The organism is Pseudomonas yamanorum (assembly GCF_900105735.1).
Taxonomy (GTDB): domain Bacteria; phylum Pseudomonadota; class Gammaproteobacteria; order Pseudomonadales; family Pseudomonadaceae; genus Aquipseudomonas; species Aquipseudomonas yamanorum.
This window is the reverse complement of sequence record NZ_LT629793.1, coordinates 3634212-3690532: the sequence shown is the minus strand read 5'-3', so window position 1 is coordinate 3690532 and position 56321 is coordinate 3634212. Positions and strand designations below refer to the sequence as shown.

Here is a 56321-nt window from a genome sequence, read left to right as displayed (position 1 = left end):
CTGGCTCAAGCGCTGCTGATCGCCCTGCAATTGCGCCACCAGCCGACGGCGCTCTTCGAGTTCGTCAGCACCCGGCAGTTGCCCCAGGCGCGCAGACAACTGCTGCTGGCTCTGCTTGAGGCTCTGGGATTGGTCGTCCAGATTTTGCACTTGGCCCAGCTGTTGCTGGCTGCTCGCCTGCAGTGCGCGGACCTGCCAGATCCCCCAGCCACCGGCTGCAACACCGGCTGCGCCAAGTAACAAGGCCACGATAGCCAGGCCGTTGCCACGGCGCGGGGCGGTGGTGACCGGTGTCTCAACAGGCGCATCAAGCGCGGGCTGAGCTTCATCTTTAGGCAAGGCTGTTTCGCTCACGTATCCATCCTTTGCGTATTAGAGAGTGGGAACGGAGAAACTCCGTAACGCCACTAACAAAGCCGCGGCACTGGCGCCACGACAATCCACAACTTTTTGCGCGCCAGCGGCACGCGCCATTTCGGCGACTCGCGGGCTAGGCACAAACAACGGCAGTTGTGCCACCAGGGGCCAATCTGTGCCGGCCAGGGCTTGCAGGTGTAAAAAACCCTGCCCACTGCTGACCACCACGCCGTTCAAGCGTTCCACGTTTATGCGTTGGGTCAGGGTCGCACTGTCGTAATCCGGCAGGAAACGGCGGTACAACTCCAGATAGTCGACACTAGCACCTTGCTCGCGTAAACGCTCAGCCAGCAGCTCTCTCCCGCCCTCGCCCCGCAGGATCAGCACCCGGGCACCGGGCTGTGCAATAGCCTCGCGCAGGGCAGCCAATTCAAGCAAGGCCTCACTGTCGTCACCTTCCTTAGGACAACTGACGTCAAGGCCGTGGTCGGCCAACACCTTCGCCGTAGCGGCGCCGACGCTGAACCATGGCAACGCCGGAGGTTGCGGCCAGTGTTGCGCCAACAACTGCACGCTCAGGCGCGCCGCCGGCTTGCTCACCACGATCACCGCACAATAACGGTCCAGCTCGTGAAAGATCGCGTGTTGCTCAAGCGTGACGGGCAGCGCTTCGATCTCCAGCAACGGCAGGCTGCTGCTGAAAATACCTTCCTCAGATAACGTCGCCGCCAGGGCCGCCGACTCCTCGGCGGGCCGCGTCAGCAGCACACGCCATTGCGTCACTGCGGGCCGGCCTCGCCGTACACCGCTTGCAGGATGGCACCGGCGCCTTTTTCCAGCAGTTCTTCGGCGACTTTGATACCCAGGCTGGTCGCCTCGCTTTGCGGCCCGCGAATCTCTGCAGTGAGCAGCAGCCCACCACTCGGGTCGCCCACCAGGCCACGCAGCCAGAGGTTTTCGCCCTCAAGCACGGCGTAACAGGCGATCGGCACCTGGCAGCCACCGTTGAGGTGCTTGTTCAGAGCGCGTTCGGCGGTGACGCGAATTTCAGTGTCTTGGTGATCCAGCGGCTTGAGCAGCGCATGAATTTCGCTGTCGGCGGTGCGGCATTCGATACCCACGGCGCCCTGCCCGCCAGCCGGCAAGCTGTCTTCAACGCTGATGGCCGAGGTGATGCGGTCTTCAAAACCCAGGCGGATCAGGCCGGCTGCCGCGAGGATGATCGCGTCATATTCACCGGCATCCAGCTTGGCCAGGCGGGTATTGACGTTGCCCCGCAGGAAACGAATTTGCAGGTCTGGGCGACGGGTCAGCAACTGTGCCTGGCGACGCAGGCTGGATGTGCCGACGACACTGCCCAGCGGCAGTTCATCAAGAGAGGCGTAGGTATTGGAAACGAAAGCATCGCGCGGGTCTTCGCGCTCGCAGATGCAAAACAGGCCCAGGCCTTCGGGGAAGTCCATGGGCACGTCTTTCATCGAATGCACGGCGATGTCGGCTTCGTTCTCCAGCAGAGCGGTTTCCAGTTCCTTGACGAACAGGCCTTTGCCGCCGATTTTCGACAATGGCGAATCAAGCAGCTTGTCGCCGCGACTGACCATGGGTACCAGGGACACCTTCAGGCCGGGATGAGCCTGCTCGAGGCGTGCTTTGACGTATTCGGCCTGCCATAAGGCCAGGGCGCTTTTACGGGTGGCGATGCGGATTTCGCGAGAGGACATGGATCAATCCGTACTGAATAGATACGGCAGATAATAACAGCTCAGGCAAATGCGCTTTGATTTGAATCAGCAAGTGCGGGGCCTCCCTGGCCGCGTCGCACCGGGATATGGGCGGTGAAGCTCGCATCAGCCCTTGGGCTAAAGCTGCTGCATCATCTTGCGCACACCGGCGACATGGCGCCGGCTGACGATCAAGGCGTCGCCATTGAGGCCCTTCAGGAACAGCTGAAAGTGTCCAAGCGGCGTGCGCTGCAGACGTTCGATACGCTCACGCGCCACCAGCGCGTTGCGGTGGATGCGCACAAAGCGGTCGCCAAATTCATCTTCCAACGCCTTGAGTGGCTCATCGAGCAGCACTTCACCGGCCTCGTGACGCAAGGTCACGTACTTGTGATCGGCGATGAAATAGACCACCTGATCCAGAGGAATCAGTTCGATGCCCTTGCGGGTGCGGGCGCTGATATGGCTGCGCGGCCCGTTGCCGCCCTGGGCTGCGGGCTGGGTCAAGGCGGCCAGTTGGACACGATTGGGACGCTCGGCCTTTTTCAAGGCGCGTAGCAACGCATCGGCATTGATCGGCTTGACCAGGAAACTGGCGCCGCTGGCATCCAGAGCCTCGGAAGAGAACTCATCCTGGGAGGCGCACAGCACCACCGCAGGCGGCGACTCTCGCTCGCTCAGGCGGGCAGCCACCTGCAAGCCATCAAGGCCCGGCATGCGGATGTCGAGTAACACGACGTCCGGCTTGAGGCTGTCAATAAGGGCCAAGGCCTCCTCGCCACTGGTGGCGCTCGGCTCAAGGACACTGTAGCCCTCGAGTTCACTGACCAAACGGCTCAGTCGCTCGCGGGCTTGGGGTTCGTCATCAACGATCAGGACATTCATATTGCGCTGGATTCCTGCGTGAGTCTCGCACAAGGATAGCGTAGACAGGTGCGGTGACTTCCGTCACGGCGATCCACGCTAAGACTAGCGCGAGCGGCAAAAAGTGCCCCGAGAGTGGCACCAATATTTACCCGGACCTGTTCAATCGCGCCCAAAGCCTGCTGCCTTCGGGCATCGTCGTAGGGTTTGCTGATACACAATATGAACACCCCCTTTCTAATGGATAGCCTGGAGTTCGACCTCATCGCCCGGCATTGGTGCAGTACACCGTCTGTCAGCGCGACGCTCTATCTGTGCAACTGTAGACGCTCGCGAAGATGATATTGCTCAATCGTCAAATATCGTTTCAATAAACACGCTTTGTTTATCCAAGGACCGTTAGTTTCAAACCCCCGTTCGGTCCTGGCTCCAGTCTCGTCCTGCGCGAGGCCGGCGGCAAGGCACTTAGCCATCTTGGAAACAAATAAAAATGCCCCGCCCCGGCATCATCGCCTCCGGGGGCAACCCTGTTATTATCGGCGCCACACTTTCATGCCCTCTTTCCAGCAGATCACGAGCGAATCCATGAGCACCGACAAGACCAACCAGTCCTGGGGCGGCCGCTTCAGTGAACCCGTCGACGCCTTCGTCGCGCGCTTCACCGCCTCCGTCACCTTCGACCAGCGCCTGTACCGCCACGACATCATGGGCTCGATCGCCCACGCCACGATGCTGGCCAAGGTCGGCGTACTGACCGATGCCGAGCGCGACAGCATCATCGACGGCCTCACCACCATCCGTGGCGAGATCGAAGCCGGCACCTTCGACTGGCGCGTCGACCTGGAAGACGTGCACATGAACATCGAGGCCCGCCTCACCGACCGCATCGGTGTGACCGGCAAGAAACTGCACACCGGTCGCAGCCGTAACGACCAGGTGGCCACCGATATCCGCCTGTGGCTGCGGGACGAGATCGACCTGATCCTGGCCGAAATCACCCGCTTGCAAAAAGGCCTGCTGGAGCAGGCAGAGCGTGAGTCCGGCACCATCATGCCCGGCTTCACCCACCTGCAAACCGCACAGCCTGTGACCTTCGGCCACCACCTGCTGGCCTGGTTCGAAATGCTCAGCCGCGACTACGAGCGCCTGGTGGACTGCCGCAAGCGCGCCAACCGCATGCCCCTGGGCAGCGCCGCACTGGCCGGCACCACCTACCCGATCGACCGCGAATACACCGCGCAGCTGCTGGGCTTCGACGCCGTGGGCGGCAACTCCCTGGACGGCGTGTCGGACCGTGACTTTGCCATCGAATTCTGCGCTGCGGCCAGCATCGCGATGATGCATTTGTCGCGTTTCTCCGAAGAGCTGGTGCTGTGGACCAGTGCGCAATTCCAGTTCATCGACCTGCCGGACCGCTTCTGCACCGGCAGCTCGATCATGCCGCAAAAGAAAAACCCCGACGTGCCGGAATTGGTGCGTGGCAAAAGCGGCCGTGTATTCGGCGCGCTGATGGGCCTGTTGACCCTGATGAAAGGCCAGCCGCTGGCCTACAACAAGGACAACCAGGAAGACAAGGAACCGCTGTTCGACGCCGCCGACACCCTGCGCGACTCGCTGCGGGCCTTTGCCGACATGATCCCGGCGATCAAGCCCAAGCACGCCATCATGCGTGAAGCGGCCCTGCGTGGCTTCTCCACCGCAACCGACCTGGCCGACTACCTGGTACGCCGCGGCCTGCCGTTCCGTGACTGCCACGAAATCGTAGGCCATGCCGTGAAATACGGCGTGGACACCGGCAAGGACTTGGCGGAAATGAGCCTGGAAGAACTGCGCCAGTTCAGCGACCAGATCGAGCAGGATGTGTTTGCGGTGCTGACCCTGGAAGGGTCGGTGAATGCCCGTAACCATATCGGCGGGACTGCGCCGACGCAGGTGAAGGCTGCCGTGGTTCGCGGCCAGGCATTGCTCGCCAGCCGCTAAAAGCTTAGCGAGCAAGCCCGCTCCCACATTCGACTGCATTCCAAAGATGGCACTCGGTCAAATGTGGGAGCGGGCTTGCTCGCGAAAGCGTCATCACAAACACCCAAGATTTATTTCTTGGCAGCAACCATCGCCATAAACGCCGGCATCGCCGCTTCCTTGTCCGCCGCCACCCGCTGGGCATTCGGCAACGCCTGCAAGCGTTCCAGCAACGCCTTGGCCTCCGGCAACTCAGCCAACAGATCCAGCCCGAACAGCTTCCCGGCCACCCCACAGGCCAGGTCCACGCTGTACACAAAATACAAATCCGTAATCGTGAAACTGTCCCCCGCCACATACGGCGCGAACTTCCCGTGCCGCCCCAGCGATGCGATCCCCAGCAATAACTCCGCCTTGGATTTCTCCTTGATCGCCTCCGGCACCGGCATCCCGAAAAACGCCTCGGCAAAACACGCCCGGGCCGGCAACTCGATGTACAACTCGATTTCCCTGCACAACGCCAGCACCTGGGCACGCTGGAACGGATCGCCGGGCAACAGCGATGGCCCGCCCTGGGTCTGTTCGATGTATTCGAGGATCACGCTGGTTTCGTTGATAAAGCCTTGCTCGACACCCAGCACCGGCACCTTGCCCCGGGGGCTCACGGCCAATGCTTCAGGGGTCTGGCCTGCGTAGAACGGCACCTCTTCGAAGGGCAGCCCTTTCTCCAGCAGTGCCAGTTTGACCATGTTGTAGTAGTTGCTGACCGAAAATCCATAAAGCTTGAGCATCACAAAGCCTCCAGGCCGTGTACGGGGTTGGCAGCAGTGGTTATAGAACGGGATGCCACGCCTGACCAGCAGCATCAGCCGAGTGAATGGGGGTAGACTGGCGCCCTTTCCTCCAGGAGCCTGCCATGAGCGAGCCAACCGATATCGACAACGACGAAGAAGAGTTCGCCGAGACCACCTTGATTGAAGCGATCGAAAACCAGATCGAAAGCGACAACCCGCCCGCCGCCAAGGCCACCTTCAACAAGCTGACCCTGGTGGGCTACGAGCGCGAAGACATCCTGCAAATGATGGCCCACGTGCTCGCCATCGAAATCGACGCCCTGCTCGAAGAAGACCGCGCCTTCAATACCGAATGGTATGAAACTGCCTTGCGCGCCCTGCCAGAGCTGCCGCCCGAGAAGCAATAAGCCCGACACCGCGCTGGCCAGCAAGCGCTTGCTGGCCACAATCCTGCCCCACATCAACACTGCATGAGTTCCGACTGGACAGCTCGCCCAAGTGCGTTCACCTTATGGCTGCTAGCGTCTAAAAATTCCTAGAAAGTCTGGAGTCCTTATGTCGTATACCCCTGAGTTGGTTGCCGAACTGGAAATCCTTGCACTCTTCAACCTGGGCAGCTCCCAGGAAGGTCTGAAAGTTCATCAGACCGCCGCTCCCACTGCCATCGCCGCTGCCCGGCGCCTGTTTGAAAAAGACCTGATCGACCAGCCAGATGGTGGCTACCTCACCAGCCTTGGCCGGGATGCTGCCGAACACGCACAAAGCCTGCTGACTATTCTGACGACCAGCAAAGAAGCCGCCTGACACCTTGTATCGCCCACGGGATCCTCTTTCACGGATTCCGCGGGCATTCCTGCGCCCGGGATAAAATTCTGGCGCCAAAAACAAAATCCCGCTAAACCTCCTACGCTACTGGCTGTAAACTCCCACACGGCCGCCCACGTCGGGCCCTGCGAGCCACCGAGTTCGACATGACCCGCACCCACGAAATCCGCCCCGACCTGGACGAAGGCATCGACCGCAAGGTGCTGACCCAGTTGCGCGCGCGATTTCTGGCCCTGAACGAGGGCCGCATGGCCCGGGCCGTTGAAGGGCTGACGCCGCGCCAGCAAAGCGTACTGACGCTGCTGCCGCTGTTTTTCCACGTCAATCACCCGCTGCTGCCGGGTTATGTGTCGGGCAGCACACCGGCCGGCCTGTCGAACTTTGAACCCGACGCGCAAGCGTTGGCAGAAGCTCAGCGCCTGACCCGCACGTTTTCCTACAAGCCCCGGCACGGCAACCCACCGCGCCCTATTCATGGCCTGTTCCTGATGGGCAGCCTGGGCACCCTGGCCCAGGCCGATCAAAGTGATATGGACGTGTGGGTCTGCCACGCTGCCGATCTCAGTGAGAATGAGCTGGCCGAGCTACGAAAAAAATGCCACTTGCTGGAAACCTGGGCTCTGACCATGGGCGCCGAGGCGCATTTTTTCCTGATCGAGCCGACACGGTTTATCCAGGGTGACCGCGACACCCAACTGAGCTCGGAAGACTGCGGCACCAGCCAGCATTACCTGCTGCTGGATGAGTTCTACCGCACCGCCATCTGGCTGGCAGGGCGCACGCCAATCTGGTGGCTGGTGCCGGTGTATGAAGAAACCCGCTACGCCGAATTCACCCACGCGTTGATCTCCAAGCGCTTTATCCGCGCCGATGAAACCCTCGACCTGGGCCATCTGGCCCACATCCCGCCGGGTGAATTTATCGGCGCCGGCCTGTGGCAGTTGTTCAAGGGCATCGAATCGCCCTACAAGTCGGTACTCAAGCTCCTACTGACCGAGGTCTACGCCAGCGAACACCCGAAGGTGCAGTGCCTGAGCCTGCGCTTCAAGCGGGCGGTGTTTGCCAACCAGATGGACCTGGACGAGCTGGACCCGTACATCGTGGTCTACCGCCGCATCGAGGAATACCTCAAGGCCCGCAACGAACCGGAGCGCCTGGAACTGGTGCGGCGCGCCCTGTACCTGAAGGTCAACCGCAAGCTCACGGCCGGCCAGCGCACCGACCGCTGGCAACGTTTGCTGCTGGAGCGCCTGGCCCATGAATGGGGTTGGGACCAGCGCCAACTGGCCCTGCTGGACAGCCGCAGCCAATGGAAAGTCCGCCAAGTGGCCTCCGAGCGCCGGGCGCTGGTCAACGAGCTGAACTATAGCTATCGCTTCCTGACCCAGTTTGCCCGCACCGAACAGACCGTCAGCCTGATCAACAAGCGCGACCTCAATGTGCTCGGCCGGCGCCTGTATGCCGCCTTCGAGCGCAAGGCCGGCAAGGTTGAGTTCATCAACCCCGGCATTGCCCCGGACCTGGCCGAAGACACCCTGACCCTGGTGCAATCGCCCAACCGTAAAGAGCCGGGTCAGCACCATTGGGGCTTGTACAACGGCAGCCTGACCGCCCTGGAATGGGAGCACTTCGCACCGATCAAGCGCAGCCGCGACCTGCTGGAAATGCTCACCTGGTGCCACCGCAACGGCGTGATCGACAGCAGCACCCGCCTGGCCTTGCACCCCGGCAGCAGCGACATGACCGAATTCGAGCTGTTCAACCTGCTGGGCAGCCTGCAACAGACCGTCGCCCTGCCCTTGGCCAGCGTCGATGAAGAACGTCTGTTGCGCTCGGCGGTGCCCGAGGAAGTGCTGCTGCTGATCAACGTCGGCGTCGATCCGCTCAAGCACCACCGCGACCTGAACATCCTGATGACCACCGAGCGCACCGACTCCCTGAGTTACGCCGGCGTACGGGAAAACCTGGTGCTAACCCTGGACCAGGTCACGCTCAACAGCTGGAACGAGGTGATGGTCAGCCGCTACGACGGCCCCCACGCGCTGCTCGACTGCCTGCGGGATTACCTGAACCAGCTGCCGGCCAATCACCTGCCGCGATTGCGGGTGCGTTGCTTCTGCCACAACCGTGCGCAATTCATTGCCCAGCGCGTGGAAGAAATCTTCGACACCGCGCAAAACCTGATGCTGAGCCAGGAAAACCACCGCTACCTGGTGCAGGTGCAGCAGCACTACCACGTGATGGAACTGACACCCGGCCAAGCCAACCATGTGTCACTGGCGACCCAGGACGCGCTGATCGCCTACCTCAGTGAAGAACTGGCCAGCTACAGCCCGCTGCACCTGGACACCATGGCCCTCGAAGACCACGACCTGGCGCTGTTGCTGCCCATGGGCCTGCCCGACTGTGTGCAGGTGTTCTACCGGATCAACGAAGGGGTTGCCGAGCTGTACGTGCTGGATGAATTCAACGCGCTCTGGCAGCAGCGCCTGCCGTTTCACGACGAGCAAAGCCTTCTGGTGCCGCTGCAGCGCTTCCTGCAATCGATTATTTATCGGCGCGACGCGCTGCTGCCGCTGGACCCGCAACAGCCACTCGGCGCGGTGCAAATCCTGTATTACCAGCTGTTGCCGTCAGGCAGCGGCCGCGCACGCCGGGCCGAACCGCGCCCAGCGCCGCAAACCCCGGCCAATAAACCGTTCTACGACGTGCAGGCGATTATCGGCAAGGCAGCACCGGGCCAGGTGGGGATCACCTTGTACTGCAATCAACGGGAGTTTTCCGAGCTGGAATTTGGCGACCAACTGTTTGCGGTGGTCGCCCAGCAAATCGTCGGGCAACGCCGGGAGGCCGAGCGCTACCGCTGCTACATCACCGATCTGGACCTGTCCGGCCTGCTCGGTGATGTTCAAAGCCCGAGCAATCTGTACCTGCGCTACAAGGCTGATCTGGAACTGGCGCTCAATGAAGCGCTGAACCAGGTTTAGAGAGGAAAGGCACCACCGTCTTTCGGCTGGCCTTCGACGCCGAGCAATTCAAGCTTGAGGGTTTTGCCACCTGGTGCTGGCCAGTCGATGTGCTGGCCGACTTGCAGGCCCAACAAAGCGCTGCCCACCGGCGCCAGGATCGAGATTTTGCCTTCGTCGGCGTTCGCGTCCTTGGGGTAGACCAGGGTCAGGTGATAGTCCTTGCCACTGCCTTGTTCACGGCAATGCACGCTGGAGTTCATGGTCACGACAGTTGCAGGCACTTCATCGTGGCCAACCACTTCTTCGGCGCGGTCGAGTTCGTGTTGCAGGGCTTCAACGCCCGGCGACGCCTCGCCTACACGGTCGATCAGTTGCTCAAGACGCTGCACGTCAAGACGGGTGAGGATGATGGAAGGTGCGGTCATGATTCAGGCAGACTCCTTTTTTCTGCACAAAAAAGCAAAACCCCGCCAGGAAAAGGCGGGGTTCTCACGGACCTCGATGAGTTGAGGTGTATCCGGACACTACCACAGCACAATAAATAAACAAGACGGCCTCAGGCGGAGGCCTTGCGCTGCTCGGCCTGGGCGACGATCACGCGGCGCCGCGCATCGTCGGCGGAGCGCCATTCACGGATGTCTTCTACATGACGAAAGCAGCCGAGGCAGACTTTGTGCTCATCCAGCCGACATAAACTGATACAAGGTGACGGCACCGCCGGGCTGACATTGCTGAACAGCGGCTTGGGCGGGCGTACGGGTACGGGCTGCGTCACGATCAGATCTCGTCGAAGTCCAGCTCGACGCCGGTATATTCATGAATCAGGCGCGTGAGCATCTCGCCCAACAACTCTTCGCTCTTGTCGCACTGCCATTTGCCGCTTTCTTCGTCGTAGTCGAAGTGAACGCCACCGGAGCGCGCAGCCAGCCACAGCTGACGCAGCGGTTCCTGGCGACTGAAGATCAGTTGCTGGCCACTCTCAAACTTGACGGTCAGCACACCGGCCGAGTTCTCCAGGTCCACATCCAGGCCGCTGTCGTCGAAAATATCCTCCAGCGCTTGCTGGGTCGAATCCACCAGGTCGTGAAAACGGGCTTCGGTCAAACTCATTGTGGGAACCTCGAAAAGTGTCTGGTCTCGCTCAAGCGCCGCACAATACGGACGCGCCATCATGATTGCAAAGGATACCGATTTCATTACCCGCAGCTGCGTGAATTATCCCTGATTGGTGTAAGCGCAATCGCGACAAACTCGGCAAAGCCCCGCCGGACGGGTATTTCGGCGCATAGGCAATCCGGCGGGTGGTCGGTATACTCGGGCGCAATTAATGCATATTCAAGGATTTCGCCATGAAGCGCCTGATCTCTTCCCTTGCTGCGCTCGTCGCGGTCGCTTGCCTCGTTAGTGCCTGTGGTCAAAAAGGCCCGCTGTATCTGCCCGATGACAGCAAAGACCCGAATGAACAGGCGCAATCGTCGCAAACCAAAGCGCACAAGCACGACACCTACTAAGGGAACATCATGGACGCTTTTAACTACCGGGACGGCGAGCTGTTCGCGGAAGGTGTCGCGCTGTCCGCCATTGCCGAGCGCTTTGGTACCCCGACCTACGTGTACTCCCGTGCCCACATCGAAGCGCAATACCGCTCCTTTGCCGACGCGCTGGAAGGCACGCCAAGCCTGGTGTGCTACGCGGTAAAAGCCAACTCCAACCTGGGTGTACTCAATGTCCTGGCGCGCCTTGGCGCCGGTTTCGACATTGTGTCCCGGGGCGAGCTTGAGCGTGTGCTGGCCGCTGGCGGCAAAGCTGACAAGATCGTGTTCTCCGGCGTCGGCAAGAGCCGCGAAGACATGCGCCGCGCCCTGGAAGTTGGCGTGCACTGCTTCAACGTCGAGTCCACCGACGAGTTGGAGCGCCTGCAAGTGGTGGCCGCCGAGATGGGCGTTCGCGCACCGATCTCCCTGCGGGTCAACCCGGACGTAGACGCCGGCACTCACCCGTACATTTCCACCGGTCTCAAAGAGAACAAGTTCGGCATCGCCATTGCCGACGCCGAGGACGTGTACATCCGTGCCGCCCAACTGCCAAACCTGGAAGTATTGGGCGTCGACTGCCATATCGGCTCGCAACTGACCAGCCTGCCACCGTTCCTCGACGCCCTCGACCGCCTGCTGGCGCTGATCGACCGCCTCGGCGAATGCGGCATCTACCTGCACCACATCGACCTCGGTGGCGGCGTGGGCGTGCGTTATCGCGACGAAGAACCGCCGCTGGTTTCCGACTACATCAAGGCCGTGCGCGAGCGCACCGAAGGCCGCGACCTGACGCTGATGTTCGAGCCAGGCCGCTACGTCGTCGCCAATGCCGGCGTGCTGCTGACCCAGGTCGAGTACCTCAAGCACACCGAACACAAGGATTTCGCCATCGTCGATGCGGCGATGAACGACCTGATCCGCCCGGCGCTGTACCAGGCCTGGATGGATGTGACGGCCGTCAAGCCACGTGCTGGCGAAGGCCGCAGCTACGACGTGGTCGGCCCGATCTGCGAGACCGGCGACTTCCTGGCCAAGGAACGTCAGCTGGCCCTGGAAGAAGGCGACCTGCTGGCCGTGCATTCGGCCGGTGCCTACGGGTTTGTCATGAGCTCCAACTACAACACCCGCGGGCGTACCGCCGAGGTGCTGGTGGACGGTGATCAAGCGTTTGAAGTGCGTCGCCGCGAGACGGTAGCCGAGTTGTTTGCTGGCGAAAGCCTGCTGCCGGAGTAAGGCCATGTTGCTGCGTTTTACCAAGATGCACGGGCTGGGCAATGACTTCATGGTTCTCGACCTGGTCAGCCAGCACGCGCATATCCTGCCCAAGCACGCCAAGCTGTGGGGCGACCGGCACACCGGTGTCGGCTTCGACCAGTTGTTGCTCGTGGAAGCACCGAGCAACCCGGAAGTGGATTTCCGTTACCGGATCTTCAACTCCGACGGCTCCGAAGTGGAACAGTGCGGCAACGGTGCCCGCTGTTTCGCCCGCTTTGTGCTGGACAAGCGCCTGACCGCCAAGCGGCAGATTCGCGTCGAGACCAAAAGCGGCATTATCGAGCTGGATATTCGCAGCGACGGCCAGATCGGCGTCAACATGGGCGCCCCACGGCTGGTGCCGGCGGACATTCCGTTCCAGGCCACCGAGCAAGCCCTGAGCTATGCGGTGGATGTGGACGGCAAGACCGTCAACCTGGCTGCCGTGTCCATGGGCAACCCCCATGCCGTGCTGCGGGTCGATGACATCAACAGCGCACCGGTTCACGAACTGGGGCCGAAGATCGAAAACCACCCGCGCTTTCCAGCGCGGGTTAACGTGGGTTTCCTGCAGGTCATCGACCGTTCCCGTGCGCTATTGCGCGTCTGGGAACGCGGTGCCGGCGAAACCCAGGCTTGCGGTACCGGCGCCTGCGCCGCTGCCGTAGCCGCGATCAGCCAGGGGTGGATGGATTCGCCACTGCTGATCGACCTGCCCGGCGGACGTCTGTCCATCGAATGGGCAGGCCCTGGCCAACCGGTGAAAATGACCGGCCCGGCCACCCGCGTCTACGAAGGACAGGTCCGTCTATGAGTGAGAAAATCTAATGACTGATAAGCCTCAAGTACCCGCGAACGCATCCCCAAGCGAAAGTCTGGAGGCCGCAGCCGTTGCGGCGTATCTGGAGGCTAATCCGGACTTCTTCGTCGAACACGAAGAACTGCTGCCGGCCCTGCGCATTCCCCACCAGCGCGGCGATACCGTGTCGCTGGTGGAGCGGCAGATGAAGATCCTGCGCGAGCGCAATATCGAGATGCGTCATCGGCTCTCGCAGCTGATGGACGTGGCCCGCGACAACGACCGCCTGTTCGACAAGACCCGCCGCCTGGTCCTGACCCTGATGGACGCCGCCAGCCTGGAAGAAGCGGTTATTGCCGTCGAAGACAGCCTGCGCCAGGACTTCCAAGTGCCTTTTGTCAGCCTGATCCTGTTCAGCGACAACCCGATGCCGGTAGGGCGCTGGGTCAGCGGCAGCGATGCCCAGACCGCCATTGGCGGCTTGCTGTCCGAAGGCAAGACCATCAGCGGCACCCTGCGCGAGCATGAGCTGGACTTCCTGTTTGGCGCCGAACAGCGCCAGCAGATCGGCTCCACCGCTGTGGTCGCCCTGAGTCATCAAGGTTTACACGGTGTGCTGGCCATCGCCAGCCGTGATCCACAGCACTACAAAAGCTCGGTGGGCACGCTGTTCCTGAGCTACATCGCCGAAGTGCTGGGTCGCGTCCTGCCGCGCTTCACCACTGCCCTGCGCGCGGTGCGCTAACCATGGAACGACAACTGGACGCCTACTGCGCTCACCTGCGCAGCGAGCGCCAGGTGTCGCCGCATACCCTGGAAGCCTACCGTCGGGACTTGAACAAGGTCCTGGCGTTCTGCGAGAAGCAACACATCAGCAGCTGGAAGGCCCTGGATATCCAGGGTCTGCGCAGCCTGATCGCCCGCCTGCACCAGCAAGGCCAATCCTCCCGCAGCCTGGCGCGCCTGCTGTCGGCGGTACGCGGCCTCTATCACTACCTGAACCGCGAAGGCCTGTGCGACCACGACCCAGCCAACGGCCTGGCGCCGCCCAAGGGTGAACGCCGCCTGCCCAAGACCCTCGACACCGACCGTGCCCTGCAATTGCTCGACGGCGCCGTGGAGGACGACTTCCTGGCTCATCGCGACCAGGCGATCCTCGAACTGTTCTACTCCTCGGGCCTGCGCCTGTCGGAGCTGACCGGGCTCAACCTCGATCAGCTGGACCTGGAGGATGGCCTGGTGCAGGTGCTCGGCAAAGGCAGCAAGACCCGCGTATTACCGGTGGGCAAGAAGGCCCGCGAAGCCCTGCTGCTGTGGCTGCCCCTGCGTGCCCTGGCCAACCCGGCGGATGACGCCGTGTTTATCAGCCAGCAAGGCCGCCGCCTCGGGCCACGGGCCATTCAGTTACGGGTCAAGGCCGCCGGCGAGCGCGAGCTGGGGCAAAACCTGCACCCGCACATGCTCAGGCACTCCTTTGCCAGCCACCTGCTGGAGTCGTCCCAGGACCTGCGCGCGGTGCAGGAACTGCTTGGCCACTCAGACATCAAGACCACCCAGATCTACACCCACCTGGACTTTCAACACCTGGCAACGGTGTACGACAGCGCCCATCCACGGGCCAAACGCATTAAGGGCAGTGACTCATGAGCATCAAGCTGATCACCTTCGACCTGGACGATACGCTCTGGGATAACGTGCCGGTCATCATCAGCGCCGAGGCGTCAATGCGCGAGTGGCTGGCGACCCATGCCACCAAGGTGGGCGACTTGCCTCTGGAGAAGTTTGCCAGCCTGCGCCAACAGGTGCTGGAGCGACATCCAGAGCTGAAATACCGCATCAGCGTGTTGCGTCAAAAGGTGCTGCAACATGCTTTCGAGGAAGCCGGATACCCGTTGCCGGAAGCGGCGCAGATGGCGGACGTGTGCTTTGAAGCGTTCATCCACGCCCGGCATCAACTCACCGTATTCCCCGAAGCGGAACCGATGCTGCAAGCGCTTCGCCGCGACTATCTGCTGGGGGTGATTACCAACGGCAATGCCGATGTGCAGCGTGTGGGGCTGGCGGATTACTTTCACTTTGCACTCCGGGCTGAAGACATTGGTATTGCCAAGCCGGATGCGCGGTTGTTCCAGGAGGCCCTGCAGCGCGGTGGCGTAGCGCCGAGCGCTGCGGTGCACGTTGGCGATCATCCGGGGGATGACATAGCCGGTGCGCAGCAGGCGGGGCTGCGGGCGGTGTGGTTCAACCCGGCGGGCAAGGTCTGGGAGGCCGAGAAGTTGCCGGATGCCGAGATTCGCAGCCTGACCGAGTTGCCAGCACTCCTGACCCGCTGGAAGTGACCCCGAACTTACCGTAGCAGCTGCCGAGCCTTGGCGAGGCTGCGTTTGCGGTGTGTCAGGCAGGCCGCCAACGCAGCCTCGCCAAGGCTCGACAGCTGCTACGAGAACGGACGAAATCCCATTTTGTAGCGCTCATGAAAAAGCCCGCAGCGACGGCGGGCTTTTTCAGCAAGCAAACAGCAAGCCTTAGATAGGCCGGCTGCCGTACTTGTTATCAGGCTTCTTCGGTGGATCTGCCACCACGTTAGCCTCGACTTCCTGCACTTTGCCGCCTTTAGCGAGGAACTCTTCCATCGCACGGGCCAGCGCATCGCGCTCTTTGTTCTTGGCTTCTACGCTCGGCAGTTCGTCAACCGACACCGCAGCCTTGGCTTTGCCCTTGGCTACCGGGACCGGTGCATCATCGCCACCGTCGTCGTCAGCCACGTCTTCGGCAGCCGCCTCAAGACCTTCTTCGGTTTCGTCGTCGTCGCCTACTTCGAGGTCGTCGTTTTCCAGATCATCGTCGCTCATGTTCTACCTCATGACTTGCGAAAAGCAGATTAGTTATAGCCCAGCTTCGCCGCCTGTCGACGGCCGCCGGAAAAAAATCAACATCCACCGGATCACCAGTGGCTTATGCCCCATCACCGTGCAAGGTGGCGAGGACTTTACGAGCACCGCCATGATCACGGTGCTCGCCCAGATAAACACCTTGCCAGGTCCCCATCGCCAAGCGGCCGGCCCTTACCGGCAAACTCAGCTGACAGCCCAGCAGACTGGCCTTGAAGTGCGCCGGGAGATCATCCGGACCTTCGTCGTTGTGTTCATATCCCGCCATGCCTTGCGGCACCAGCGCATTGAAAAAACGCTCGAAGTCACGGCGAACCGCCGGGTCGGCATTCTCGTTGACCGTCAACGAGGCCGAGGTGTGCTGCAGCCACAAATGCAACAGGCCCACCCGACAGGCCTTCAATTCAGGCAAGCCGGCGAGCAACTCGTCCGTCACCAGATGAAAGCCCCGGGGCTTGGCCCGCAGGGTTATCAGGGTCTGTTGCCACATACAGTTCTCCGCCTATCGGCGCGCATTCTAGCGCGCTCAGGGAAAAAACAAAGTGCCGAATACGCCTACATGCCTGTAAGACATTCGCACGCTGAAAAGTGCGGTGTGGATCCCATCACAAAGTCGCCAAAAAACCCATACACCTTTAGCCACAGACAAACCCCAGGCAAAAAAATGCCCGGCAAGCCGGGCATCTTTTTTTCGCGTACTTACAAGTTGTAGCCGCGCTCGTTGTGTTGCGCCAGGTCGAGGCCGACAGCCTCTTCTTCTTCGGTCACCCGCAGGCCCATCACAGCGTCCAGCACCTTGAGGATGATGAACGTCACGATGGCGGTGTAGATGACGGTGAAGCCGACGCCTTTGCACTGGATCCAGACTTGTGCAGCGATATCAGTGGTGGTGGCGTTGAAGCCGCCCATCGCTGGTGCCGCGAACACACCGGTCAGGATCGCGCCGAGGATACCGCCGATACCGTGTACGCCGAAGGCGTCCAGGGAGTCGTCGTAGCCCAGTTTGCGTTTCAGGGTAGTGGCGCAGAAGAAGCACACTACACCGGCCGCCAGGCCGATCACCAGGGCGCCCATCGGGCCCACGGTGCCCGCAGCTGGAGTGATTGCCACCAGGCCAGCAACCACACCCGAGGCAATGCCCAGCGCGCTTGGCTTACCGTGGGTGACCCACTCGGCGAACATCCAGCCCAGCGCCGCCGCAGCGGTAGCGATCTGGGTGACCAGCATCGCCATACCGGCAGTGCCGTTGGCCGCAGCAGCGGAGCCGGCGTTGAAGCCGAACCAGCCGACCCACAGCATGGCCGCGCCCACCAGGGTGTAACCGAGGTTGTGCGGTGCCATTGGGGTGGTTGGGAAGCCTTTGCGCTTGCCGAGTACCAGGCACGCTACCAGGCCGGCAACACCGGCGTTGATGTGCACCACGGTGCCGCCTGCGAAGTCCAGTACGCCCCAGTCGCCCAGCAACGAACCCGGACCGCCCCATACCATGTGGGCAATCGGTGCGTAGACCAGGGTGAACCAGACGCCCATGAAGATCAGCATCGCGGAGAACTTCATACGCTCGGCGAACGCACCGACGATCAGCGCCGGGGTGATGATCGCGAAGGTCATCTGGAAGGTCACAAACACGGCTTCAGGGAACAACGCCGCCGGGCCGGTGATGCTGGCCGGGGTCACACCCGAAAGGAACAGTTTGGACAAGCCACCCACAAAGGAGTTGAGGTTGACGACGCCTGCTTCCATACCGGTGGTATCGAACGCCATGCTGTAGCCGTAGACGAACCACAGGATGGTGATCAGGCCGGTGATGGCGAAGCACTGCATCATCACGGAAAGAATGTTTTTGGAGCGAACCATGCCGCCGTAGAACAGCGCGAGGCCTGGAATGGTCATGAACAGTACCAGCGCGGTGGACGTAAGCATCCACGCAGTGTCGCCGGAATTGAGGACTGGAGCTGGTACTGGGTCCGCCGCCATGGCCAGGGCCGGCATTACGAGGGACAACAGGGCTCCTAGCCCTGCGAATTTACGCAGAGTCATATTGTTTTCTCCTGGGGCGTTGGGGTTTGGCGGCTTAGATTGCGTCGGTATCGGTTTCGCCGGTACGGATGCGAATAGCCTGTTCCAGATTGACCACGAAGATCTTGCCGTCACCGATCTTGCCGGTGTTGGCGGCCTTGGTTATCGCCTCGATAACCCGGTCAAGATCCTTGTCGTCAATGGCGACATCAATCTTCACCTTTGGCAGGAAATCGACCACGTATTCCGCGCCGCGATACAGCTCGGTGTGACCCTTCTGCCGACCGAAGCCTTTGACCTCAGTAACGGTAATGCCCTGCACGCCGATCTCGGACAGTGACTCGCGTACATCGTCCAACTTGAACGGCTTGATGATGGCAGTGACTAGCTTCATGAAAACTCTCTCCCGAATTGGTGGACTTGCCCCAGGAAAACAAACCCGTCTCAAGTCTAAGCGCAGTGCCTGGCTTTGTAACGCTTCGTCGCCTTGGCATTTGCCATTGCGACGCTCGCTAACCACTGGTGACGAAACACCTACCCCGCTCCGTCGGCGCACTGCATCGTCACAGCGACTGCATCAGTGCATGGGTCATGATCGTCTAAGCAGAAAGCTTGCCAGCTCCGTAAAAATCACTGAAATCAGTCCTTTGTTCGCTCGCGCCCACCTACCGGGCGCCACGACGGCGAAGATACGCACGAAAACGGTGCGCGACCGCCCGTCCCCATGCGCGAAAAGCGTGCGCCACCGCTGCTGGAAATGACTATAGACGCTGCGTGATACACTGCCGGCCAACAGATTTTCCGGACGATTTCCCATGCTCGCGCCCAAAGACCTCCTCGACGCCCTGAGCGGCCACGCCTCCCGCCTGTTCAGCAGCGACACGCCGCTGCCACGCAATGAAATTGAAAGCCAGTTCAAGGCGCTGCTGCAAAGCGGTTTCAGCAAGCTGGATCTGGTAAGCCGGGAAGAGTTTGATAGCCAGATGGTGGTGTTGGCGCGCACTCGGGCGCGGTTGGAAAGCCTTGAGGCCAAGGTGGCGGAGCTGGAAGCGCGATTGACGCCGGCCGCCGAATAAACCGGCCCAACCGGGGCAGGTTTCGCCTGTCCCCGTTAAACCGCTGTAACCCTCAGCTCACCCGCTGATACCCGCCGACAACGCCCTTCTTCGACAATACCCACTGCCACAACTGGATATCCCGCGCGCGAAACGCCCCTGCACACGACAGCAGGTAATAGCGCCACATCCGGTAGAAACGCCGCCCGAAGGTTTCGGCGAAGTCCGGCCAAGCCAGTTCGAAGTTCTCGCACCAGGCCATCAGTGTCTTGTCGTAATCGGCGCCAAAGTTGTGCAAATCCTCGGCAACAAACAGCCCGTCCATGGCGTCGCCGATCTGCCCGATCGAGGGCAAATCACCGTTGGGAAAGATGTATTTGTCGATCCACGGGTCCGGCGTGCTGTTGCGTTGGTTCTTGCCGATGGTGTGCAACAGGAACAGGCCGTCGTCCTTCAGGCAGCGGTTGGCCACCTCCATATACGCCCGATGGTTCTTGCGCCCCACATGCTCAAACATGCCGACGCTGGCGATATGGTCGAATTGCTCGTCGATGTCCCGATAGTCCTGCAAACGAAACTCGATCGGCAGATGTGCATACTTGGCGCGGCCCCACTCCGCCTGCTCCTTGGAGATGGTCACACCCACGCACTCCACGCCATAGTGCTCGGCCGCATGGCTCATGAAACTGCCCCAGCCACAGCCGATATCCAGCACGCGCATGCCCGGCTTGAGACCGAGCTTTTTACAGATCAGGTCCAGCTTGGCGAACTGCGCCTGCTCCAGGGTGGTGGCATCTTTCCAGTAGCCACAGGTGTACGTCATGCGCGAGTCGAGCATGCGCGCGTAGAAGTCATTGCCAAGGTCGTAGTGCGCCTCGCCGACTTGCCAGGCGCGCTTCTTGTTTTGCAGATTCAGCCAGCGGGAGCTGAACGCGTGAAACAACAAGGTGGCCGGGTTGGCCTGGTCGATCACCCCAGAGCGCATGAGGCGGTAGAAAAACTCATCCAGCGCCTCGGCGTCCCAACCGCCATCCATGTAGTCCTCGCCAAGGCCAAGGTTGCCTTTGGCCAGGGCCAGGTCGAACGTAGCACTGTGGTGCAGTTGCATATCCGCAGCCGACGGCCCGTTTACCTCAATCTGCGCCTGCGCCAGCAACTCCTTAACGAAGCGCGCTCCCTGAGACATCTCATCAGAACCGGAAAAAGAATGACGCGTTTTGTTAAGCACAATTGCTCTCCAGAAATAGCGTTGCCTTTGATTCATACACTGCGAGAAATCTGGCCATGGAAGCGTCTGGCAAGGCCCTCAAGGCATCACCGGGTACGCTGGCTGGGAACAGATGTAACAAATCTTATCCAGCCATTTTTTAAAGATATAATGAATTAATCTTATGAAAACCATGCGAAATTGGAATGCAAAATGGACATCAGGGCGCTTCGTTATTTCGTAGAAGTCGTGGACCAGCAGAGCTTTACCAAAGCCGCAGTAAAGCTGCACCTGACCCAGCCAACGGTCAGCAAAATGGTGCAGCAACTTGAAACGAGCCTTGGCTTGAGGCTGCTGGACCGCATGGGAAAACGCTTCACCCTGACGGACGCCGGTGAAATTGTGCTCAAGCGCGCCAAGGAAATGATCGCACTGCACGATGAGATGACCGTTGAGCTGCAAGACTTGCAGCAAGTCGAACGCGGCGCCCTGCGCATGGGACTGTCGCCCTCCACCCACCTCGCACTGGCGCCGATCTTTGCGGAATATCACGCCCGCTACCCGAAGATCGAACTGAAACTGTTCGAAAGCGGCGGCAACGTCACCATTCAGGACCTGCGCCAAGGCACCCTGGAGTTCGGCACCATCCTGGACTCGCCGCGCGTGGCGGATATCTGGTCCGAATTTGAATCCATGCCCTTGTTCGAATCGCCGCTGTGCCTGCTCGCGCCCCATGATTCGCCCTGGCAGGGACGCAGCTCGGTGGAGCTGAGCGAACTGCAAGCCTGCGAATTCATCTTTTACGATGACACCTTCACCCTGAACCAATTCGTACTCGACGCCTGCGCCCTGGCCGGTTTTGAGCCGCGTATCAGCGGGCGCAGTAGCCAATGGGACTTTATCGCCTCCCTGGTACGCCTGGGTGTGGGCATCACCCTGCTGCCCCGGGCGTTCTGCGACACCCTTGATGCCAACCAATTCAGCATCGCGGAAATACAGTCGCCGGCCCTGAACTGGCGGCTGATGCTGGCGTGGCGTCGGCAGTGCAAGCTGTCGTTTGCGGCGCAGGCGTGGTTGACGTTGGCGAAGGAGTTTTTGTGTGTGCCACCGCCCAGCCAGTAGCCCGATACGTTCTGTAAAACCTCGCCGCTGCGTTGCGCCAGCGCTGGACTACCCTTGAAAAACCGCAGGAAGCGGCCACTCATTTCAAGGAACGAGCATGTCCCTCGCCATCGTCCACAGCCGCGCCCAGATTGGCGTTGAAGCCCCCGCCGTCACTGTCGAGGTGCACATGGCCAACGGCTTGCCTTCGCTGACGCTGGTAGGCCTGCCGGAAACCGCCGTCAAGGAAAGCAAAGACCGCGTGCGCAGTGCCATTCTCAATTCTGCGCTGCAATACCCGTCCCGCCGCATCACCCTCAACCTCGCGCCCGCCGACCTGCCCAAGGACGGCGGGCGTTTTGATTTGGCGATTGCGTTGGGGATTCTCGCCGCCAGTGTGCAGGTACCGGCGCTGACCCTCGATAACGTGGAATGCCTGGGAGAGCTTGCACTGTCAGGCGAGGTGCGGGCGGTAAAAGGGGTATTGCCAGCAGCGCTGGCGGCGCGCAAGGCCGGGCGCACTTTGATCGTGCCACGGGCCAATGCGGAAGAGGCGTGCCTGGCCTCGGGATTGAAGGTGATTGCGGTGGATCATCTGCTGCAAGTGGTGGCGCACCTGAACGGTCACGTGCCGATCGAACCCTTCGTTTCCAGTGGCCTGATGTACTTGAACAAACCTTACCCGGACTTGAGTGAAGTGCAGGGCCAACTGGCAGCCAAACGCGCACTGCTGATTGCCGCCGCGGGCGCCCACAACCTGTTGCTCAGCGGGCCACCGGGCACGGGCAAAACCTTGCTCGCCAGCCGTCTGCCGGGGCTGTTGCCGCCCTTGAGTGAACAGGAAGCGCTGGAGGTGGCGGCGATTCAATCAGTGGTCAGCCTGGCGCCGCTGAGCCATTGGCCGCACCGGCCGTTTCGCCAGCCGCACCATTCGGCATCAGGCCCGGCGCTGGTGGGCGGCGGCTCGAAACCGCAGCCGGGGGAAATCACCCTCGCCCATCATGGTGTGTTGTTTCTCGACGAACTGCCGGAGTTTGATCGCAAGGTCTTGGAAGTGCTGCGTGAGCCGCTGGAGTCCGGGCATATCGTGATTGCCCGCGCCCGCGACCGGGTGAGTTTCCCGGCGCGCTTTCAGTTGGTGGCGGCGATGAACCCCTGCCCTTGCGGCTATGTGGGCGAGCCCAGCGGGCGCTGTCGCTGCACGCCGGAGCAGATCCAGCGCTATCGCAACAAGCTCTCGGGTCCGCTGTTGGACCGGATTGACCTGCACGTAACCGTCGCCCGGGAAAGCACTGCGCTGAACCCCGGCAAACAGTCAGGCGACGATACCGCCAGTGCATCCGCCCTCGTGGCCGAGGCCCGGGAGCGTCAGCAACGGCGCCAGGGCTGCGCCAATGCCTTTCTTGATCTGCCGGGGCTACGCCAGCACTGCAAGCTGGCGAAGGCCGATGAAGGCTGGCTGGAGAGTGCGTGCGAACGGCTGACGCTGTCGCTGCGGGCGGCGCATCGTTTGCTCAAGGTCGCCCGCACTCTGGCCGACCTGGAACAGGTGGAAGCCATCGCCCGCCATCATCTGGCGGAAGCTTTGCAGTACCGGCCCGCTAGCGCTTCTTAGGCAACGCCAGGAGCAGCCCCGCCACTTCCATCACCTCATCCATTACCGCCTCAGCGGATTCAACGGAGGGTTTGAGCATCAAGTCATCGGCATAGCCCATGGCGACGGCGAAGAGCTGCCGCGCGGCGCGTTTGGGCGACTCACAGTGGAAAACTTTGGCCGACACACCTTGCTCGATGATCTCGGCGAGCATCGCTTGCCATTGGGCGTTGATCACCAGGTAAGCCTGGGCCAAAGGCTCGTCATGCATGGCTTCATCCCAGGCATCCAGCCACAGCGCCCAACCGGCATCTGCCGTGGAGGGCAAGCAGTCACGCAGGAAACCTTCGAGCGCTCTCAGTGGAGACAGACCTTCCAGCGGCACCCGCACCTCGTCCAGTTGCTCGTTGGCAAACCGCACAAACGCTTCGCGGCGCAGATCTTTCCAGTCGCTGAAGTAATGATAGACGTGGCTGCGGGACAGCCCGGCGTGCTCCGCCAAGTCGCGGGTGGAGACATCGGCGAAGCCTTTGCTGCGAAACAGCTCCAGGGCGGCGGCGATGATCTGGTCTTTACGGTCGATACGCGACATGAGGCTTTTCCTTCAGGCACCGGCAGATCGACGGCGCTTGCTTTTTGAGCGATCGCTCAAGGATACTTGAGCAGTCGCTCAATACTAGCGCTTATCTCACCCTTGGTGCACCCCATGTCATCCGTAACACCGCAAATCCTGATCGAAGAAAGCAAAAAGATCGGGCAACAATCCGCCAGCCAAACCCTCAAGGCGATCGCCAGGGCTTACCCCGGCAAGCTGTTCTGCACCTTGTCGCTGGTGGCCCTGGAAAACGCGTTGCTGCTGGCCTACCCGCTGTTTGCCGGGTTCGCAGTGGACTCAATTATCCGCGGCGACGCCGGCAGCGCGCTGTTCTACGCCGCCGTGGTGCTGGCGTTCTGGGTGGTCGGGGCAGCGCGAAGGGCGCTGGATACGCGCACCTTCACCCGTATCTACGCGGACCTGGCGGTACCGGTGATTCTCAACCAGCGCCTGCAAAACCACAGCACCTCAAGGGCAGCGGCGCGGGTGGTGTTGGCGCGGGACTTTGTGGATTTCTTCGAAAAACATGTGCCGATCATCGCGACGGCGCTGGTGTCGATCGTCGGTGCAGCAGTGATGCTGTTGGTAATCGAGCCGTGGATCGGCCTGGCCTGCCTGACGGCGCTGGTGCTGTGCACAACCTTGTTGCCACGTTTCGCCCGGCGCAATCAGGAGCTGCACGAGCGCTTGAATGACCGCCTGGAAAAGGAAATCGGCCTGGTGGAAAAGGTCGGCGCGCAGACCTTGCAGCGCCACTACCAGGTGCTGTCACGCCTGCGGATCTGGCTGTCGGACCGCGAAGCTGCAGCGTTCCTGTTTATCGGTACGCTGGCCGCGCTGTTGTTTGTGGTCGCCATCAGCCAGTTGGCGCTGTCGCCGGCGGTCAAGGCCGGCCACGTGTATGCGGTGATGACTTACCTGTGGACCTTTGTCAGCAGCCTGGATGAAGCGCCAGGGATGGTTGATCAACTGGCGCGACTCAAGGACATTGGCAAGCGTGTGGACCCAGGGCTGGGCGACCGATCCGACGTTTGAGGCGTCGGGTCGGCCGTCATCGCGGGCAAGCCCGGCTCCCACAGTGGACCGCGTACTCCAGAACAACACGGTCAACTGTGGGAGCGGGCTTGCCCGCGATGAGGCCCGAACAGTCAATCAACGAAACCGGTCAACCTCATGCCGCAAGCCCGCCGCCAGGGTCTCCAGTTCCTTGGCGGTGATCGCAAGGTTGGACACCACTTCACGCTGCTCGCTGTTGGCCAGGGCGATGCTCTGCAAGTTGCTGCTTAGCAGGGTCGCCGTGCTGCTCTGCTCCTGGGTCGCCGTGGTAATCGCCGCAAACTGCTGGCCCGCCGAGCGGCTTTGCTCATCGATCCGCGCCAGCGCAGAAGCCACGTCAGCATTGCGCGCAAGGCCCTCCTGCATCAGCACGTTGCCTTGTTCCATGGTGCTGATGGCGTTGCCGGTTTCCTGCTGGATGCTCTGGATCATCCCGGAAATTTCGTCCGTGGCCTGACGAGTACGCGACGCGAGGTTGCGTACTTCATCCGCCACCACCGCAAACCCGCGCCCTTGCTCACCGGCCCGCGCCGCTTCGATGGCGGCGTTGAGCGCCAGCAGGTTGGTCTGTTCGGCAATCGCGGTGATCACACCGACGATCCCGCCAATTTCCTGGGAGCGCTGGCCCAAGGTATTGATCACCGTGGCCGTGCTGTTCAGCGCGGTGGCGATGTGTTCCAGGGACGACGACGCTTCTTGCATCGAGGTGCGGCCGATCTTGGTTTGCTGGGCGTTGTCCTGGGCCAGGCGCTCGGTGTTGCCCATGTTGTCGGCAATGTTCAGCGAGGTGGCGCTGAACTCTTCTACCGCGCCGGCCATGCTGGTGATTTCGCCGGACTGCTGCTCCATGCCTTCGTACGCACCGCCGGACAAACCCGATAGCGCCTGGGCACGGCTGTTAACGTCTTCAGCCGCCTTGCGAATGTGCGACACCATGGTCGACAGCGCTTCGCCCATCTGGTTGAAACTGCGGGCCAACTGGCCGATTTCGTCATGGCTGGAAACATTCAGGCGCGCGCTCAAATCACCGGCGCCCAGGGCTTCTGCCTGACGTACCAGGTCGCCCAAAGGCTGCAACTTGCTGCGCAGCAGCCAGACCGCCGCGCCCACCGCCAGCAGCATCGCGAGCAAACTGCCGATCGCCAGGCGAATCCCCACCGACCAGGTCACCGCGCGAATTTCGGCTTTCGGCATGCTCGCCACCACCGACCACGGGCCGCCTTCAAACGGCACCGCGACGCTGTAGAAATCTTCGTTCTTGTCGCTCCAGAAACGGCCTTTTCCAGGTTTGGCGGCCAGGTCGAGCATGACCGGAATCGACTGATCCAGCGCCTGCACCCCAGCTGGCGGGACCAACCAGTGTTTCTGTTCGTCCAGCAGCGCCAGGGAACCGGTCTGGCCGATGCGGAAGCGCTTGAGGTTGTCGAACTGGGCGTTCTGCGCGTCGGTGTAGTCGAAGCCGACAAACAGCACCGCAATCACTTTGCCGCTGGCATCGCGCACCGGGCTGTACTGGGTCATGTAGGAGCGATCAAACAACACCGCGCGGCCGACGTAGCCCTGCCCGCCGAGCAAGCGTTGATAGGCCGGGTGCTGATGATCCAGCGCCGTGCCAATGGCGCGGCTGCCGTCCTGCTTGGTCAGGGATGTGCTGACGCGGATAAAGTCCTCGCCGCTGCGTACGAATACGGTCGCCACGCCGCCGGACATCTGCTTGAACTCATCAACTTCAGCGAAATTGTTGTTGAGCACTTCCTCGCCCAGGTACAGGCCCGGCGTCTGCACGCCCGCCACCGCCACCGGTTGCTCAGGGCGCGTACTCAAACCGGCGCTGAAGCGCTTTTCAAACAGCCCGCTCAAACGCTGGGTACTTTCGCGCAAGGTGCTGTGGAAGGTATTGAGTTGGTCAGCCAGCAAGCGAGCCTCGCTGGCCAGATGCTCCTCGCGGGTGTCGAGGTTGGCGGAGTCCAGCGAACGCAAGGCGAACACTGTGCTGCCGCTGATGACGACAGCCAGTATCACGGCGAGGGCGAGCCCCAGTTGAGAGGCGATCCGGGCGCGAGGTTGAGACATGAAGGCTCCTGGCCGAGGCCAGGATCATCCTGATCTCATAGCGCTGCTCGGCAAAATTCTAATAGGGGAAACGTTGTAGAACGGTAGTTCCAACAACCCTACTTCGGCGGGCAGGCTCAATACTTGAGCGAATCACAGGGGTATCACGCAAACGATTGCTGCCCGGTGCGCAATCCGCTCAGGCGAGGCGCTCTACCTGGGGCAATTCCATGGCCTGCACCTCGCTCTGGAGAAAGTCACCCAGCCGTCGCAAACGCTCACCGCCGGGCCGGGTCTTTGGCCACACCAGATAGTAATTTTCCCCACTGGCCACCGCGGTGGGCCATGGCAGGCTCAGGCGGCCCTGGGCCACGTCTTCAGCCACCATCAGCAAGTCACCCATGGACACGCCGTACCCCCGCGCGGCGGCAATCATGCCCAGCTCCAATGTGTCGAACACCTGCCCGCCCTTGAGCGATACCTGGGATGACAGCCCCATGCGCTCCAGCCAATAGCGCCAGTCACGCCGGTCCGGCGTCGGGTGCAGCAATTCGGCAGAGGCCAGCCGCGTGACGTCCCAGGGCCCGTCGCTCAACAGGTTCGGCGCACCCACTGGAATCAGCAGTTCAGGAAACAGGTAGCAGGCTTCCCAGTCCGGCGGGAAGTGACCGTTACTCAGCAATACCGCGCAATCGAACGGCTCCTGGTTGAAGTCCACCTCATCGACACTCATCCAGGCGCTGGTCAGTTGCACTTCATTGCCCGGCTGCAAATGCCGGAAGCGACTGAGCCGTGCCAGCAGCCAACGCATGGTCAGGGTGGACGGCGCCTTCATGCGCAGGATGTCGTCCTCCGCATTCAATGTATGGCAGGCGCGCTCCAGGGCCGCAAAGCCTTCGCGCACGCCCGGCAGCAACAGGCGCGCCGCCTCGGTGAGTTGCAAGGTGCGGCCGCTGCGTTGGAACAGGCGGCAGGCGAAGTGCTCTTCCAGGGTGCGAATGTGCCGGCTTACCGCACTTTGGGTAATCGACAACTCTTCCGCCGCCCGGGTGAACGAGTTGTAACGGGAAGCCGCTTCAAACGCCCGCAAGGCGTAAAGAGGAGGAAGACGACGAGACATGGCGAAAGCTCCGACGGCGCAATCTCGAAACCCTACCAGAATCACTCAGGCATGAGTTTTAATCATGCGCGCCATCGGATTTATCCCTTTGTGCAATGCGCTGTGGGCGCCGAGAATCAACCCTTCCACCCTTCCCTGACTTTTTGAGCGTGATGATCATGCAGCATCCGGCACGTACCGAACTCTGGGCCATTCTGCGGCTGTCAGGGCCGTTGATTGCCTCACAGTTGGCCCACATGCTGATGGTGCTGACCGACACCCTGATGATGGCGCGGCTGAGCCCCGAGGCCCTGGCCGGCGGCGGCCTGGGTGCGGCGAGCTATTCGTTCGTGTCGATTTTCTGCATCGGCGTGATCGCCGCCGTGGGCACGCTGGTCGCGATCCGCCAGGGCGCGGGCGACATTGAAGGCGCCACCCGCCTGACCCAGGCCGGGTTGTGGCTGGCCTGGTTGATGGCGCTGGTGGCCGGCTTGCTGCTGTGGAACCTCAAGCCGGTGTTGCTGATGTTCGGCCAGACCGAAACCAACGTCGCGTCCGCCGGCCAGTTCCTGACCATCCTGCCGTTCGCCCTGCCCGGCTACCTGACGTTCATGGCCCTGCGCGGCTTCACCAGCGCCATCGGCAAGGCCACACCGGTGATGGTTATCAGCCTTTGCGGCACAGTGATCAACTACCTGCTCAACCACGCGTTGATCGAAGGCATGTTCGGCCTACCGAAACTCGGCCTGGTGGGCATTGGCCTGGTCACGGCCATCGTCGCCAACTGCATGGCACTGGCGCTGATCTGGTACATCAAATACAACCGTGCTTACGACGCCTACCCGCTGCGCAAGGGCCTGCTGCGGCCGAACCTGCATTACCTGCGGGAACTGTGGCGCCTGGGCCTGCCGATTGGGGGCACCTACGCGGTGGAAGTCGGGCTGTTTGCGTTCGCCGCTTTGTGCATGGGCACCATGGGCAGTACGCAATTGGCTGCGCACCAGATTGCCCTGCAGATTGTGTCAGTGGCGTTCATGGTCCCGGCGGGCATGTCCTACGCAATCACTATGCGCATCGGCCAGCATTACGGGGCCGGGAACCTGCTGGAAGCACGGCTGGCCGGGCGGGTGGGCATCGGCTTTGGCGCATTGGTGATGCTGGGCTTTGCAGCAGTGCTGTGGTTGTTCTCGCATCAGTTGATCAGCTTGTTCCTCGACCAGCATGACCCGGCGTTTCGCGACGTGATCAACCTCGCCGTGAGCTTGCTGGCGGTGGCCGCGTGGTTTGAGCTGTTCGACGGTGTGCAGACCATCGCCATGGGCTGCATTCGCGGGCTCAAGGACGCCAAGACCACCTTCCTGGTCGGGTTGGGATGCTACTGGCTGATCGGCGCACCGGCTGCGTGGTTGATGGCGTTCAACCTCGGCTGGGGGCCGACTGGCGTGTGGTGGGGCCTGGCGCTGGGCCTGGCGTGCGCGGCAATCAGCCTGACCTGGGCGTTTGAACGGAAGATGAAGCGGATGATTCGCCAGGAGCCTGAAACCCAACGCGGATTTCAAGCCGCGCAGCCTGAGTAACGGCTGTACTCGGTCAAATGTGGGAGCGGGCTTGCTCGCGAATGCGGTGGGTCAGCCATGAATGGGTTGGCTGAAATACCGCATTCGCGAGCAAGCCCGCTCCCACATTTTTTAGATCGGGCTCACACCATCAGATCACGCCGCCCACCAGTTCCTGGCTGTCACCAAACGTCAGGTAGTCCACCAGCTCCGCCAGCGGCAACGGCTTGCTGATCAGGTAACCCTGAGCCTGATCGCAGCCGAACAACCGCAGCAACGCCAGTTGCTCTGCGGTTTCCACGCCCTCGGCTACTACTTCCAGGTTCAGGTTGTGGGCCAGGTTGATCATCGCGTGGACCAACTTGCGATTCTCTTCGCGCTCTTCCATGCCGCCGACGAAGCTTTTGTCGATCTTCAGCAAGGCAATCGGCAGGCTGTTGAGGTGCACGAACGACGAGAAGCCGGTGCCAAAGTCATCCAGGGAAAAGCGCACGCCCAGGCGGCCAAGGGCGTCCATGGTCTGCTTGACCAGGTCGCTGCGGCGCATCACGGCGGTTTCCGTCAGTTCAAATTCCAGCCACTGAGCTTCCACGCCACGCTCGGCAATCAGCCGGCTGAGGGTGCTGAGCAATTGGCTGTCCTGGAACTGGCGGAACGACAGGTTGACCGCCATGTGCAACGGCGCAATCCCGCGTTCGCGCAGGTCCTGCATGTCGCGCAGCGCCCGGGAAATCACCCAGTAGCCCAGCGGCACGATCAAGCCGCTCTGCTCGGCCAGGGGCACGAACTCGCTCGGCGGCAACAGCCCTCGCTCGCCGTGGCGCCAGCGCACCAGCGCTTCGAGGCCGACGATATGCCCGTCGTCGAGGTCCAACCGCGGTTGGTAATGCAGTTCCAGCTCGTCACGGCGCAACGCCCGGCGCAGTTCGCTTTCAAGGTCGGCGAGGCTGCGGGCATTGCGGTTGATGCGTTCGTTGAAGATATGAAAGGTACAGCCCTGGGTGCTCTTGGCTTGCTGCATGGCGATATGGGCGTGCCACATCAGCGGGTCGGCACCGGCCCTGGCGCGGGCATGTGCCACGCCGAGGCTGCAGCCGATCAGCAGGCTTTCGCCATCGACCCAATACGGTTCGGCCATGGCTTCGATGATGCGTTCGGCCATCCATTCGGCGCGCTGGGGCGCACGGCGGGTATCGATCAGCAGGGCGAATTCATCGCTGCCCAGGCGTGCCAGTTGATCGCCGGCCTCCAATTGGCTCTTGAGCCGCGAGACCACTTGCAGGATCAGCCGGTCACCGGCCTGGTGACCGAGGGCATCGTTGGCGTGACGGAAGTTGTCCAGGTCGAGGTGACCGAGGGCGACGCCACGGCCTTCGTTTTCCGCCAGGCGGGCGGTCAACAGGGTCTGGAAGCCCTGGCGGTTGGCGATGCCGGTCAGCGGGTCCTGCTCGGCCAGGCGTTGCAGGGTGTTTTCCAGCACACCGCGCTCGCGCACATGCCGCAGGCACCGGCGCAATGTATCGACATCCAATGCATTCAGAATCAGCCAGTCGCTGACGCCAAGGGGCGAAACCAGAGGTTCCTCTTCCAACAGCAATACCGTTGGCAAGCTGCAACGACCGGGGCCGGGCTGAAGACTGGCCGTGGTCAACAACACCGCACTGTGATCGTCGTCGAACAGATTGCTCACAGACTCCCAGTTTGGCGCGCTGATCAGCACAGCTCCGTCGCCCATCGGCGCCAGGCACTCGCGCAATAACGCTGCCCACGCTGGCTCATCGGCCAGTAGCAGCAAACGCAAGGGTTCGACAGGCGTAGACAAGCTAGCTCCCTAGACTCTGCAAAATTTCGTTGGCGGCGGGCATTATGACGTGCGACCTGATAATGACCAATGATATGGGTTATCAAATACACACTGTGCGGCGCTAGACCGAACAATAGTCCTAAATGCCCTGCACATCCTGCGGCAAAGTAACAAAACCGGCAAATTTAGATCGAGTGGTACGTCACACTGTCGTTCAGAGGCAGCAGAATCTTGCCAGCCTGTTAAAATGCCCGCCCTTTTGATCAATGACTCCCTGAATTCTGTATGTCCCGACTCAATCCCCGGCAGCAAGAAGCCGTGAACTACGTCGGCGGCCCTCTATTGGTGCTCGCCGGTGCCGGTTCCGGCAAGACCAGCGTGATCACCCGCAAGATCGCGCACCTGATCCAGAGCTGCGGCATCCGCGCCCAGTACATCGTCGCCATGACCTTTACCAACAAGGCGGCGCGGGAAATGAAAGAGCGCGTCGGCACCCTGCTCAAGGGTGGCGAAGGCCGTGGCCTCACCGTGTGTACCTTCCACAACCTGGGGCTGAACATCATCCGCAAGGAGCATGTGCGGTTGGGCTACAAGCCGGGCTTCTCGATCTTTGACGAGACTGACGTCAAGGCGCTGATGACCGACATCATGCAAAAGGAATACGCGGGCGACGACGGCGTCGACGAGATCAAGAACATGATCGGCTCGTGGAAAAACGACCTGATCCTGCCCGCCGAAGCCCTGGAAAACGCGCGCAACCCCAAGGAACAGACCGCCGCCATCGTCTACACCCACTACCAGCGCACGCTCAAGGCGTTCAACGCGGTGGACTTCGACGACCTGATCCTGCTGCCGGTGAAGCTGTTCCAGGAACACGCCGACATCCTCGAAAAGTGGCAGAACAAAGTCCGCTACCTGCTGGTGGACGAATACCAGGACACCAACGCCAGCCAATACCTGCTGGTGAAGCTGCTGATCGGCAAGCGCAACCAGTTCACCGTGGTGGGCGACGACGACCAGTCGATCTACGCCTGGCGCGGCGCCCGCCCGGAAAACCTGATGCTGCTCAAGGACGACTACCCGTCCCTGAAAGTGGTGATGCTGGAGCAGAACTACCGCTCCACCAGCCGCATCCTGCGTTGCGCCAACGTACTGATCTCCAACAACCCCCACGAGTTTGAAAAACAACTCTGGAGCGAGATGGGCCACGGCGACGAGATCCGCGTGATCCGCTGCCGCAACGAAGACGCCGAAGCCGAGCGCGTGGCCGTCGAACTGCTCACCCTGCACCTGCGTACCGACCGGCCCTACAGCGACTTTGCGATCCTGTACCGCGGCAACTACCAGGCCAAGCTGATCGAGCTGAAGCTGCAGCACCACCAGATTCCTTATCGTCTGTCGGGCGGCAACAGCTTTTTCGGACGCCAGGAAGTGAAAGACCTGATGGCCTACTTCCGGCTGATCGTGAACCCGGACGACGACAACGCGTTCCTGCGGGTAATCAACGTCCCACGTCGGGAAATCGGTTCGACCACCCTGGAAAAGCTCGGCAACTACGCCACCGAACGCAAGATCTCGATGTACGCCGCCACCGACGAAATCGGCCTGGGCGAGCACCTGGACACCCGCTTCACCGATCGCCTGGCGCGCTTCAAGCGCTTCATGGACAAGGTGCGCGAGCAGTGCGCCGGCGAAGACCCGATCAGCGCCCTGCGCAGCATGGTCATGGACATCGACTACGAGAACTGGCTGCGCACCAACAGCTCCAGCGACAAGGCCGCCGATTACCGCATGGGCAACGTGTGGTTTCTGATCGAGGCGTTGAAAAATACCCTCGAGAAGGACGAAGAAGGCGAGATGACCGTCGAGGACGCCATCGGCAAGCTGGTCCTGCGGGACATGCTTGAACGCCAGCAGGAAGAGGAAGACGGCGCCGAAGGCGTGCAGATGATGACCTTGCATGCGTCCAAGGGCCTGGAATTCCCCTACGTGTTCATCATGGGCATGGAAGAGGAAATCCTCCCGCACCGCTCCAGCATCGAAGCCGACACCATCGAAGAAGAACGGCGCCTGGCCTACGTGGGCATTACCCGCGCGCGTCAGACCCTGGCCTTCACCTTTGCCGCCAAGCGCAAGCAGTACGGCGAGATCATTGATTGTGCCCCCAGCCGGTTCCTTGACGAACTGCCGCCGGATGACCTGGCATGGGAAGGCAACGACGACACACCAACCGAAGTCAAAGCCGTTCGCGGCAATACCGCCCTGGCGGATATACGCGCGATGTTAAAGCGCTAGAATCGACTACTTTTTAATCTACTTTCGGCGCGTGTTGCGCCAACAGAGGAAGCTTTCGTGGAAGCACTGCACAAGAAAATTCGCGAAGAAGGCATCGTGCTTTCCGATCAGGTACTCAAGGTCGACGCCTTTCTGAACCACCAGATCGACCCGGCGCTGATGAAACTGATCGGTGATGAATTCGCTGCGTTGTTCAAGGATTCGGGCATCACCAAGATCGTCACCATCGAAGCCTCGGGCATTGCACCGGCGATCATGACCGGCCTGAACCTCGGCGTACCGGTGATTTTCGCGCGCAAGCAACAGTCCCTGACCCTGACTGAAAACCTGCTGTCGGCGACGGTGTATTCCTTCACCAAGAAAACCGAAAGCACCGTGGCGATCTCGCCGCGCCACCTGACCAGCAGCGACCGCGTGCTGATCATTGATGACTTCCTGGCTAACGGTAAGGCATCCCAGGCGCTGATTTCGATCATCAAACAGGCCGGCGCGACCGTTGCAGGTTTGGGGATTGTGATCGAGAAGTCGTTCCAGGGTGGCCGTGCGGAGCTGGATGCACAGGGTTATCGGGTTGAGTCGCTGGCGCGGGTGCAGTCGTTGGCGGGTGGGGTTGTGACCTTTATCGAGTAATTTGCAGCACTGCAAATCCCGAGTGAACACAATTCAAAATGTGGGAGCTGGCTTGCCTGCGATAGCGGAGTGTCAGTCGACAGAGATGTCGACTGTCAGGCCCTCATCGCAGGCAAGCCAGCTCCCACATTTGATTTGTGGTGTTTGTTAGTGCGCGGTGGCTTGTAGGCCCGCTAGCAGCAGCCGCTGGTACAGGTCCTCTTTCAACCCCTCCGGCTTATCCAACCCCATCCGCACCAAATGCTCGGGAAACGCCTCCGGCTCCGGTGCATCCAGCGCCGCCTTGCCCAGTTCCACAATCTCCGTCAGCTTGAATTTGCTCTTGAGCCAGTTCAACGCCCGCAGCAAATCCCGCTCTTCATCGGTGAAATCACAGCCCAACGGATACTCCGGGAACAACCGTGGATGCCGCGCCTGAATCGCCTGCAGACGCTCCGGCGTGTTGTCGGCAAACCGCGGATCCAGCTGGAAATCCTTCGGCAACTTCCCGGCCTTCTGCGCCTGTTCGATCAAGTCTTCCTGGAACCGTGAGTCGGTGATATTCAGCAGCGCCTCGATTACCTTGGCATCGGTCTGCCCACGCAAATCCGCGATCCCGTATTCGGTGATGACGATGTCCCGCAGGTGCCGGGGAATGGTGCAGTGGCCGTATTCCCAGACGATATTGGAACTGACCTCGCCCCCCGATTCGCGCCAGCTGCGCAGGATCAGGATCGAGCGCGCGCCTTCCAGCGCATGGCCCTGGGCGACAAAGTTGTATTGCCCGCCAACGCCGCTGAGCACCCGGCCGTCTTCCAACTGGTCGGCCACGCCCGCGCCCAGCAGCGTCACCGTAAATGCACTGTTGATAAACCGCGCATCCAGGCGCTGCAAACGCTTGAGTTCTTCCTGCCCGTACAGCTCGTTGATGTAGCTGATGCGGGTCATGTTGAATTCCAGACGCTTGCTCTGGGGCAAATCCCGCAGGCGCTCGTAGAAACTTTGCGGGCCGAGGAAGAAGCCGCCGTGCACCGAAATGCCGTCGGTCTGCGCGGCTTCGTCCAGGGTGCCGGCGTTAGCCCGCTCCTGAGTCGCCACGTCCGGGTACACCTTGCGCCGCACAATCCCGGCGTCGGCCAGCACCAGCAGGCCGTTGACGAACATTTCGCTGCAACCGTACAGGCCACGGGCGAAGGGTGCGACGCCACCTTCATGGCTGATCAGCGGCGCCCATTGGTACACATCCAGGTCGGTGAGCAACAGGCGATACGCCTCGTTGTCCGCCTGACGCGCCAGCAAGGCGGCGGTCAGTGCGTCGCCCATGGAGCCGATGCCGATCTGCAGGGTGCCGCCGTCGCGCACCAGGGTGCTGGCGTGCAAACCGATAAAGTGGTCCTGGAAACCTACAGGCATGTTCGGCGTGGAGAACAGCGTGGTGCTGTCCTTCTCGTCGATCAGGAAGTCGAATTCGTCCATGCCCAGTTCGGCGTCGCCGGGCATGTAGGGCAAATCACTGTGAACCTGGCCCACCACCAGGATGGTTTCACCGGCCTCGCGGCGCTTGGCGATCATCGGCAACAGGTCGAGTGTGATGTCGGGGTTGCAGCTCAGGCTCAGGCGATCCGGGTGTTCGGCGCTGCTGGCCACCAGCTGCGCAACGAGGTTCAGGCCGGCGGCGTTGATATCACGGGCGGCGTGGCTGTAGTTGCTGCTGACGTAATCCTGCTGAGCCGAGGCGCTGTGCAACAAACTGCCGGGCTGCATGAAGAACTGCTGCACGTGAATGTTGGCCGGCAGATTGTCCTTGTGCAGGGCGGCGAGGAAATCCAGCTCGGGATAGTCGCCGAAAACCCGTTCGATAAAAGGTTCGAGGAAGCGCTTCTGCAAGCCATCGCCCAAGGTGGGGCGGCCCAGGACCAGGGCGGTGTAAATGGTCAGCGCCCGATCCGGCAGCTTGGCGACACGCCGGTACAGCGCGTTGACGAACAGGTTGGGTTTGCCCAGGCCCAGGGGCATTCCCATGTGAATATGCGCCGGCAGCCGTGCCAGTACGTCGTCGACCGCTTGCTCGATTGAACACAACTGCACCATCCGACTTCTCCCGAACATTCCATGAATTGGGGTTGGACCGAGCTTGCCGGGTCTTTGCTGCAAAGAACAGCCTAAAAAGGCAAATCGCGGGCACAAAAAAGCCGCTGGTCAGCGGCTTTTTTGGCGAAGATCGGTTTATTTAAGACCCGACATCTTCTCGATCGCGCCTTTAAGCTCGGCATCCGAGCAGTCGGCGCAGGTGCCTTTGGGTGGCATTGCATTCAGGCCGGTGATGGCCTTGGCCAGCAGGCCGTCGAGGCCACCCTGGTGGTCCGCGCGGTCTTTCCAGGCGGCGGTGTCACCAATTTTCGGGGCGCCCAACAGACCGGTACCGTGGCAAGCGTTGCAGTGCTTGGCGATCACGTCATCCGGCGATTTCGCGCCACCGCCGCCGCCCGCAGCCACTGCCACTTCCATCCCCTTGCACTCTTGCCCCTGGACGCACACCTGGCCGACAGGCTCCAGGCGTTTGGCAATTTCATCATTGGTCGCAGCTTGAGCGCTGACAGCCCATAGGGCCAGTACGGTTGCTGGTGCAGCCAGCATTTTCATAATTAGGTTCACGCGTTCACCCTCAATGGTGGCTATTCACGCCTGCGGCCACGGTTTCGCAGGCGGCGAAAGTATAACGGTTAGCCCGCCGCGCCGAAACAACCCTATTAACCAAGGGGAGATTCAGCAGGGCGGAATGCTGCTATGGGAGTCTCTGCGACATAGGCAGGACGCCTCTTTTCTTAAAAGTTCGCGGGTGTGGCTGCGCTGATTAGTCGCGCCGGCACTTCGAACGGATTACGAAAACGGTGCGGCTTAGTGCTTTCAAAGTAGTAGCTATCGCCGGCTTCGAGCACAAAAGTTTCAAGACCGACTACCAGCTCCAGGCGGCCTTCCACCAGAATCCCGGTTTCCTCGCCCTCATGGGTGAGCATCTCTTCGCCGGTATCAGCACCTGGCGGGTAGATCTCGTTGAGGAACGCAATCGCCCGGCTCGGATGCGCGCGGCCCACCAGTTTCATGGTGACGGCGCCGTCGGAGATATCGATCAGCTCATTGGCTTTATAGACGATCTGGGTCGGTTTTTCCTGGAGGATCTCCTCGGAAAAGAACTCCACCATCGACATGGGAATGCCGCCCAGCACCTTGCGCAAGGAGCTGATGGAGGGGCTGACACTGTTTTTTTCGATCATCGAAATGGTGCTGTTGGTGACGCCCGCGCGCTTGGCTAGCTCACGCTGGGAAAGACCTTTCAGTTTACGGATGGATTGCAGTCGTTCGCCGACGTCCAATGCAGGAGCCTCCTAGGATTCAGGCGTTGTTGTAATTGAGCGTTATCATGGCGACAGCGTTCAGTATTTACAACACTTTGGCCTAAATCCCGGGATCCGCCATTCGTGGGTGCCGCTCAAGCGCCGGAATAGAGCCGTGGCACCCGGCGCAGGTTGCAGAAGATCTGGTACGGAATGGTGTCGGCGGCGGTGGCAACGTCACTGGCGAGGATGTTTTTGCCCCACAACTCGACGGTGGAGCCGAGCCCGGCCTGAGGTACGTCGGTCAGGTCGATACACAGCATGTCCATCGACACACGGCCCAGCAGTTGACTGCGCTGGCCGGCCACCAGCACTGGGGTGCCGGTGGGCGCGTGGCGCGGGTAGCCGTCGGCATAACCCATGGCAACCACGCCGACGCGCATCGGTTTCGGGGTGATGAACTTGGCGCCGTAGCCCACCGGCTCGCCGGCCGGCAGTTCACGTACGCAGATGACTTTCGACTCAAGGGTCATCACCGGCTGCAAGCGCGCGGCGATGGCCTGGTCCTCGCCAAACGGCGTGGCGCCGTAAAGCATGATACCCGGGCGTACCCAGTCACTGGACACGTTCGGCCAGCCCAGCACCGACGGCGAATTGCGCAGGCTGACCTGGGCCGACAAGCCCTGGCGCGCCGCTTCAAACACCGCGACTTGCTCTTCGCTGCTGGTGCTGTCGAGCTCATCGGCACGGGCGAAGTGGCTCATCAGCACGATCTTCGCGACTTTGCCGCTGGCCAGCAGGCGCTGGTAAGCGTCGTGATAATCCTTGGGGTGCAAGCCGACACGGTGCATGCCCGAATCAAGCTTGAGCCAAACGGTCAGCGGCTTGCTGAGCTGCGCCTGTTCAATTGCATCCAGCTGCCACAGCGAATGCACCACGCACCAGAAATCATGCTCGATGATCAGCGGCAGCTCGTCGGCTTCGAAAAAACCTTCCAGCAACAGCACCGGCCCGTGAATGCCGGCGGCCCGCAGTTCCAGCGCTTCCTCGATGCAGGCGACGGCAAACCCGTCCGCCTCGGCTTCCAGCGCCTGAGCAACGCGCACGGCACCATGGCCGTAGGCATCGGCCTTGATCACGGCGAGGGCCTTGGCCCCACCCGTGACTTCACGGGCCAGTTGATAATTGTGGCGCAGGGCTTGGAGGTCGATCAGGGCACGGGCAGGACGCATGGCGGCAGGCTTCTAGGCGGCAGTGAGAAGAAAAAACCGGCACCCACTGACTGCGCGGGAACCGGGAGAGGAGTTTTGCTTAAGGCAGAGCGGCCACAACCGACAGCTCCACCAGGATTTCCGGTTCGCAGAGTTTCGCTTCAACCGTGGCACGGGCCGGCGCGACGCCTTTTGGCAACCACTTGTCCCATACCGCGTTCATCCCGGCGAAATCGGCGTCGATGTCTTTCAGGTAGATGGTCACCGACAGCAGCTTGGTCTTGTCGGTACCGGCCAGGTCCAGCAAACGCTCGATATTGACGAGGGTTTCGCGGGTCTGCTGTTCAATCCCGGCACTCATGTCGTCGCCGACCTGACCTGCCAGATACACGGTACCGCTGTGAACAACGATCTGGCTCATGCGCTCATTGGTGAGCTGGCGCTGGATTGACATGTTTTGCGGACTCCTGGTGGTTGCCATAACGGGAAATATCAAGACCTTCGGCACTGATTTGCGGGGTTTTCTTCGCCATCAAATCGGCCAGCAAGCGACCAGAGCCACAAGCCATGGTCCAACCGAGGGTGCCGTGGCCGGTGTTCAGGAACAGGTTCTTGAACGGGGTGGCACCGACAATCGGCGTGCCGTCTGGCGTGGTCGGGCGCAGGCCGGTCCAGAAACTGGCCTGGCTCAAATCGCCGCCCTGAGGATAAAGGTCGTTGACGATCATCTCCAGGGTTTCCCGCCGGCGCGGGTTCAGCGACAGGTCAAAACCGGCTATTTCAGCCATGCCACCGACGCGGATACGGTTGTCGAAACGGGTGATCGCGACCTTGTAGGTCTCATCGAGAATGGTCGAAGTCGGGGCCATCGCCGCGTTGGTGATCGGCACGGTCATCGAGTAGCCCTTGAGCGGGTACACCGGCGCCTTGATTCCCAGTGGCTTGAGCAGTTTCGGCGAGTAGCTGCCGAGGGCCAGCACGTAGCGGTCGGCGGTTTCCAGCTTGCCGTCGATCCACACACCGTTGATCCGGTCACCGGCGTAGTCCAGGCGCTGGATATCTTGCTCGAAGCGGAATTCGACACCCAGTTGCTTGCACATGTCGGCAAGGCGGGTAGTAAACATCTGACAGTCGCCGGTCTGGTCGTTCGGCAGGCGCAGGGCACCGGCGAGGATATCGGTGACGCTGGCCAGGGCTGGTTCAACCCGGGCAATGCCGGCGCGGTCCAGTAGCTCGTAAGGCACGCCAGACTCTTTCAACACGGCGATGTCCTTGGCGGCACCGTCCAGCTGGGCCTGGGTACGGAACAACTGCGTGGTCCCCAAGGTGCGGCCTTCGTAGGCAATGCCCGTCTCGGCGCGCAGCTCATCGATGCAGTCGCGGCTGTACTCGGACAGGCGCACCATGCGCTCCTTGTTCACCGCATAACGGCTGGCGGTGCAGTTGCGCAGCATCTGCGCCATCCACAGGTACTGATCGATATCGGCGGTGGCCTTGATCGCCAGGGGTGCGTGGCGCTCCAGCAGCCATTTGATGGCCTTGAGCGGCACACCCGGCGCAGCCCATGGCGAGGCGTAGCCCGGCGAGATCTGCCCGGCGTTGGCGAAACTGGTCTCCATGGCTACAGCCGGCTGACGGTCGACCACGACCACTTCAAAACCAGCTCGTGCCAAATAGTAGGCACTGGCCACGCCAATGACACCGCTACCCAAGACCAGAACGCGCATTTTTATTCCCTCATCACGGCTTGACCGCTGACGTTTGTTGTTCAGCACAAAGATGTGGGCAGTATAAAAAGCAATCACCAGTGTATTTCACTATATAACTGCCTATATTTGGCGACAATTCTCGGCAAAAACCCTTTTCACGGAGGAGCATCCCCTATGCGGACCAACACTCAAACCAAGCGGGAGCTGGACAAGATCGACCGCAACATCCTGCGCATCCTGCAGGCAGACGGGCGAATTTCGTTTACCGAGCTGGGGGAAAAGGTCGGCCTGTCGACCACGCCATGCACCGAGCGGGTCCGGCGCCTGGAGCGCGAAGGGATCATCATGGGCTACAACGCCCGGCTCAATCCGCAGCATTTGAAGGGCAGCCTGCTGGTGTTTGTCGAGATCAGCCTCGACTACAAGTCCGGCGACACCTTTGAAGAATTCCGACGCGCCGTGCTGAAACTGCCCCACGTGCTGGAGTGCCACCTGGTGTCGGGGGATTTCGACTACCTGGTGAAGGCGCGAATCTCGGAGATGGCGTCGTACCGCAAATTGCTCGGCGATATCCTGCTCAAGCTGCCCCACGTAAGGGAGTCCAAGAGCTACATCGTGATGGAAGAGGTGAAAGAGAGCCTGAACCTGCCGATCCCGGATTAAGACAGCACCACAGGCCAATGTGGGAGCGGGCTTGCTCGCGAAGGCGGCATGCCAGCCAACCCTATATCCACTGATCCACCGCATTCGCGAGCAAGCCCGCTCCCACACTAGTTGATCGGGGACATCCGCTAGACCAATACCTGACGCGTCGACGCCATGTACGCGTGAATCTGCTTTTCCACCCGTGGGTGGATCAACTCCACCGGGCGGCGGTCGTTGGGGCATGGCAAGGTCGGCGTGGTGCCGAACAGCCGGCAAATCAGCGGGCGTTCGTCGTACACGGTGCAGCCATTGGGGCCGAGGTGCACGCAGTTGAGTTCATCCATCGCCGCTTCCTGCTCGGCAGCGGTCTTGCGCGGCAGGCGCGACATTTCCTCGGGGGACGTGGTCACCGGCCCGCAGCAGTCGTGGCAACCCGGGACGCACTCGAACGAGGGAATCTGCCGGCGCAGCGCGTTGACTTTCTGACTGTTGCAACTCATCGACACAGGGACCGAACGGCGAATAGGCGTGGATTCTGCCCTAAAAGCCCGCGGTGAGACAGCTTCGCCCGACCGCTGTATCCTGCGTCAAATTTTCCAAACAGGGATGCTCCCCATGACCGCCAGCGCCCGGCACGCCAATTCCTACTACGCCGCCAGCAGTTTCCCGCAGCCTGATTATCCGGTGCTGACAGGTGAAATCGTGGCCGATGTGTGCGTGGTCGGCGGCGGCTTTTCGGGGCTCAACACCGCCCTGGAACTGGCAGAACGGGGTTTCAGCGTGGTCCTGCTGGAAGCCCGCAAGATCGCCTGGGGCGCCAGCGGGCGCAATGGCGGGCAACTGATTCGCGGCGTCGGTCACGGCCTGGATCAGTTCACCAACGTCATCGGCACCGAGGGCGTGCGTCAGATGAAACTGATGGGCCTGGAAGCCGTGGAAATCGTGCGCCAACGGGTCGAGCGTTCGCAGATCGCCTGCGACCTGACCTGGGGCTACTGCGACCTGGCCAACAAACCCCGCGACCTGGAACACCTGGCCGCCGACGCCGAAGAACTGCGAAGCCTCGGTTATCGCCATGAAGTACGCCTGCTGCAAGCCAGCGAGATGCCCGGCGTGATCGGCTCTAACCGCTATGTGGGCGGCATGATCGACATGGGCTCCGGCCACCTGCACCCGCTGAACCTGGCCCTCGGTGAAGCAGCGGCTGCACAACAGTTGGGCGTCCAGCTGTTCGAGCATTCCGAAACGGTGCGCATCGATTACGGCCCGGAGGTCAATGTTCACACGGCTCAGGGCAATGTACGCGCCAAGACCCTGGTGCTGGGCTGCAACGCTTATTTGAACGGCCTCAACCCGCACCTGAGCGGCAAAGTGCTGCCCGCCGGCAGCTACATCATCGCCACCGAGCCGTTGAGCGAAGCCCAAGCGGCCGAGCTACTGCCACAGAACATGGCGGTGTGTGACCAGCGGGTGACGGTGGACTACTTCCGGCTGTCCGCCGACCGACGCTTGTTGTTCGGGGGTGCCTGCCATTATTCCGGACGGGATCCGAAGGACATCGGCGCCTACATGCGTCCGAAAATGCTGCAGGTATTCCCACAACTGGCCAACGTGAAAATCGATTACCAGTGGGGCGGCATGATCGGCATCGGCGCCAACCGCCTGCCGCAGATTGGCCGGCTGGCCGACCAACCCAATGTGTATTTCGCCCAGGCGTATGCTGGCCACGGCCTCAATGCCACCCACCTGGCAGGCAGACTGCTGGGCGAAGCCATCAACGGCCAGCAAAGCGGGCGGTTCGATCTGTTTGCGAAGGTGCCACACATCACCTTCCCGGGCGGCAAGCATTTGCGCTCGCCGCTGCTGGCGCTGGGAATGCTCTGGCACCGGTTGAAAGAACTGGTCTGAATCAACCGCGCCAGAAGGGTTTTAATCCTTCCTGGCGCGCCTGTTCGACACTCAGGCCCACGTCACGCAGTTGTTCAGGGGTCAACTCCAGCAAGGTCTTGCGCGTGTGCATGCGGTGCCAGAACAACGCCCATGAGCTGAGTGCGGGGGCCGTGGTCCGCGCCGCCATGCGCCGCTCCTGCCCGGCTTCCAGTTCCTGACCGTGTAACGCCAACCGCACATCGCTCAACCCGCTCATTTTTCCTGCCCCTCATTTGCGTATTGCCATGAGTACGTAGGATGAGCCAGTGCGCGAAACCATGACAGATTCAACCACCCAGTATTAAATCCATACAGATACTGCCTATTGGCGGCTGAATCCTGTATTTTCAGCCTATCTGTACTGGTAGCCGGGAAGCATCGCCATGACCCTATACGTCAACCTCGCCGAACTGTTGGGCACGCGCATTGAGCAGGGCTTCTATCGCCCGGGCGATCGATTGCCGTCAGTGCGGGCCTTGAGTGTGGAGCACGGGGTAAGCCTGAGCACCGTACAGCAGGCCTATCGGATGCTGGAAGACAACGGCCTGGCGATGCCAAAACCCAAATCCGGCTACTTCGTACCCGTGGGCCGCGACTTGCCCGCACTGCCCGCCGTCGGCCGCCCGGCCCAGCGCCCGGTGGAGATTTCCCAGTGGGACCAGGTGCTGGATCTGATCCGCGCAGTGCCACGCAAAGACACCATACAGTTGGGTCGGGGCATGCCGGATGTATTGTCGCCGACCATGAAACCCCTGTTGCGCAGCCTGGCCCGGATCAGCCGCCGCCAGGACATGCCAGGGCTGTATTACGACACCATCCACGGCAACCTGGAGCTGCGCGAACAGATCGCACGCCTGATGCTCGATTCAGGCTGCCAACTGACGCCCCAGGATCTGGTGATCACCACCGGTTGCCACGAAGCGCTGTCCGCGAGCATCCACGCCATCTGCGAGCCGGGCGACATCGTTGCCGTCGACTCGCCGAGCTTCCATGGCGCCATGCAGACCCTGAAAGGCCTGGGCATGAAAGCCTTGGAAATCCCCACCGACCCACTCACGGGTATCAGCCTGGAAGCGCTTGAACTGGCGCTGGAGCAGTGGCCGATCAAAGTCATCCAGCTGACCCCCAACTGCAACAACCCACTGGGCTACATCATGCCGGAGTCGCGTAAACGTGCGCTGCTGACCCTGGCCCAGCGCTTCGACGTGGCAATCATCGAAGACGATGTGTATGGCGAACTGGCCTACAGCTACCCGCGTCCACGCACTATCAAGTCCTTCGACGAAGATGGCCGCGTCGTACTGTGCAGTTCCTTCTCGAAAACCCTGGCGCCCGGCCTGCGGATTGGCTGGGTAGCACCCGGTCGTTACCTCGAGCGCGTCCTGCACATGAAATACATCAGCACCGGCGCCACCGCGACCCAGCCGCAGATCGCGATTGCCGAGTTTCTGAAAAATGGCCATTTCGAACCGCATTTGCGGCGGATGCGTACGCAATACCAGCGTAATCGCGACCTGATGCTCGATTGGGTCAGCCGCTATTTCCCGGCCGGCACCCGCGCCAGTCGTCCACAGGGCAGTTTCATGCTGTGGGTGGAGCTGCCGGAAGGCTTCGACACCCTGAAGCTCAACCGGCTGCTAGTGGATGAAGGTGTACAGATTGCCGTGGGAAGTATCTTTTCCGCCTCCGGCAAGTACCGGAATTGTTTGCGCATGAACTACGCTGCCAAACCGACGCCGCAGATTGAAGAGGCCGTGCGCAAGGTCGGCGCAACCGCCATCAGGTTGCTGGCCGAAGCGGTGGACTGACCTTTTGCGGGAAATAGCCGTCATATGCCGACAATCGCCCTGACTCGGAACCCATGTCATTGATGACCCAACGGCTATTACCGTTTTTCCTGCTGGGCATCCTGGCCCTGGGCGGCTGCGCAACCATCGACCAGCCGCGCACGCCCAGCGAGGCGCTGCCGGCCAGCGAGTCGTCCTTCGGCCGCTCGATCCAGGCCCAGGCCGCGCCGTACAGAGGCCGCTCCGGTTTCCGCCTGCTGCCCAACAGCAGCGAGGCCTTCATGGCTCGCGCCGAACTGATCCGCAACGCCCAGACCAGCCTCGACTTGCAGTACTACATCGTCCACGACGGCATCAGCACCCGCATGCTCGTGGATGAACTGCTCAAGGCCGCCGACCGTGGCGTGCGCGTGCGTATCCTGCTGGACGACACCACCAGCGACGGCCTGGACCAGATCATCGCCACCCTCGCCGCCCACCCGCAGATCCAGATTCGCCTGTTCAACCCGCTGCACCTGGGCCGCAGCACCGGCGTGACCCGGGCCATGGCGCGGCTGTTCGACCTGTCGCTGCAACACCGTCGCATGCATAACAAGCTGTGGCTGGCGGACAACAGCGTGGCCATCGTCGGCGGCCGCAACCTGGGGGATGAATATTTCGACGCCGAGCCCAACCTCAACTTCACCGATATCGACATGCTCAGCGTAGGCCCGGTGGCCGAACAACTGGGCCACAGTTTCGATCAGTACTGGAACAGTGCGTTGAGCAAGCCCATTGGCGATTTCGTCAGCAGCGCCTCCAAAGGCGACCTGGCCAGCGCCCGCGTACGCCTGGAAGAATCCCTTGCCGAGTCTCGCCAGCAAAACCATGCCCTGTACAACCGCCTGCGCACTTACAAGACCCAACCGCGCATGGACATCTGGCGCCGCGAACTCATCTGGGCCTGGAACCAGGCACTGTGGGATGCGCCGAGCAAGGTGCTGGCCAAGGCCGATCCGGATCCACGGCTGCTGCTGACCACCCAGCTGGCACCTGAGCTGGAAGGGGTGAGCCACGAGTTGATGATGATCTCGGCTTACTTCGTGCCGGGCCAGCCTGGCCTGGTGTACCTGACCGGTCGTGCGGACGCCGGCGTCTCGGTGAGCCTGCTGACCAATTCCCTGGAAGCTACCGACGTGCCCGCCGTCCACGGTGGCTATGCGCCCTACCGCAAGGCATTGCTGGAGCACGGAGTGAAACTGTACGAGTTGCGCCGCCAGCCGGGAGACGGCGGCGGCAGCGGCCCTCATCTGTTCCGCAAAGGCACTTTCCACGGCTCGGATTCCAGCCTGCACAGCAAGGCGATCATCTTTGACCGGGAGAAATCCTTTATCGGCTCATTCAACTTCGACCCGCGCTCGGTGCTGTGGAACACCGAAGTCGGGGTGCTGGTGGACAGTCCCGAACTGGCGGAACACGTGCGCAACCTGGCACTGGAGGGCATGGCGCCCCCGTTGAGCTATCAGGCGAAACTACAGGATGGCCAGGTGGTGTGGGTGACTGAAGACAACGGCCAACTGCACACCCTGACCCGCGAACCGGGCAGTTGGTGGCGCCGGTTCAATGCCTGGTTTGCCACATCCGTCGGGCTGGAACGCATGCTTTAAGAACAGCGCAGAGCCCTGTGGGAGCCGGGCTTGCCCGCGATTGCGGAGTATCAGGCACAGGATGCGCAAGCTGACACTCCGCTATCGCAGGCAAGCCAGCTCCCACAGTTGTTCGCATTTCAAGTTCAGGCCGGCTGGGCGCCGCCGAATGCACCTTGGCGAAGCAGCAGAATCACCAATCCCAGCGCCCCCGCTGCCATCAACAGCGGCAACGCATGCCCGCTGATCCACTGGCTGCCGGCACCAGCCACCAGTGGGCCGATCAGGCAGCCAATGCCCCACAGCTGCGCGATATGCGCATTGGCGCGCACCAGTGCGTCGTCGCGGTAGCGCTCGCCAATCAGGATCAGCGACAAGGTGAACAACCCACCGGCGCTGGCCCCGAACAGCACCCACACCGGCCAGATCAGCAGCGTATCCAGCAACAGCGGAATTGCCAGGCTCGTCGCCAGCAGCATCAGCGCGCAGCCGAGAAACAGTGTGCGTCGAGGCAGGTAGTCCGCCAGCGCGCCAATCGGCAGTTGCAGCAACGCATCACCGACCACCACCGTACTCACCATCGCCAGGGCAATCTCGGCGGTGAAGCCCTGTTGCAGGCAATACACCGGCAACAGCGTCAGAATCATCGCCTCGAACGCGGCGAATAACGCCACCGCCCAGGCAATCGCCGGCAAACCCTGGCAGAAGCGCAGCAAGTCGCCGAAGGTCACGCTGAAGGACTCGGCAGTCGGCGCACCGGTGCGGCCCAGCAGCAGGATCGGCGAGAACGTCAGCAGACCAACGCCCACCCAGAAGCCAATGTCGTTATCCGTACCCAGCGCGCCCAGCAGCAATGGGCCTGACAGTTGGCTCAAGGCATAGCTACAGCCGTACAGCGCCACCAGACGGCCGCGCCAGCGCTCGATCACCAGTTGGTTGATCCAGCTTTCGCCGAGGATAAACACGATGGTCAGGATCACCCCGATCATCAGCCGCAGCACCAGCCATACCGGGTAGCTGGGCAATACCGCCAGCAAGCCGATGGAAATCGCCCCGGCCCACAGGCACAGGCGCATCAGGTTCGCCGTACCCAGGCGCGAGGCCAGGCCGCTGGAGACCTTGGCACCCAACAGCACACCAAAGGCCGGCATCGCCGCCATCACGCCGATGGCGAAGCTGCCGTAGCCCCAGCTTTCCAGGCGCAGGGACACCAGCGGCATGCTCACGCCCAAGGCCAGGCCCACGCTCAAGACCGACGCCAACACGGCGAAATAGGTCGCCCAACGCATTTCCACGCTCCTGTGGATGATTTGGAGATCACACAAAACAGTGTGGGAGCGAGCTTGCTCGCGAATGCGGTGTACCAGTCAATACATCGGCGACTGTGCTACCTCATTCGCGAGCAAGCCCGCTCCCACATTTTTTACGGCGGTGTTTCTGGAAGCTTACAACTTGATCCAGGTCGCCTTCAGCTCGGTGTACTTGTCGAACGCGTGCAGCGACTTGTCGCGGCCGTTACCCGACTGCTTGAAACCACCGAACGGTGCAGTCATGTCGCCGCCATCGTACTGGTTGACCCACACGCTACCGGCACGCAGTGCCTTGGCGGTCAGGTGCGCCTTGGAGATGTTCGACGTCCACACCGCAGCGGCCAGGCCGTATTGGGTGTCGTTGGCGATCGCAATGGCTTCTTCCACGCTGTCGAAGGCAATCACCGACAGCACCGGGCCGAAGATTTCTTCCTGGGCGATCTTCATGGCGTTGGTCACGCCGTCGAAAATCGTTGGCTCGACATAGGTGCCACCGCTTTCCTGCAGCGTGCGCTTGCCGCCGGCCACCAGCTTGGCGCCATCGGCATGCCCGGCTTCGATGTACGACAGCACGGTGTTCATCTGCTGGGTATCCACCAGCGCGCCAACCGTGGTGGCCGGGTCCAGCGGGTTGCCCGGCTTCCAGGCCTTGAGGGCCTCGATCACCAGCGGCAGGAATTTATCTTTGATCGAACGCTCCACCAGCAGGCGCGAACCGGCGGTGCACACTTCGCCCTGGTTGAAGGCGATGGCGCCGGCCGCGGATTCGGCGGCGGCTTGTAGGTCCGGGGCATCGGCAAACACGATGTTCGGGCTCTTGCCGCCAGCTTCCAGCCAGACGCGCTTCATATTCGACTCACCGGACCGGATCAGCAGTTGCTTGGCGATCTTGGTGGAACCGGTGAACACCAGGGTATCGACGTCCATGTGCAGCGCCAGGGCGTTACCCACGGTGTGGCCATAACCCGGCAGCACGTTGAACACGCCTTTCGGGATACCGGCTTCAACCGCCAGCTCGGCGATGCGGATCGCGGTCAGCGGCGACTTTTCAGACGGCTTGAGGATCACCGAGTTACCGGTGGACAGCGCCGGTCCGAGTTTCCAGCAGGCCATCATTAGCGGGAAGTTCCACGGCACGATGGCCGCGACAACGCCGACGGGCTCACGGGTCACCAGGCCAAGCTGGTCGTGGGGAGTGGCTGCGACTTCATCGTAGATCTTGTCGATGGCCTCGCCGCTCCAGCTCAGGGCTTGCGCCGCGCCCGGGACGTCGATGTTCAGGGAGTCGCTGATCGGCTTGCCCATATCCAGGGTTTCAAGGAGTGCCAGCTCTTCGGCGTTGGCCTTGAGCAAGCCGGCGAAACGGATCATGGTGGCTTTGCGCTTGGCTGGCGCCAGGCGCGACCAGGCACCGGAATTGAAGGTGGCGCGGGCGTTTTCAACCGCGCGCTGGGCGTCGGCGACGTCACAGCTGGCAACCGTTGCCAGCAGACGGCCATCGACCGGGCTGAGGCATTCGAACGTATCGCCGGAAACGGCGGCGGTGTATTCGCCATTGATGTAGGCGCGGCCTTCGATCTTCAGATCCTTGGCGCGTTGTTCCCAGTCGGCACGGGTCAGGGTGGTCATGCGAGTGTCCTCCTCTTATTGAATACAAGGGCCGGGCGATGTACCCAGGCGCCTTCGAAGAATGCTTGCCCAGCCAGCCAGCTGTTCGGCTCAAGGCAGCTGCCACCCTAAACCAGCGACGATGGATGTTTCAATATATTTGACATAACGGCAGCAAACGCCCTTGCGATGTTCATTTTAATAAACATAGACTTTGAGCTCTCCAACCGCAGGCCAGACGGGACACGCCCATGAACATCCAGAATATCGTCGACTTCAGCCAGGCCAGGACTGAGCCTGACCGCTACCGTCCGGCCGCGGAGAAAATCCTCAAGGGCGACCCTGAGCAAACCGTCTACAACCACTACAACAGTCCGTGCGGCCAGATGAGCGCCGGGGTCTGGGAAGGTGAAGTCGGGCAGTGGAAGGTCAATTACACAGAGCATGAGTACTGCGAGATCGTGCAGGGCGTCTCTGTATTGCGCGACGCCGACGGCAACGCCAAGACCTTGCGGGCCGGTGATCGCTTCGTCATTCCGGCCGGCTTCAGCGGCACTTGGGAAGTGCTGGAACCCTGCCGCAAGATCTACGTGGTGTTCGAAGAAAAGGCCTGATCAATTCTTCAGGCACAAAAAAAAGCCCGCATCGTGAGATACGGGCTTTTTTTCACAAGAAAGAAAACCAATTACTTGATTTTGCCTTCTTTGTAGATCACGTGCTTGCGAACGCGCGGGTCGAACATTTTCTTTTCGAGCTTGTCCGGGGTAGTACGCTTGTTCTTGTCGGTAGTGTAGAAGTGACCAGTACCGGCGCTAGAGATCATTCGAATCAATTCACGCATGATTTAGCTCCTTAGATTTTGCCGTCGCGGCGCAGTTCGGCCAGCACGACAGTGATGCCGCGCTTGTCGATAACACGCATGCCTTTGGCAGATACGCGCAGACGGACAAAACGTTTCTCTTCTTCAACCCAAAAGCGGTGATGCTGCAGGTTTGGCAGGAAACGACGACGGGTTTTGTTGTTTGCGTGGGAAATGTTATTCCCAGTCACCGGACCCTTACCGGTAACTTGACAGACTCTCGACATGCCTCAGCCCTCTAAAACCACATGCCCAACCCGGCATGGGTTGGCCGCTTAATCTCTCAGTCATTTGGCGCCAGGCGCCGCGTTTCTTTAGGGTCTTACCGGCTACACCTACTAGCGAAGGAACCGGGCCCCTAGAAAAGAGCGCTGCTTTATACCAGAAAGACCCCAGTGCAACAACAGGCCGTGTACTTTTATACGCGTAAATCCAGGCCATGGACGCCTGAACCGTTGCCAGGGTGGGCTGCTATAGAAGCTAACCGCTCGTCGCACAGAATGATTTACAGCGCCCGCGCGCACTGCAAAGTGCTCGGCAAAACGACCTGAGGCGCCATCAAAACAGTATTTGAGGCAAAAGCACAGGCAAAAATGGGCTAGTCATTTGTCAATCCGCCCACTACGGTAGGACTTTTCCAGACTGCACTCGCAGATGGGCCTTCGATCTGCAAAGGAAACCGAATATGCGCCTCGCTGCCCTACCGCTATTGCTAGCCCCTCTTTTTATTGCTGCACACGCCCAGGCGGCCACCACCCTGAGTGTCTGCACCGAAGCCAGCCCCGAAGGCTTCGACGTGGTGCAATACAACTCGCTGACCACCACCAACGCCTCGGCAGACGTATTGATGAACCGTCTGGTGGACTTCGACGCTACCAGCGGCAAGCTGGTCCCGAGCCTGGCGGACAGCTGGGACGTCTCGCCGGACGGCCTGACCTACACCTTCAAGCTGCATCCGGATGTGAAATTCCATCGCACCGAATACTTCACTCCAAGCCGTACCCTGACCGCCGAAGACGTGCGCTTCAGCTTCGAGCGTATGCTCGACCCGGCCAACCCGTGGCACAAGATTGCCCAGAGCGGCTTCCCCCACGCCCAGTCGCTGCAACTGCCCACATTGATCAAGAAGATCGACGCCCTCGATCCGCTGACGGTGCGCTTTACCCTGGACCACGCCGATTCAACCTTCCTCGCCGCGTTGAGCATGGGCTTTGCCTCGATCTACCCGGCAGAATACGCCGACAAACTGCTCAAGGCGGGCACACCTGAAAAACTCAACAGCCAGCCTATCGGCACCGGCCCGTTTATTTTCGGGCGTTTCCAGAAGGACGCGACGATTCGCTACAAGGCCAACCCGGACTACTTCGCCGGCAAGCCTGCGGTGGATAACCTGATCTTTGCGATCACCCCGGACGCCAACGTGCGCCTGCAAAGGTTGCGTCGCGATGAGTGCCAGATCGCCTTGTCGCCCAAGCCCCTGGATATCGATGCCGCACAGAAAGACGCCGACCTGAAGATCGAAAAAACAGCGGCCTTCATGACCGCGTTTGTCGCCATCAACAGCCAGCATCCGCCGCTGGACAAACCGGAAGTTCGCCAGGCAATCAACCTGGCCTTCGACAAGGCCAGCTACCTCAAGGCGGTATTCGAAGGCACCGCTGAAGCCGCCAACGGCCCGTACCCGCCCAATACCTGGAGCTACGCCAAGGACTTGCCAGGCTATCCGCAGGACATCGCCAAGGCCAAGCAGCTACTGGATCGCGCCGGGCTCAAGGATGGCTTCAAGACCACCATCTGGACCCGCCCTTCGGGCAGCCTGCTGAACCCCAACCCAAGCCTCGGCGCACAACTGCTGCAAGCGGATCTGGCCAAGGTCGGCATCCAGGCTGAAATCCGCGTGATCGAATGGGGCGAACTGATCCGCCGCGCCAAGGCCGGCGAGCACGACCTGCTGTTCATGGGCTGGGCCGGCGATAACGGTGACCCGGATAACTTCCTGACGCCGCAGTTCTCCTGCGCGGCCGTAAAGTCCGGCACCAACTTCGCCCGCTACTGCGACCCGGCGCTGGACAAGCTGATCAGCGCTGGCAAGACCACCAGCGAACAAGGCGTGCGCAGCAAGCTGTACCAGCAGGCCCAGGCGCAGATCCAGCAACAGGCGTTGTGGCTGCCACTGGCGCACCCGACGGCGTTTGCGCTGACGCGCAAAAATGTCGAGGGGTATCAGGTGAGCCCGTTCGGGCGCCAGGATTACTCCAAGGTCAGCGTCAAACCCTGAACCCTGTCAGGGGCTGGCGTGCCAGCCCCTACATCCACCCATATTCCGCCATCGACAGCGGATCACCCTCCCCCACAATGATGTGGTCCAGCACACGCACGTCCACCATCTCCAACGCCTTTTGCAGCACTCTGGTCAGTTTTCGATCAGCAATGCTGGGCTCGGCGCTGCCGGAAGGATGGTTATGGCACAGGATCAGCGCAGCAGCGTTGTAGTCCAACGCGCGCTTCACCACTTGCCGGGGGTAGACGATGGCGTTGTCGATGGTGCCTTGAAACAGCTTCTCGAAGCCCAGCACCCGGTGTTTGGAGTCGAGAAACAGGCAGCCGAATATCTCGTGAGGCTCATGGCGCAGTAGCGCTTTGAGGTAGTCGCGCACGGCCTCCGGACTTTCCAGCACCGAGTCGCTGCGTAGGCGCTCGGCCAAATGACGGCGGGCCATTTCCAGTACGGCTTGAAGCTGGGCGAACTTCGCCGGCCCCAGGCCCAGGTGCTGGCTGAACACCGTCTGCCTGGCCTCCATCAGCGCGCGCAAGCTGCCAAATTGCGCCAGCAGATGCCGCGCCAGGTCCACGGCACTTTTACCGGATACCCCGGTGCGCAGGAAAATCGCCAGCAATTCAGCGTCGGAAAGATTCTCTGCGCCCAGCTCCAACAACTTCTCCCGCGGACGCTCTGCCGCAGGCCAATCGCGAATACTCATGGCACCTCCGTGTGCATGTGCGCCGCTGTTGCATGGCGGACGCTGTGGTATCTTAGGCCATCTTTTTGCGTGCGATTTCACCTGGGGAGGGGGCATCGCAACGCCATCACTGAACTGGAAAGGCAAGCCAATGCAGCGTCTGTATCGGAAACGCATCGTTCTCGGCGTCGGCGGCGGCATTGCCGCCTACAAGAGCGCAGAGCTGGTTCGCAGGCTCCTCGACCAGGGCGCCGAAGTGCGCGTGGTCATGACCCGGGGCGGCAGTGAATTCATTACCCCGCTGACCATGCAGGCCCTGTCCGGCCACCCGGTTCATCTCGACCTGCTGGACCCCGCAGCCGAAGCTGCCATGGGCCACATCGAGCTGGCCAAATGGGCCGACCTGGTGCTGATCGCTCCGGCCACCGCCGACTTGATCGCCCGTCTGGCCCAAGGCATTGCCGACGACCTGCTGACCACCCTGGTGCTGGCCACCGACGCCACCGTCGCCATCGCCCCGGCCATGAACCAGGCCATGTGGCGCGACCCGGCCACCCAAGCCAACACCCAACTCCTGCAAAGCCGTGGCCTCAAGGTCTTCGGGCCGGCCTCCGGCAGCCAGGCCTGCGGCGACGTGGGCCTGGGCCGCATGCTCGAAGCCACCGACCTCGCCCAATGCGCCGCCGACTGCTTCCAGCACCTGGCCCTGACCGGCAAGCACGTGCTGATTACCGCCGGCCCGACCCAGGAAAACATCGACCCGGTGCGCTACATCACCAACCATAGCTCAGGAAAAATGGGCTTTGCCCTGGCTGAAGCGGCGGTCGAGGCAGGCGCCCGGGTAACCTTGATCACCGGCCCGGTGCATCTGCCGACTCCGGATCGTGTCACCCGAATCGACGTAGTCAGCGCCCGCGACATGCTGGCGGCCTGTGAAGCGGCGATTCCCTGCGATCTGTTTATCGCGTCGGCTGCGGTAGCGGACTACCGCCCGGAAGTGGTTGCACCGCAGAAACTCAAGAAAGACCCTACAAGCGGCGACGGCCTGCTCCTGCAAATGGTCCGTAACCCGGACATTCTGGCGACCATCGCCACCCGTGAAGACCGCCCGTTCAGCGTCGGCTTCGCTGCCGAAACCGAGCATTTGCTGGACTATGCCGCACGCAAATTGAAAGACAAGAATCTCGACCTGATTGTCGCCAACGATGTCGCCAACCCGAGCATCGGCTTCAACAGCGAGGAAAATGCCATCAGCGTGATCGACCGCGAGTTGCACGCTACCGTTTTCGCCCAGACCAGCAAGGGCAAGATTGCCCGCCAACTGATCTCTTTTATCGCCCTACGGCTGAACCAGGTTTAATTTCCATGCACGCTTTGCAAGCCAAGATCCTCGACCCACGCATCGGCAACGAATTCCCGCTGCCGGCCTACGCCACTCCAGGCTCCGCCGGCCTCGACCTGCGCGCCATGCTCAAGCAGGACACCGTGCTTGAGCCGGGCCAGACCATTCTGATTCCGACCGGCCTGTCGATCTACGTGGGCGACCCTGGCCTGGCGGCGCTGATCCTGCCGCGCTCCGGCCTGGGCCACAAACACGGGATCGTCCTCGGCAACCTGGTGGGCCTGATCGACTCGGACTACCAGGGCGAGTTGATGGTGTCCTGCTGGAACCGTGGCCAGACCGCGTTCAACATTGCCGTCGGCGAGCGCATTGCCCAGCTCGTGCTTGTGCCGGTGGTGCAGGCGCACTTCGAGCTGGTCGAAGAGTTCGACGAAACCCAGCGCGGTGCAGGTGGCTTCGGACATTCCGGCAGCCACTGACTAAGCTGAAATGACTTAGCCGGACAAGCCGGGTGCCTCACCCGGCCTGACGCCAACGCATGGCCTTTCAGGATGAAGAATGCGCGGAACTTATCAGCAAGATTTCCCCAGTGAAATCAGGGCATTAAGCGGGCGAAAGGGCGGTGCTTCGGCGCCGATGGCACTTTTGCACCACGAACTCTATGCCAAAAACGCCGTCTTACCCTTCAGTTTGAGCCTGCCGGTCAGTACCCCTGAGGCCAGCCCCGCCCCTTATCGATGGAGTTCCCCCCCGCAATGAGCAACGCAGCCCGAGTCGCCCCGACGGTTCCCGACAGCATTTTCCGCGCCTATGACATCCGTGGCGTGGTCCCCAAGACCCTGACCGCCGAGACCGCCTACTGGATCGGCCGTGCCATTGGCTCCCAGAGCCTGGCCCAGGGCGAGCCCAATGTTTCCGTAGGCCGTGATGGCCGCCTGTCCGGCCCCGAGCTGGTGGAGCAACTGATCCAGGGCCTGGCCGACAGCGGCTGCCATGTCAGCGACGTGGGCCTGGTGCCGACGCCTGCGCTGTACTACGCGGCCAACGTACTGGCCGGCAAGTCGGGCGTGATGCTCACCGGCAGCCACAACCCGTCGGACTACAACGGCTTCAAGATCGTCATCGCCGGCGACACCCTGGCCAACGAACAGATCCAGGCCCTGCACACCCGCCTGAAGACCAACGACCTGACCAGCGGCACCGGCAGCATCACCAAGGTGCAAATCCTTGAGCGCTACTCGGACGAAATCACCCGCGACGTCAAACTCGCCCGCCGCCTGAAAGTGGTGGTGGACTGCGGCAACGGCGCGGCCGGCGTGATCGCCCCGCAACTGATCGAAGCCCTGAATTGCGAAGTGATCCCGCTGTTCTGCGAGGTCGACGGCAACTTCCCTAACCACCACCCGGACCCGGGCAAGCCTGAGAACCTGGTGGACCTGATTGCCAAGGTCAAGGAAACCGGCGCCGACCTGGGCCTGGCTTTCGACGGCGACGGCGACCGCGTCGGCGTGGTGACCAACACCGGTAATATCGTGTTCCCGGACCGCCTGTTGATGCTGTTTGCCCGTGACGTCGTGGCGCGCAATCCGGGCGCCGAGATCATCTTCGACGTCAAATGCACCCGTCGCCTGACGCCGCTGATCAAGGAATACGGCGGTCGTCCGCTAATGTGGAAGACCGGTCACTCGTTGATCAAAAAGAAAATGAAAGAAACCGGCGCCCTGTTGGCCGGCGAAATGAGCGGTCACGTATTCTTCAAGGAACGCTGGTTCGGTTTTGACGACGGTATTTACAGCGCCGCTCGTCTGCTGGAGATCCTCAGCAAGGAAAAATCCACCGCCGAAGACCTGTTTGCAACCTTCCCGGATGATATTTCTACGCCAGAGATCAATATCCATGTGACCGAAGAGAGCAAATTCAGCATCATTGACGCACTGCACGATGCGCAATGGGGCGAAGGCGCCAACCTGACCACCATTGACGGCGTGCGG

General features: G+C 61.4%; 55 protein-coding genes and 1 pseudogene (2 of these 56 cut by a window edge). 26 read left to right on the top strand and 30 right to left on the bottom strand.

The genetic code is table 11. The annotated features are described in order from the left end of the window. From BLU46_RS17310 to BLU46_RS17295, 4 genes are all read right to left on the bottom strand, one after another. Positions 1-354: the beginning of a uroporphyrinogen-III C-methyltransferase gene (locus BLU46_RS17310; RefSeq protein ID WP_093203784.1), read on the bottom strand. The gene continues 765 nt to the left of window position 1, outside the view; 354 of the gene's 1119 nt are visible here — the first part of the coding sequence; the start codon lies at positions 352-354; its stop codon lies off the left edge, out of view. An 18-nt stretch (positions 355-372) separates the two neighbouring features. Then, entirely contained in the window at positions 373-1140 is a 768-nt protein-coding gene (locus tag BLU46_RS17305; protein ID WP_093203780.1) for a uroporphyrinogen-III synthase, read from the bottom strand. After that, on the bottom strand, positions 1137-2078 hold the full coding sequence (gene hemC / locus BLU46_RS17300; protein ID WP_008439333.1) for a hydroxymethylbilane synthase: 942 nt from the start codon (positions 2076-2078) through the stop codon (positions 1137-1139). The genes BLU46_RS17305 and hemC overlap by 4 nt, the downstream gene beginning before the upstream one ends. A 138-nt stretch (positions 2079-2216) precedes the next feature. Further along, a complete protein-coding gene (locus BLU46_RS17295; RefSeq protein WP_063033876.1) occupies positions 2217-2963 on the bottom strand; it encodes a LytR/AlgR family response regulator transcription factor in 747 nt (248 codons plus the stop codon). A gap of 564 nt (positions 2964-3527) precedes the next feature. Between BLU46_RS17295 and argH the strand changes: the two genes are divergently transcribed. Further along, a complete protein-coding gene (gene argH / locus BLU46_RS17290) occupies positions 3528-4922 on the top strand; it encodes an argininosuccinate lyase (RefSeq protein WP_063033875.1) in 1395 nt (464 codons plus the stop codon). Between the two features lie 110 nt (positions 4923-5032). Here the strand turns inward: argH and BLU46_RS17285 are convergent, their stop codons facing one another. Next, positions 5033-5692: a glutathione S-transferase family protein gene (locus BLU46_RS17285; protein WP_093203775.1), complete on the bottom strand. Its 660-nt coding sequence runs from the start codon at positions 5690-5692 to the stop codon at positions 5033-5035. Between the two features lie 125 nt (positions 5693-5817). Here BLU46_RS17285 and BLU46_RS17280 point away from each other — a divergent pair, with 125 nt between their 5' ends. From BLU46_RS17280 to BLU46_RS17270, 3 genes are all read left to right on the top strand, one after another. Then, positions 5818-6102 carry a hypothetical protein gene (locus BLU46_RS17280; protein WP_003208814.1) on the top strand — a complete coding sequence of 95 codons (285 nt, stop codon included), beginning with the start codon at positions 5818-5820 and terminating at the stop codon, positions 6100-6102. 148 nt (positions 6103-6250) lie between these two features. Beyond that, positions 6251-6499 (top strand): TIGR02647 family protein, encoded by a 249-nt coding sequence (locus BLU46_RS17275; RefSeq protein ID WP_063033873.1) that lies wholly within the window; start codon positions 6251-6253, stop codon positions 6497-6499. Positions 6500-6666: 167 nt separating this feature from the next. Beyond that, positions 6667-9507 carry a class I adenylate cyclase gene (locus BLU46_RS17270; protein ID WP_093203770.1) on the top strand — a complete coding sequence of 947 codons (2841 nt, stop codon included), beginning with the start codon at positions 6667-6669 and terminating at the stop codon, positions 9505-9507. Here the strand turns inward: BLU46_RS17270 and rnk are convergent. The 3 genes from rnk to cyaY all read right to left on the bottom strand — a co-directional run bounded on the left by rnk (position 9504) and on the right by cyaY (position 10599). Beyond that, entirely contained in the window at positions 9504-9914 is a 411-nt protein-coding gene (rnk, locus tag BLU46_RS17265; protein ID WP_017476667.1) for a nucleoside diphosphate kinase regulator, read from the bottom strand. The two genes, BLU46_RS17270 and rnk, sit on opposite strands and share 4 nt — an antisense overlap. 131 nt (positions 9915-10045) lie before the next feature. Further along, positions 10046-10264, bottom strand: coding sequence for a DUF1289 domain-containing protein (locus tag BLU46_RS17260; RefSeq protein WP_063033871.1), 219 nt, complete (start codon positions 10262-10264; stop codon positions 10046-10048). Positions 10265-10266: 2 nt separating this feature from the next. Further along, positions 10267-10599, bottom strand: a complete 333-nt coding sequence (cyaY, locus tag BLU46_RS17255) for an iron donor protein CyaY (RefSeq protein ID WP_017476668.1) — start codon at positions 10597-10599, stop codon at positions 10267-10269. A gap of 239 nt (positions 10600-10838) precedes the next feature. Between cyaY and lptM the strand changes: the two genes are divergently transcribed. From lptM to BLU46_RS17225, 6 genes are read left to right on the top strand one after another with little or no spacing between them, the layout of a single operon-like run. Then, positions 10839-11000, top strand: a complete 162-nt coding sequence (gene lptM, locus BLU46_RS17250; RefSeq protein WP_003208801.1) for an LPS translocon maturation chaperone LptM — start codon at positions 10839-10841, stop codon at positions 10998-11000. 9 nt (positions 11001-11009) lie between these two features. Beyond that, positions 11010-12257 carry a diaminopimelate decarboxylase gene (gene lysA, locus BLU46_RS17245; RefSeq protein ID WP_063033870.1) on the top strand — a complete coding sequence of 416 codons (1248 nt, stop codon included), beginning with the start codon at positions 11010-11012 and terminating at the stop codon, positions 12255-12257. A 4-nt stretch (positions 12258-12261) separates the two neighbouring features. Then, positions 12262-13092, top strand: a complete 831-nt coding sequence (gene dapF, locus BLU46_RS17240; RefSeq protein WP_003208798.1) for a diaminopimelate epimerase — start codon at positions 12262-12264, stop codon at positions 13090-13092. Positions 13093-13105: 13 nt separating this feature from the next. Further along, positions 13106-13822 carry a DUF484 family protein gene (locus BLU46_RS17235; protein ID WP_017476670.1) on the top strand — a complete coding sequence of 239 codons (717 nt, stop codon included), beginning with the start codon at positions 13106-13108 and terminating at the stop codon, positions 13820-13822. Positions 13823-13824: 2 nt separating this feature from the next. Next, positions 13825-14724, top strand: a complete 900-nt coding sequence (gene xerC, locus BLU46_RS17230) for a tyrosine recombinase XerC (protein WP_093203765.1) — start codon at positions 13825-13827, stop codon at positions 14722-14724. Further along, entirely contained in the window at positions 14721-15416 is a 696-nt protein-coding gene (locus BLU46_RS17225; RefSeq protein ID WP_093203761.1) for an HAD family hydrolase, read from the top strand. The genes xerC and BLU46_RS17225 overlap by 4 nt, the downstream gene beginning before the upstream one ends. A 186-nt stretch (positions 15417-15602) precedes the next feature. Here BLU46_RS17225 and sutA read toward each other — a convergent pair whose 3' ends face one another. The 4 genes from sutA to glnK all read right to left on the bottom strand — a co-directional run bounded on the left by sutA (position 15603) and on the right by glnK (position 18381). Beyond that, entirely contained in the window at positions 15603-15929 is a 327-nt protein-coding gene (gene sutA / locus BLU46_RS17220; RefSeq protein WP_017476674.1) for a transcriptional regulator SutA, read from the bottom strand. 103 nt (positions 15930-16032) lie between these two features. Then, entirely contained in the window at positions 16033-16458 is a 426-nt protein-coding gene (locus tag BLU46_RS17215; protein ID WP_017476675.1) for a secondary thiamine-phosphate synthase enzyme YjbQ, read from the bottom strand. Positions 16459-16667: 209 nt separating this feature from the next. After that, positions 16668-18008: an ammonium transporter gene (locus BLU46_RS17210; RefSeq protein WP_026077859.1), complete on the bottom strand. Its 1341-nt coding sequence runs from the start codon at positions 18006-18008 to the stop codon at positions 16668-16670. A gap of 34 nt (positions 18009-18042) precedes the next feature. Beyond that, positions 18043-18381 carry a P-II family nitrogen regulator gene (gene glnK / locus BLU46_RS17205; RefSeq protein ID WP_002555808.1) on the bottom strand — a complete coding sequence of 113 codons (339 nt, stop codon included), beginning with the start codon at positions 18379-18381 and terminating at the stop codon, positions 18043-18045. Between the two features lie 421 nt (positions 18382-18802). Here glnK and BLU46_RS17200 point away from each other — a divergent pair, with 421 nt between their 5' ends. Beyond that, positions 18803-19063, top strand: a complete 261-nt coding sequence (locus tag BLU46_RS17200; protein ID WP_003208783.1) for an accessory factor UbiK family protein — start codon at positions 18803-18805, stop codon at positions 19061-19063. Positions 19064-19115: 52 nt separating this feature from the next. Here the strand turns inward: BLU46_RS17200 and cfa are convergent, their stop codons facing one another. Further along, entirely contained in the window at positions 19116-20228 is a 1113-nt protein-coding gene (gene cfa, locus BLU46_RS17195; RefSeq protein WP_093203756.1) for a cyclopropane fatty acyl phospholipid synthase, read from the bottom strand. Between the two features lie 234 nt (positions 20229-20462). Here cfa and BLU46_RS17190 point away from each other — a divergent pair, with 234 nt between their 5' ends. Beyond that, complete coding sequence (locus BLU46_RS17190) at positions 20463-21371, top strand: LysR family transcriptional regulator (protein WP_093203752.1); 909 nt, start codon at positions 20463-20465, stop codon at positions 21369-21371. 97 nt (positions 21372-21468) lie between these two features. Beyond that, positions 21469-22965: a YifB family Mg chelatase-like AAA ATPase gene (locus tag BLU46_RS17185; protein WP_093203748.1), complete on the top strand. Its 1497-nt coding sequence runs from the start codon at positions 21469-21471 to the stop codon at positions 22963-22965. Here BLU46_RS17185 and BLU46_RS17180 read toward each other — a convergent pair. Further along, on the bottom strand, positions 22952-23536 hold the full coding sequence (locus BLU46_RS17180) for a TetR/AcrR family transcriptional regulator (protein ID WP_093203743.1): 585 nt from the start codon (positions 23534-23536) through the stop codon (positions 22952-22954). The two genes, BLU46_RS17185 and BLU46_RS17180, sit on opposite strands and share 14 nt — an antisense overlap. Positions 23537-23650: 114 nt before the next feature. Here BLU46_RS17180 and BLU46_RS17175 point away from each other — a divergent pair, with 114 nt between their 5' ends. After that, positions 23651-24574, top strand: a complete 924-nt coding sequence (locus BLU46_RS17175) for an ABC transporter six-transmembrane domain-containing protein (protein ID WP_093203739.1) — start codon at positions 23651-23653, stop codon at positions 24572-24574. A gap of 117 nt (positions 24575-24691) precedes the next feature. On the opposite strand, the gene BLU46_RS17170 is transcribed toward BLU46_RS17175, so the two are convergent. Next, a complete protein-coding gene (locus BLU46_RS17170; RefSeq protein ID WP_093203734.1) occupies positions 24692-26668 on the bottom strand; it encodes a methyl-accepting chemotaxis protein in 1977 nt (658 codons plus the stop codon). Positions 26669-26846: 178 nt separating this feature from the next. Then, positions 26847-27767, bottom strand: a complete 921-nt coding sequence (locus BLU46_RS17165) for a LysR substrate-binding domain-containing protein (RefSeq protein ID WP_026077860.1) — start codon at positions 27765-27767, stop codon at positions 26847-26849. A gap of 152 nt (positions 27768-27919) precedes the next feature. Between BLU46_RS17165 and BLU46_RS17160 the strand changes: the two genes are divergently transcribed. Continuing rightward, a complete protein-coding gene (locus BLU46_RS17160; RefSeq protein WP_093203731.1) occupies positions 27920-29323 on the top strand; it encodes a NorM family multidrug efflux MATE transporter in 1404 nt (467 codons plus the stop codon). Between the two features lie 130 nt (positions 29324-29453). Here BLU46_RS17160 and BLU46_RS17155 read toward each other — a convergent pair whose 3' ends face one another. Continuing rightward, complete coding sequence (locus tag BLU46_RS17155) at positions 29454-31124, bottom strand: putative bifunctional diguanylate cyclase/phosphodiesterase (protein ID WP_063033860.1); 1671 nt, start codon at positions 31122-31124, stop codon at positions 29454-29456. Between the two features lie 267 nt (positions 31125-31391). On the opposite strand from BLU46_RS17155, the gene rep reads away from it, so the two are divergent. Together rep and BLU46_RS17145 are read left to right on the top strand one after the other, a co-directional pair. Next, positions 31392-33401, top strand: coding sequence for a DNA helicase Rep (gene rep, locus BLU46_RS17150; protein ID WP_017476688.1), 2010 nt, complete (start codon positions 31392-31394; stop codon positions 33399-33401). A gap of 57 nt (positions 33402-33458) precedes the next feature. Next, positions 33459-34031 (top strand): xanthine phosphoribosyltransferase, encoded by a 573-nt coding sequence (locus BLU46_RS17145; RefSeq protein ID WP_008439415.1) that lies wholly within the window; start codon positions 33459-33461, stop codon positions 34029-34031. A 147-nt stretch (positions 34032-34178) separates the two neighbouring features. Here the strand turns inward: BLU46_RS17145 and BLU46_RS17140 are convergent, their stop codons facing one another. The 6 genes from BLU46_RS17140 to dadA all read right to left on the bottom strand — a co-directional run bounded on the left by BLU46_RS17140 (position 34179) and on the right by dadA (position 40283). Next, on the bottom strand, positions 34179-36101 hold the full coding sequence (locus tag BLU46_RS17140; RefSeq protein ID WP_093203726.1) for an acetyl-CoA hydrolase/transferase C-terminal domain-containing protein: 1923 nt from the start codon (positions 36099-36101) through the stop codon (positions 34179-34181). A 135-nt stretch (positions 36102-36236) separates the two neighbouring features. Further along, entirely contained in the window at positions 36237-36653 is a 417-nt protein-coding gene (locus tag BLU46_RS17135) for a c-type cytochrome (protein WP_003208757.1), read from the bottom strand. Between the two features lie 182 nt (positions 36654-36835). Further along, positions 36836-37384, bottom strand: coding sequence for a cupin domain-containing protein (locus BLU46_RS17130; protein WP_003208755.1), 549 nt, complete (start codon positions 37382-37384; stop codon positions 36836-36838). 116 nt (positions 37385-37500) lie between these two features. Next, positions 37501-38577 (bottom strand): alanine racemase, encoded by a 1077-nt coding sequence (gene alr, locus BLU46_RS17125; protein WP_093203721.1) that lies wholly within the window; start codon positions 38575-38577, stop codon positions 37501-37503. Between the two features lie 79 nt (positions 38578-38656). Then, entirely contained in the window at positions 38657-39010 is a 354-nt protein-coding gene (locus BLU46_RS17120) for a RidA family protein (protein ID WP_003208752.1), read from the bottom strand. Then, positions 38982-40283 carry a D-amino acid dehydrogenase gene (gene dadA, locus BLU46_RS17115; RefSeq protein WP_063033857.1) on the bottom strand — a complete coding sequence of 434 codons (1302 nt, stop codon included), beginning with the start codon at positions 40281-40283 and terminating at the stop codon, positions 38982-38984. Before dadA ends, BLU46_RS17120 begins: the two co-directional genes overlap by 29 nt. A gap of 156 nt (positions 40284-40439) precedes the next feature. On the opposite strand from dadA, the gene BLU46_RS17110 reads away from it, so the two are divergent. After that, the gene (locus tag BLU46_RS17110; protein WP_003206849.1) at positions 40440-40928 is read left to right on the top strand and encodes an Lrp/AsnC ligand binding domain-containing protein; all 489 of its coding nucleotides are present in this window, start codon (positions 40440-40442) and stop codon (positions 40926-40928) included. A 128-nt stretch (positions 40929-41056) separates the two neighbouring features. Here BLU46_RS17110 and BLU46_RS17105 read toward each other — a convergent pair whose 3' ends face one another. Continuing rightward, positions 41057-41410, bottom strand: coding sequence for a YkgJ family cysteine cluster protein (locus BLU46_RS17105; RefSeq protein WP_003208747.1), 354 nt, complete (start codon positions 41408-41410; stop codon positions 41057-41059). 115 nt (positions 41411-41525) lie between these two features. On the opposite strand from BLU46_RS17105, the gene BLU46_RS17100 reads away from it, so the two are divergent. Beyond that, on the top strand, positions 41526-42818 hold the full coding sequence (locus tag BLU46_RS17100) for an NAD(P)/FAD-dependent oxidoreductase (RefSeq protein ID WP_093203716.1): 1293 nt from the start codon (positions 41526-41528) through the stop codon (positions 42816-42818). A 1-nt stretch (position 42819) separates the two neighbouring features. Here the strand turns inward: BLU46_RS17100 and BLU46_RS17095 are convergent, their stop codons facing one another. Further along, the gene (locus BLU46_RS17095) at positions 42820-43056 is read right to left on the bottom strand and encodes a DUF1127 domain-containing protein (RefSeq protein ID WP_093203711.1); all 237 of its coding nucleotides are present in this window, start codon (positions 43054-43056) and stop codon (positions 42820-42822) included. Between the two features lie 166 nt (positions 43057-43222). Between BLU46_RS17095 and BLU46_RS17090 the strand changes: the two genes are divergently transcribed. Next, positions 43223-44647 (top strand): aminotransferase-like domain-containing protein, encoded by a 1425-nt coding sequence (locus BLU46_RS17090; RefSeq protein WP_093203706.1) that lies wholly within the window; start codon positions 43223-43225, stop codon positions 44645-44647. Positions 44648-44709: 62 nt separating this feature from the next. Further along, the gene (locus BLU46_RS17085) at positions 44710-46272 is read left to right on the top strand and encodes a phospholipase D family protein (protein ID WP_063033853.1); all 1563 of its coding nucleotides are present in this window, start codon (positions 44710-44712) and stop codon (positions 46270-46272) included. A gap of 125 nt (positions 46273-46397) precedes the next feature. On the opposite strand, the gene BLU46_RS17080 is transcribed toward BLU46_RS17085, so the two are convergent. Beyond that, entirely contained in the window at positions 46398-47540 is a 1143-nt protein-coding gene (locus tag BLU46_RS17080) for an MFS transporter (protein ID WP_093203702.1), read from the bottom strand. A gap of 156 nt (positions 47541-47696) precedes the next feature. Next, positions 47697-49190 (bottom strand): aldehyde dehydrogenase, encoded by a 1494-nt coding sequence (locus BLU46_RS17075; protein ID WP_017476698.1) that lies wholly within the window; start codon positions 49188-49190, stop codon positions 47697-47699. Between the two features lie 230 nt (positions 49191-49420). Between BLU46_RS17075 and BLU46_RS17070 the strand changes: the two genes are divergently transcribed. Then, entirely contained in the window at positions 49421-49783 is a 363-nt protein-coding gene (locus BLU46_RS17070) for a cupin domain-containing protein (protein WP_003213261.1), read from the top strand. 71 nt (positions 49784-49854) lie between these two features. On the opposite strand, the gene rpmG is transcribed toward BLU46_RS17070, so the two are convergent. Both rpmG and rpmB read right to left on the bottom strand, forming a co-directional pair. After that, the gene (gene rpmG, locus BLU46_RS17065; RefSeq protein WP_003176906.1) at positions 49855-50010 is read right to left on the bottom strand and encodes a 50S ribosomal protein L33; all 156 of its coding nucleotides are present in this window, start codon (positions 50008-50010) and stop codon (positions 49855-49857) included. A gap of 11 nt (positions 50011-50021) precedes the next feature. Continuing rightward, complete coding sequence (rpmB, locus tag BLU46_RS17060; RefSeq protein WP_003213263.1) at positions 50022-50255, bottom strand: 50S ribosomal protein L28; 234 nt, start codon at positions 50253-50255, stop codon at positions 50022-50024. Positions 50256-50713: 458 nt separating this feature from the next. On the opposite strand from rpmB, the gene BLU46_RS17055 reads away from it, so the two are divergent. Further along, positions 50714-52306, top strand: coding sequence for an ABC transporter substrate-binding protein (locus BLU46_RS17055; RefSeq protein ID WP_063033851.1), 1593 nt, complete (start codon positions 50714-50716; stop codon positions 52304-52306). Between the two features lie 28 nt (positions 52307-52334). Here BLU46_RS17055 and radC read toward each other — a convergent pair whose 3' ends face one another. Beyond that, positions 52335-53009 carry a RadC family protein gene (gene radC, locus BLU46_RS17050; RefSeq protein WP_063033850.1) on the bottom strand — a complete coding sequence of 225 codons (675 nt, stop codon included), beginning with the start codon at positions 53007-53009 and terminating at the stop codon, positions 52335-52337. A gap of 130 nt (positions 53010-53139) precedes the next feature. On the opposite strand from radC, the gene coaBC reads away from it, so the two are divergent. The 3 genes and pseudogenes from coaBC to BLU46_RS17030 form a co-directional block, all read left to right on the top strand. Beyond that, positions 53140-54348 (top strand): bifunctional phosphopantothenoylcysteine decarboxylase/phosphopantothenate--cysteine ligase CoaBC, encoded by a 1209-nt coding sequence (coaBC, locus tag BLU46_RS17045; RefSeq protein ID WP_017476702.1) that lies wholly within the window; start codon positions 53140-53142, stop codon positions 54346-54348. A gap of 5 nt (positions 54349-54353) precedes the next feature. After that, on the top strand, positions 54354-54809 hold the full coding sequence (dut, locus tag BLU46_RS17040) for a dUTP diphosphatase (protein WP_003213270.1): 456 nt from the start codon (positions 54354-54356) through the stop codon (positions 54807-54809). A gap of 252 nt (positions 54810-55061) precedes the next feature. Then, a pseudogene (locus BLU46_RS17030) lies at positions 55062-56321 on the top strand (phosphomannomutase/phosphoglucomutase); its annotated part runs 162 nt beyond the window's last position; the annotation flags it as partial.

Coding starts and splice junctions, on each gene's coding strand:
- BLU46_RS17055 (WP_063033851.1), top strand. CDS start 50,714: ATGCGCCTCGCTGCCCTACCGCTATTGCTAGCCCCTCTTTTTATTGCT.
- cyaY (WP_017476668.1), bottom strand. CDS start 10,599: ATGAGTTTGACCGAAGCCCGTTTTCACGACCTGGTGGATTCGACCCAG.
- dut (WP_003213270.1), top strand. CDS start 54,354: ATGCACGCTTTGCAAGCCAAGATCCTCGACCCACGCATCGGCAACGAA.
- BLU46_RS17085 (WP_063033853.1), top strand. CDS start 44,710: ATGACCCAACGGCTATTACCGTTTTTCCTGCTGGGCATCCTGGCCCTG.
- radC (WP_063033850.1), bottom strand. CDS start 53,009: ATGAGTATTCGCGATTGGCCTGCGGCAGAGCGTCCGCGGGAGAAGTTG.
- argH (WP_063033875.1), top strand. CDS start 3,528: ATGAGCACCGACAAGACCAACCAGTCCTGGGGCGGCCGCTTCAGTGAA.
- BLU46_RS17135 (WP_003208757.1), bottom strand. CDS start 36,653: ATGAAAATGCTGGCTGCACCAGCAACCGTACTGGCCCTATGGGCTGTC.
- BLU46_RS17225 (WP_093203761.1), top strand. CDS start 14,721: ATGAGCATCAAGCTGATCACCTTCGACCTGGACGATACGCTCTGGGAT.
- rpmG (WP_003176906.1), bottom strand. CDS start 50,010: ATGCGTGAATTGATTCGAATGATCTCTAGCGCCGGTACTGGTCACTTC.
- alr (WP_093203721.1), bottom strand. CDS start 38,577: ATGCGTCCTGCCCGTGCCCTGATCGACCTCCAAGCCCTGCGCCACAAT.
- cfa (WP_093203756.1), bottom strand. CDS start 20,228: ATGTCTCAGGGAGCGCGCTTCGTTAAGGAGTTGCTGGCGCAGGCGCAG.
- BLU46_RS17285 (WP_093203775.1), bottom strand. CDS start 5,692: ATGCTCAAGCTTTATGGATTTTCGGTCAGCAACTACTACAACATGGTC.
- hemC (WP_008439333.1), bottom strand. CDS start 2,078: ATGTCCTCTCGCGAAATCCGCATCGCCACCCGTAAAAGCGCCCTGGCC.
- BLU46_RS17210 (WP_026077859.1), bottom strand. CDS start 18,008: ATGACTCTGCGTAAATTCGCAGGGCTAGGAGCCCTGTTGTCCCTCGTA.
- rnk (WP_017476667.1), bottom strand. CDS start 9,914: ATGACCGCACCTTCCATCATCCTCACCCGTCTTGACGTGCAGCGTCTT.
- BLU46_RS17270 (WP_093203770.1), top strand. CDS start 6,667: ATGACCCGCACCCACGAAATCCGCCCCGACCTGGACGAAGGCATCGAC.
- BLU46_RS17110 (WP_003206849.1), top strand. CDS start 40,440: ATGCGGACCAACACTCAAACCAAGCGGGAGCTGGACAAGATCGACCGC.
- BLU46_RS17140 (WP_093203726.1), bottom strand. CDS start 36,101: ATGGTGCAGTTGTGTTCAATCGAGCAAGCGGTCGACGACGTACTGGCA.
- BLU46_RS17090 (WP_093203706.1), top strand. CDS start 43,223: ATGACCCTATACGTCAACCTCGCCGAACTGTTGGGCACGCGCATTGAG.
- BLU46_RS17165 (WP_026077860.1), bottom strand. CDS start 27,767: ATGTCTCGTCGTCTTCCTCCTCTTTACGCCTTGCGGGCGTTTGAAGCG.
- glnK (WP_002555808.1), bottom strand. CDS start 18,381: ATGAAGCTAGTCACTGCCATCATCAAGCCGTTCAAGTTGGACGATGTA.
- BLU46_RS17095 (WP_093203711.1), bottom strand. CDS start 43,056: ATGAGCGGGTTGAGCGATGTGCGGTTGGCGTTACACGGTCAGGAACTG.
- dadA (WP_063033857.1), bottom strand. CDS start 40,283: ATGCGCGTTCTGGTCTTGGGTAGCGGTGTCATTGGCGTGGCCAGTGCC.
- BLU46_RS17120 (WP_003208752.1), bottom strand. CDS start 39,010: ATGTCAATCCAGCGCCAGCTCACCAATGAGCGCATGAGCCAGATCGTT.
- BLU46_RS17100 (WP_093203716.1), top strand. CDS start 41,526: ATGACCGCCAGCGCCCGGCACGCCAATTCCTACTACGCCGCCAGCAGT.
- BLU46_RS17175 (WP_093203739.1), top strand. CDS start 23,651: ATGTCATCCGTAACACCGCAAATCCTGATCGAAGAAAGCAAAAAGATC.
- BLU46_RS17105 (WP_003208747.1), bottom strand. CDS start 41,410: ATGAGTTGCAACAGTCAGAAAGTCAACGCGCTGCGCCGGCAGATTCCC.
- sutA (WP_017476674.1), bottom strand. CDS start 15,929: ATGAGCGACGATGATCTGGAAAACGACGACCTCGAAGTAGGCGACGAC.
- BLU46_RS17170 (WP_093203734.1), bottom strand. CDS start 26,668: ATGTCTCAACCTCGCGCCCGGATCGCCTCTCAACTGGGGCTCGCCCTC.
- BLU46_RS17200 (WP_003208783.1), top strand. CDS start 18,803: ATGCTCGCGCCCAAAGACCTCCTCGACGCCCTGAGCGGCCACGCCTCC.
- BLU46_RS17235 (WP_017476670.1), top strand. CDS start 13,106: ATGACTGATAAGCCTCAAGTACCCGCGAACGCATCCCCAAGCGAAAGT.
- lysA (WP_063033870.1), top strand. CDS start 11,010: ATGGACGCTTTTAACTACCGGGACGGCGAGCTGTTCGCGGAAGGTGTC.
- BLU46_RS17180 (WP_093203743.1), bottom strand. CDS start 23,536: ATGTCGCGTATCGACCGTAAAGACCAGATCATCGCCGCCGCCCTGGAG.
- BLU46_RS17080 (WP_093203702.1), bottom strand. CDS start 47,540: ATGCGTTGGGCGACCTATTTCGCCGTGTTGGCGTCGGTCTTGAGCGTG.
- lptM (WP_003208801.1), top strand. CDS start 10,839: ATGAAGCGCCTGATCTCTTCCCTTGCTGCGCTCGTCGCGGTCGCTTGC.
- rep (WP_017476688.1), top strand. CDS start 31,392: ATGTCCCGACTCAATCCCCGGCAGCAAGAAGCCGTGAACTACGTCGGC.
- xerC (WP_093203765.1), top strand. CDS start 13,825: ATGGAACGACAACTGGACGCCTACTGCGCTCACCTGCGCAGCGAGCGC.
- BLU46_RS17190 (WP_093203752.1), top strand. CDS start 20,463: ATGGACATCAGGGCGCTTCGTTATTTCGTAGAAGTCGTGGACCAGCAG.
- rpmB (WP_003213263.1), bottom strand. CDS start 50,255: ATGTCGAGAGTCTGTCAAGTTACCGGTAAGGGTCCGGTGACTGGGAAT.
- BLU46_RS17280 (WP_003208814.1), top strand. CDS start 5,818: ATGAGCGAGCCAACCGATATCGACAACGACGAAGAAGAGTTCGCCGAG.
- BLU46_RS17160 (WP_093203731.1), top strand. CDS start 27,920: ATGATCATGCAGCATCCGGCACGTACCGAACTCTGGGCCATTCTGCGG.
- BLU46_RS17275 (WP_063033873.1), top strand. CDS start 6,251: ATGTCGTATACCCCTGAGTTGGTTGCCGAACTGGAAATCCTTGCACTC.
- BLU46_RS17185 (WP_093203748.1), top strand. CDS start 21,469: ATGTCCCTCGCCATCGTCCACAGCCGCGCCCAGATTGGCGTTGAAGCC.
- BLU46_RS17070 (WP_003213261.1), top strand. CDS start 49,421: ATGAACATCCAGAATATCGTCGACTTCAGCCAGGCCAGGACTGAGCCT.
- BLU46_RS17215 (WP_017476675.1), bottom strand. CDS start 16,458: ATGTGGCAACAGACCCTGATAACCCTGCGGGCCAAGCCCCGGGGCTTT.
- dapF (WP_003208798.1), top strand. CDS start 12,262: ATGTTGCTGCGTTTTACCAAGATGCACGGGCTGGGCAATGACTTCATG.
- coaBC (WP_017476702.1), top strand. CDS start 53,140: ATGCAGCGTCTGTATCGGAAACGCATCGTTCTCGGCGTCGGCGGCGGC.
- BLU46_RS17075 (WP_017476698.1), bottom strand. CDS start 49,190: ATGACCACCCTGACCCGTGCCGACTGGGAACAACGCGCCAAGGATCTG.
- BLU46_RS17295 (WP_063033876.1), bottom strand. CDS start 2,963: ATGAATGTCCTGATCGTTGATGACGAACCCCAAGCCCGCGAGCGACTG.